Source organism: Desulfonatronum zhilinae, from assembly GCF_900182865.1.
GTDB classification, from domain to species: domain Bacteria; phylum Desulfobacterota; class Desulfovibrionia; order Desulfovibrionales; family Desulfonatronaceae; genus Desulfonatronum; species Desulfonatronum lacustre.
Window position 1 is genome coordinate 57,672 of record NZ_FXUJ01000008.1, and the last position, 57,671, is coordinate 115,342.

General features: G+C 59.2%; 43 protein-coding genes (1 of these 43 only partly in view). 37 read left to right on the forward strand and 6 right to left on the reverse strand.

Annotation, left to right across the window (positions count from 1 at the left end):
• The 15 genes from AC559A_RS08375 to AC559A_RS08445 all read left to right on the forward strand — a co-directional run.
• A protein-coding gene (locus AC559A_RS08375; RefSeq protein WP_498817419.1) for a PAS domain S-box protein crosses the window boundary here: on the forward strand, positions 1 to 1,475 show its 3' end. 2,335 nt of this gene lie to the left of the window's left edge; 1,475 of the gene's 3,810 nt are visible here — the last part of the coding sequence; the start codon falls outside the window, past its left edge; its stop codon occupies positions 1,473 to 1,475.
• 8 nt (positions 1,476 to 1,483) lie between these two features.
• Positions 1,484 to 2,116: a cobalamin B12-binding domain-containing protein gene (locus AC559A_RS08380; protein WP_028572095.1), complete on the forward strand. Its 633-nt coding sequence runs from the start codon at positions 1,484 to 1,486 to the stop codon at positions 2,114 to 2,116.
• Complete coding sequence (locus AC559A_RS08385) at positions 2,113 to 3,162, forward strand: uroporphyrinogen decarboxylase family protein (protein WP_498817421.1); 1,050 nt, start codon at positions 2,113 to 2,115, stop codon at positions 3,160 to 3,162. The genes AC559A_RS08380 and AC559A_RS08385 overlap by 4 nt, the downstream gene beginning before the upstream one ends.
• On the forward strand, positions 3,155 to 6,112 hold the full coding sequence (locus tag AC559A_RS08390; RefSeq protein WP_498817423.1) for an ATP-binding protein: 2,958 nt from the start codon (positions 3,155 to 3,157) through the stop codon (positions 6,110 to 6,112). The genes AC559A_RS08385 and AC559A_RS08390 overlap by 8 nt, the downstream gene beginning before the upstream one ends.
• Positions 6,113 to 6,131: 19 nt before the next feature.
• Entirely contained in the window at positions 6,132 to 7,313 is a 1,182-nt protein-coding gene (locus tag AC559A_RS08395) for a GGDEF domain-containing protein (protein WP_498817425.1), read from the forward strand.
• 36 nt (positions 7,314 to 7,349) lie between these two features.
• Positions 7,350 to 8,402 carry an HD domain-containing phosphohydrolase gene (locus tag AC559A_RS08400; RefSeq protein ID WP_498817427.1) on the forward strand — a complete coding sequence of 351 codons (1,053 nt, stop codon included), beginning with the start codon at positions 7,350 to 7,352 and terminating at the stop codon, positions 8,400 to 8,402.
• Between the two features lie 200 nt (positions 8,403 to 8,602).
• The gene (locus AC559A_RS08405; protein ID WP_498817428.1) at positions 8,603 to 10,636 is read left to right on the forward strand and encodes a methyl-accepting chemotaxis protein; all 2,034 of its coding nucleotides are present in this window, start codon (positions 8,603 to 8,605) and stop codon (positions 10,634 to 10,636) included.
• A gap of 235 nt (positions 10,637 to 10,871) precedes the next feature.
• A complete protein-coding gene (locus tag AC559A_RS08410) occupies positions 10,872 to 11,375 on the forward strand; it encodes a chemotaxis protein CheW (protein WP_028572092.1) in 504 nt (167 codons plus the stop codon).
• A gap of 91 nt (positions 11,376 to 11,466) precedes the next feature.
• The gene (locus AC559A_RS08415) at positions 11,467 to 14,007 is read left to right on the forward strand and encodes a PAS domain-containing hybrid sensor histidine kinase/response regulator (RefSeq protein ID WP_498817430.1); all 2,541 of its coding nucleotides are present in this window, start codon (positions 11,467 to 11,469) and stop codon (positions 14,005 to 14,007) included.
• Positions 14,004 to 16,763, forward strand: coding sequence for a sensor histidine kinase (locus tag AC559A_RS08420; RefSeq protein ID WP_498817432.1), 2,760 nt, complete (start codon positions 14,004 to 14,006; stop codon positions 16,761 to 16,763). The genes AC559A_RS08415 and AC559A_RS08420 overlap by 4 nt, the downstream gene beginning before the upstream one ends.
• Before the next feature lie 56 nt (positions 16,764 to 16,819).
• The gene (locus tag AC559A_RS08425) at positions 16,820 to 19,738 is read left to right on the forward strand and encodes a cache domain-containing protein (RefSeq protein ID WP_498817434.1); all 2,919 of its coding nucleotides are present in this window, start codon (positions 16,820 to 16,822) and stop codon (positions 19,736 to 19,738) included.
• Positions 19,735 to 22,344 (forward strand): ATP-binding protein, encoded by a 2,610-nt coding sequence (locus AC559A_RS08430; RefSeq protein WP_498817436.1) that lies wholly within the window; start codon positions 19,735 to 19,737, stop codon positions 22,342 to 22,344. Before AC559A_RS08425 ends, AC559A_RS08430 begins: the two co-directional genes overlap by 4 nt.
• A 453-nt stretch (positions 22,345 to 22,797) precedes the next feature.
• The gene (locus AC559A_RS08435) at positions 22,798 to 26,541 is read left to right on the forward strand and encodes a chemotaxis protein CheB (protein WP_498817438.1); all 3,744 of its coding nucleotides are present in this window, start codon (positions 22,798 to 22,800) and stop codon (positions 26,539 to 26,541) included.
• Positions 26,534 to 28,186: a sensor histidine kinase gene (locus tag AC559A_RS08440; RefSeq protein WP_498817440.1), complete on the forward strand. Its 1,653-nt coding sequence runs from the start codon at positions 26,534 to 26,536 to the stop codon at positions 28,184 to 28,186. Before AC559A_RS08435 ends, AC559A_RS08440 begins: the two co-directional genes overlap by 8 nt.
• A 32-nt stretch (positions 28,187 to 28,218) precedes the next feature.
• Entirely contained in the window at positions 28,219 to 30,669 is a 2,451-nt protein-coding gene (locus AC559A_RS08445) for a cache domain-containing protein (RefSeq protein WP_498817442.1), read from the forward strand.
• A 37-nt stretch (positions 30,670 to 30,706) separates the two neighbouring features.
• Here AC559A_RS08445 and AC559A_RS08450 read toward each other — a convergent pair whose 3' ends face one another.
• On the reverse strand, positions 30,707 to 31,060 hold the full coding sequence (locus AC559A_RS08450) for a hypothetical protein (protein ID WP_498817444.1): 354 nt from the start codon (positions 31,058 to 31,060) through the stop codon (positions 30,707 to 30,709).
• 2 nt (positions 31,061 to 31,062) lie between these two features.
• Here AC559A_RS08450 and AC559A_RS08455 point away from each other — a divergent pair, with 2 nt between their 5' ends.
• The 5 genes from AC559A_RS08455 to AC559A_RS08475 all read left to right on the forward strand — a co-directional run bounded on the left by AC559A_RS08455 (position 31,063) and on the right by AC559A_RS08475 (position 38,347).
• Complete coding sequence (locus AC559A_RS08455; RefSeq protein WP_498817446.1) at positions 31,063 to 33,414, forward strand: PAS domain-containing sensor histidine kinase; 2,352 nt, start codon at positions 31,063 to 31,065, stop codon at positions 33,412 to 33,414.
• A gap of 200 nt (positions 33,415 to 33,614) precedes the next feature.
• Positions 33,615 to 35,021 (forward strand): sigma-54-dependent transcriptional regulator, encoded by a 1,407-nt coding sequence (locus tag AC559A_RS08460; protein WP_498817448.1) that lies wholly within the window; start codon positions 33,615 to 33,617, stop codon positions 35,019 to 35,021.
• A gap of 304 nt (positions 35,022 to 35,325) precedes the next feature.
• On the forward strand, positions 35,326 to 35,709 hold the full coding sequence (locus AC559A_RS08465; protein WP_028572089.1) for a response regulator: 384 nt from the start codon (positions 35,326 to 35,328) through the stop codon (positions 35,707 to 35,709).
• 82 nt (positions 35,710 to 35,791) lie between these two features.
• Positions 35,792 to 36,274 (forward strand): chemotaxis protein CheW, encoded by a 483-nt coding sequence (locus AC559A_RS08470; protein ID WP_498817450.1) that lies wholly within the window; start codon positions 35,792 to 35,794, stop codon positions 36,272 to 36,274.
• A gap of 36 nt (positions 36,275 to 36,310) precedes the next feature.
• The gene (locus tag AC559A_RS08475) at positions 36,311 to 38,347 is read left to right on the forward strand and encodes a methyl-accepting chemotaxis protein (RefSeq protein ID WP_498817452.1); all 2,037 of its coding nucleotides are present in this window, start codon (positions 36,311 to 36,313) and stop codon (positions 38,345 to 38,347) included.
• Positions 38,348 to 38,636: 289 nt separating this feature from the next.
• On the opposite strand, the gene gcvPB is transcribed toward AC559A_RS08475, so the two are convergent.
• The 5 genes from gcvPB to AC559A_RS08500 all read right to left on the reverse strand — a co-directional run bounded on the left by gcvPB (position 38,637) and on the right by AC559A_RS08500 (position 43,649).
• Complete coding sequence (gene gcvPB / locus AC559A_RS08480; protein WP_498817454.1) at positions 38,637 to 40,088, reverse strand: aminomethyl-transferring glycine dehydrogenase subunit GcvPB; 1,452 nt, start codon at positions 40,086 to 40,088, stop codon at positions 38,637 to 38,639.
• On the reverse strand, positions 40,085 to 41,416 hold the full coding sequence (gcvPA, locus tag AC559A_RS08485; RefSeq protein WP_498817456.1) for an aminomethyl-transferring glycine dehydrogenase subunit GcvPA: 1,332 nt from the start codon (positions 41,414 to 41,416) through the stop codon (positions 40,085 to 40,087). The genes gcvPB and gcvPA overlap by 4 nt, the downstream gene beginning before the upstream one ends.
• Positions 41,417 to 41,424: 8 nt before the next feature.
• On the reverse strand, positions 41,425 to 41,805 hold the full coding sequence (gcvH, locus tag AC559A_RS08490; RefSeq protein ID WP_498817458.1) for a glycine cleavage system protein GcvH: 381 nt from the start codon (positions 41,803 to 41,805) through the stop codon (positions 41,425 to 41,427).
• A gap of 81 nt (positions 41,806 to 41,886) precedes the next feature.
• Complete coding sequence (locus AC559A_RS08495) at positions 41,887 to 42,804, reverse strand: phosphoribosyltransferase family protein (RefSeq protein ID WP_028572083.1); 918 nt, start codon at positions 42,802 to 42,804, stop codon at positions 41,887 to 41,889.
• Positions 42,801 to 43,649, reverse strand: coding sequence for a pseudouridine synthase (locus AC559A_RS08500; RefSeq protein ID WP_498817460.1), 849 nt, complete (start codon positions 43,647 to 43,649; stop codon positions 42,801 to 42,803). Before AC559A_RS08500 ends, AC559A_RS08495 begins: the two co-directional genes overlap by 4 nt.
• 252 nt (positions 43,650 to 43,901) lie before the next feature.
• Between AC559A_RS08500 and AC559A_RS08505 the strand changes: the two genes are divergently transcribed.
• The 17 genes from AC559A_RS08505 (at position 43,902) to AC559A_RS08585 (ending at position 57,623) form a co-directional block, all read left to right on the forward strand.
• On the forward strand, positions 43,902 to 44,462 hold the full coding sequence (locus tag AC559A_RS08505) for an LptA/OstA family protein (RefSeq protein WP_028572082.1): 561 nt from the start codon (positions 43,902 to 43,904) through the stop codon (positions 44,460 to 44,462).
• Positions 44,463 to 45,026, forward strand: a complete 564-nt coding sequence (locus AC559A_RS08510) for an LptA/OstA family protein (RefSeq protein WP_498817462.1) — start codon at positions 44,463 to 44,465, stop codon at positions 45,024 to 45,026.
• The gene (gene lptB / locus AC559A_RS08515) at positions 45,023 to 45,748 is read left to right on the forward strand and encodes an LPS export ABC transporter ATP-binding protein (RefSeq protein ID WP_028572080.1); all 726 of its coding nucleotides are present in this window, start codon (positions 45,023 to 45,025) and stop codon (positions 45,746 to 45,748) included. The genes AC559A_RS08510 and lptB overlap by 4 nt, the downstream gene beginning before the upstream one ends.
• Positions 45,749 to 45,811: 63 nt before the next feature.
• Positions 45,812 to 47,245, forward strand: a complete 1,434-nt coding sequence (gene rpoN, locus AC559A_RS08520) for an RNA polymerase factor sigma-54 (protein WP_028572079.1) — start codon at positions 45,812 to 45,814, stop codon at positions 47,243 to 47,245.
• A gap of 73 nt (positions 47,246 to 47,318) precedes the next feature.
• Positions 47,319 to 47,864 (forward strand): ribosome hibernation-promoting factor, HPF/YfiA family, encoded by a 546-nt coding sequence (hpf, locus tag AC559A_RS08525; RefSeq protein WP_028572078.1) that lies wholly within the window; start codon positions 47,319 to 47,321, stop codon positions 47,862 to 47,864.
• Positions 47,865 to 47,867: 3 nt separating this feature from the next.
• Entirely contained in the window at positions 47,868 to 48,317 is a 450-nt protein-coding gene (locus AC559A_RS08530) for a PTS sugar transporter subunit IIA (RefSeq protein WP_028572077.1), read from the forward strand.
• 68 nt (positions 48,318 to 48,385) lie between these two features.
• Positions 48,386 to 49,285: an RNase adapter RapZ gene (gene rapZ, locus AC559A_RS08535; RefSeq protein ID WP_498817465.1), complete on the forward strand. Its 900-nt coding sequence runs from the start codon at positions 48,386 to 48,388 to the stop codon at positions 49,283 to 49,285.
• Between the two features lie 47 nt (positions 49,286 to 49,332).
• Positions 49,333 to 49,734 carry a PTS sugar transporter subunit IIA gene (locus AC559A_RS08540; RefSeq protein ID WP_337833217.1) on the forward strand — a complete coding sequence of 134 codons (402 nt, stop codon included), beginning with the start codon at positions 49,333 to 49,335 and terminating at the stop codon, positions 49,732 to 49,734.
• Positions 49,735 to 49,746: 12 nt separating this feature from the next.
• Positions 49,747 to 50,226, forward strand: a complete 480-nt coding sequence (locus tag AC559A_RS08545) for a PTS sugar transporter subunit IIB (RefSeq protein WP_028572074.1) — start codon at positions 49,747 to 49,749, stop codon at positions 50,224 to 50,226.
• Positions 50,227 to 50,257: 31 nt separating this feature from the next.
• The gene (locus AC559A_RS08550) at positions 50,258 to 50,923 is read left to right on the forward strand and encodes a hypothetical protein (RefSeq protein ID WP_051434506.1); all 666 of its coding nucleotides are present in this window, start codon (positions 50,258 to 50,260) and stop codon (positions 50,921 to 50,923) included.
• 95 nt (positions 50,924 to 51,018) lie between these two features.
• Complete coding sequence (locus tag AC559A_RS08555; RefSeq protein ID WP_028572073.1) at positions 51,019 to 52,323, forward strand: phenylacetate--CoA ligase family protein; 1,305 nt, start codon at positions 51,019 to 51,021, stop codon at positions 52,321 to 52,323.
• A 62-nt stretch (positions 52,324 to 52,385) separates the two neighbouring features.
• Positions 52,386 to 52,817 carry an ACT domain-containing protein gene (locus AC559A_RS08560; protein ID WP_028572072.1) on the forward strand — a complete coding sequence of 144 codons (432 nt, stop codon included), beginning with the start codon at positions 52,386 to 52,388 and terminating at the stop codon, positions 52,815 to 52,817.
• Positions 52,818 to 52,946: 129 nt separating this feature from the next.
• Entirely contained in the window at positions 52,947 to 53,987 is a 1,041-nt protein-coding gene (locus AC559A_RS08565; RefSeq protein ID WP_498817468.1) for a TRAP transporter substrate-binding protein, read from the forward strand.
• Between the two features lie 145 nt (positions 53,988 to 54,132).
• Positions 54,133 to 54,645, forward strand: coding sequence for a TRAP transporter small permease (locus AC559A_RS08570; protein ID WP_035261560.1), 513 nt, complete (start codon positions 54,133 to 54,135; stop codon positions 54,643 to 54,645).
• Positions 54,642 to 55,946 (forward strand): TRAP transporter large permease, encoded by a 1,305-nt coding sequence (locus tag AC559A_RS08575; RefSeq protein WP_028572071.1) that lies wholly within the window; start codon positions 54,642 to 54,644, stop codon positions 55,944 to 55,946. Before AC559A_RS08570 ends, AC559A_RS08575 begins: the two co-directional genes overlap by 4 nt.
• A gap of 180 nt (positions 55,947 to 56,126) precedes the next feature.
• Complete coding sequence (locus AC559A_RS08580) at positions 56,127 to 56,810, forward strand: TIGR04211 family SH3 domain-containing protein (protein WP_498817471.1); 684 nt, start codon at positions 56,127 to 56,129, stop codon at positions 56,808 to 56,810.
• Between the two features lie 81 nt (positions 56,811 to 56,891).
• Complete coding sequence (locus tag AC559A_RS08585; protein WP_028572069.1) at positions 56,892 to 57,623, forward strand: protein phosphatase CheZ; 732 nt, start codon at positions 56,892 to 56,894, stop codon at positions 57,621 to 57,623.
• The last annotated feature ends 48 nt before the right edge of the window (positions 57,624 to 57,671 follow it).

A 57,671-nucleotide genomic window follows, 5' to 3' on the forward strand; every position in this document is an offset into this window, starting at 1 on the left:
GATTGGCCATTTCCAGGCAATTGGTGGAAATGATGGGCGGAGAAATAGGGTTGAGCAGCATGCCGGGTCAGGGTTCGGAGTTCTGGTTCACGGCCCGGTTCGGTGTTCAGGAGGCGACGGACGAGGCTCTGCCCGAGGCCGTGGAGAATCTGACGGGGCTGCATGTTCTCGTGGTGGACGATAACGCCACCAACCGGGAAATCCTTATGAAGCAGTTTACGGCCTGGGGGATGCGGCCCCAGGCCGTCGAGGGCGGGGAAGAGGCCCTGCGGGCCGCGGCTGAGGCCCATGACCGGGCCGATCCATACGATCTGGCCATTGTGGACTTTCAGATGCCGGGCATGGACGGCGGGAGTCTGGGGCGGCTGCTCAAGGCCGATCCACGGTTTCGGCCCATCCCTCTGGTCATGCTCACGTCTCTGGGGCGGCCCGGTGATGCCCGCCTGTTCGCGGACCTGGGCTTTGCCGCCTACCTGAACAAACCGGTGCGCCAATCCGAGATGTACGACACTCTGGCCCTGGTCATGGCCGACACGGGAGAGCGATCTGCCTCCAAGCCGATCATCACCCGCCATTTGGCGCGGGAAATCCAGCGCCGCCAGGCAGCCTGTCCGCGTTTCATCGGCCGGGTCCTCGTGGCCGAGGACAACCCCGTGAACCAACAGGTGGCCCTGGGCATGCTCAGGAAATTCGGCCTTCATGTCGATACCGTTTCCAACGGCCTCCACGCCCTCCACGCCCTGCAAACCACCCCCTACGACCTGGTGCTCATGGACGTGATGATGCCGGAGATGGATGGGTTGGAGGCGACGAGAAGGATAAGAATTCAGGAGTCAGGAGTCAGAAGTCAGGAGTCGGAAGACAAAGGACAGAGTTCCGATCCTCAGGCCTCAGGTTTCAGGCCTCATCCCTCCCGGCGAACGCCGGTGATCGCCATGACCGCCGGGGCCATGCCGGAGGATCGGGAGCTGTGTTTCGAGGCCGGTATGGATGATTTCGTGGCCAAGCCGGTGAACCCGGATGAATTGGCCCGGGTGCTGGGAAGGTGGCTGGGAAGAGAGAGAAGTCAGGAGTCAGGAGTCAGAAGTCGGGAGGGGAAAGAAGGGGGTGGCGAGCGGGAGGCAAAAGAACGGACAGGGGAGGGCGCGGCTCCGCCCGTGTTCGACCGCGTCGCGTTTCTGGATCGTTGCATGGGGGATGAGGACCTGGTTCGGGATGTGCTGAAGTTGTCCCTGGAAAACATGCCCCGGCACATCCGGGAACTCCAGACGGCCCTGGATGCCGCCGACGCCCAAGCCGCCCGTATGCAGGCCCATACCCTCAAGGGCATGGCCGCCAATCTGAGCGCGGAGGCCCTGCGTGCACTGGCCAAGGAAATGGAAGACGCGGCCGAAGGGAGGGACTTGGATGCGGTTGCGGCGAGGATGGGAGCGTTGGTGGAAGGATTTGAGGAATTGCGCATGGTGTTGGTATAGGGGGAAAGATGTCCACTTTTGTGAAGGATTTTACGGAGGCCTTGCTGGCTGTGGACAAGCAGGCGGCCCGGGAAGTTTTGGCCCGCGCCCAGGCCATGGGCCTTTCGGCGGGTGATGTTGAATCCACCGTGGTGCAGGCCCTGGAAATCATCGGCAAGGAGTGGGAGACCGGTGAGGCGGCGCTTTCCCAGGTCTATATGAGCGGGAAAATCTGCGAGGAACTGATGGCGGGCGTGATGGCCCACAAAGAAGGCGCGGCGAAAATTCCGGGGCGTTGCGCCATCGCCGTGCTCAACGATCACCACATGCTGGGCAAGCGGATTGTTCTCTCGTCGTTGCGCCTTGCGGGATTCGACATTGATGACTGGGGTCGCATGGAGATCGACCCGTTGGCCACGGACGCGGTTGACCATGAACTTGATGCGTTGCTGGTGTCCACGTTGATGCTTCCCTCGGCTCTGGCCGTCAAGGACTTGAAAAAACGTCTTCAGGAGCTGGGGTTCAGGGGAAAGCTCTTGGTGGGCGGAGCGCCGTATCGTCTGGACAAGCAGCTTTGGAAAGAGGTCGGCGCGGATGCCACCGCCGGCAATGCCAGGGAGTCCATTCAGGTATTAACCACCCTACTCGGAGGTCGTTCATGAGCCCCATGACATCCATGCAGCGGGTGCTGACGGCCCTCTCACACCGGGAACCGGATCGCGTCCCCCTGTTTTTATTGCTCACAATGCACGGCGCCAAAGAGATGGGATTGGGAATCCGGGAATATTTCAACACCGCGAGGAATGTGGTTGAAGGCCAGTTGCGGCTCCGGGAGAAATTCAAACACGACTGCCTGTACACGTTTTTCTACGCCGCGGTTGAGGTGGAGGCTTGGGGCGGCGAAGTCATCTACCGTGATGACGGCCCTCCCAACTCGGGGCAGCCCCTGATCGGCTCACCGGAAAGAATCAGGCAATTGTCCGCACCCGATGTCCGGAACACGCCATGCCTGCGCAAGGTTCTGGACGCCATCGCCGGGCTCAAGGCACAGGTTGGCGACACCGTGCCGATCATCGGGGTTGTCATGTCTCCTTTTTCCCTGCCGGTCATGCAGATGGGCTTTGCTCCCTACCTGGATTTGCTGCATGAGCGGCCGTTGGAATTCGAACGGTTGCTGCTTCTGAACGAGGCCTTCTGCGTCGAGTGGGCCAATGCCCAATTGGACGCCGGCGCAACCGCGATTTGCTATTTCGATCCGATGTCTTCACCGACAATGGTTCCCAGAACAAAATATCTGGAAACCGGATTTCCGTGCGCCAAGCGAATGCTGGCGGCCATCAAAGGGCCGGTGGCCATTCATTTCGCTTCAGGGCGTTGCCTGCCCATCGCGGACCTCGTGTCCCGGACCGGCGCGGCAGTGGTTGGCGTCAGCGACGAGGAAGACCTGGCTGAAACAAAGTCGGCCTTCGCCGGAAAGGCAAGCATTCTCGGCAATCTCAACGGCTTGGCCATGCGCGGATGGGATCCGGCCGAGGCTGAGCGCAACGTGCGCCGGGCCGTCGCAAAGGCCGCTGCGGGCGGTGGTTTTCTCCTCGCGGAGAATCACGGAGAAATTCCCTTCCAGGTTCCGGACGATGTGTTGCATGCCATTGGGGAAGCTACCAGGAAGTGGGGCCAGTACCCCATCCGATTGGACATCCATGATTGATACCCTGCATCTGATTTGCTGCGCCAACCTCTCCGAGGAAGTCGCCGCGGTGCTGAACGCCCTCGACGCTCCACCACTTTTTCAGACCCACGTCGTGCCGTGCTTCTGTCACAAGCCGGTCACGCCCACGCTTCCTGAACTGCTCGCTGAATGCGGCCTGGATTTCGAAGCAGCCGGGCGCGACGGCATAATTTTACTTGGAAGGCCTGGAGCCCTGACAGCCGGGTTGACCGAGCCGTATCCCCATCTCCGGACACGTGCCCACGGGCAGTGCCTTGAGCTGATCATCCCCCCGAAACTCCTGGCGCATCTTCAGGCCCACGGAGCGTTCACGGTCTCCGCCGGCTGGCTTGCAAACTGGGAGCAGGTGATGCGGGACTGGAAGGCGGACGCGCCGACAGCCCGGATGATGTTCCAGGAAACAGCCCGGGAAGTCCTGCTACTGGAGACGTTCGGAAGGCCCGAAGACAAGGCGCGACTCCATGCGTTTGCCGGATACGTCGGCCTGCCCGCGGTGGTTCTTCCTGTCGGCCTGGACTACCTGCAATCCTGCATTGGGCAGGAGCTGGACCGGTGGAAGCTGGAAAAAGCGGCCAAGGAGCATGCGCGCAGCAAGCGATCGACCAGCGAGTATCTCATGGTCATGGATATGATCAGGGAGCTGACCCAGTCGCTTAACGAGGAGGACACCAGGAAGAAAATCGTGGCTATCCTGGAAATGCTGTTTGCACCGCGTCGAGTGCGGTTGCTGGCCCCGGATCAGATGACCGTGGAAATGCAGCCCACTCCTCATCAGCGTTACTGGAACGACTCCCTGAGAGGTTTTTCCATCCCGATTATTCATCAAGGCCGGATACTGTGCGGCGTGCAGTGCGAGTGTCTGCAATTTCCTGAGCATAAGGACCGATACGAGCAATTGCTCATCCTGCTGGTGGATATCTTCGGGCTTGCCCTCAACAACGCGCGCATCCACGAAGAATTGAGGCAAAAAGCCGAAGAAATGGCGAAATTGCAAAAAATGGCCGAGGTCGCGAATCAGGCCAAAAGCGAATTCCTGGCCAATATGAGCCACGAGATCCGAACCCCCATGAACGGGGTGATCGGGATGACCGGACTGCTCATGGATACGGATCTGACCGACGAGCAGCGCCGCTACGCTCAAACCGTGCAAGCCAGTGCCGAAGCTTTGTTGACGATCATCAACGATATCCTGGACTTTTCGAAAATCGAAGCCGGTCGGCTGGATATCGAGAACATCCATTTTGACCTGGAGGCCATGCTCAAGGGCTTCATGGGCATGATGGCCGTCAGGGCGGATGAAAAGAATCTGAAACTGATCTGGACCATAGCCCCGGACGTCCCCACCCACCTCCGTGGAGACCCCGGACGCTTGCGTCAGATATTGATCAATCTGGTGGGCAACGCGGTGAAGTTTACGGAGCAGGGCGAGGTCGTGGTGAGGGTTGAAGAGGTCGGGGAAGGGGTTCACGGTTCACGGTTCAACGGTTCAGCGGTTGAAGAAACGGCGGTTGACGGTGTTGATGTAGGGGCGCACCGCGGTGCGCCCGACGGTGTCGCGCCCAATGCACCCTCTCCCGACACCACCACGGCCCCAACCGTGAACCGTGAACCGCTGAACCTTGAACCTGCAACAACCGTGAATCGTGAACCCCTGAACCGTGAACCAAACATCATGCTCCGCTTCACTGTCCGGGACACCGGCATAGGCATCCCCGAGGGCAATATCGATCAACTCTTTGACAAGTTCAGCCAGGTTGATGCTTCCATAACCCGTCGATTCGGGGGGACCGGTCTGGGGTTGGCCATATCCCGGCAACTGGTGGAGATGATGGGCGGCCGGATCGGCGTCCACAGCGTGGCCGGCCAGGGCTCCACCTTCTGGTTCACGGTCTGCTTGGACCTGGCAAATCAAGAAGACAAGGAGTGCTTTGACGACAAAGGTCTCCACCCTGTCCCATGCGAACCTCTTCATTTCGGCCGCACCAATGCGCGCATTCTCCTGGCCGAGGACAATCCGGTCAACCAGCAGGTGGCCCTGGGCATGCTCAAGAAATTGGGCCTGCATGCCGATACCGTATCCAACGGCCGCGAAGCCCTCCACGCCCTGCAAACCAATCCCTACGATCTGGTGCTCATGGATGTGCAGATGCCGGAGATGGATGGGCTTGCCGCGACGCGGCACATTCGTGCCGGGGAGGTTCACGGTTCACGGTTCAACGGTTCAACGGTTGAAGAAACGACGGTTGACGGTGTTGATGTAGGGGCGCACCGCGGTGCGCCCGACGGCCTCGCGCCAAATGCAACCCAACCCCTCGCTACCACGGCCCCAACCGTGAACCGTGAACCCCGCTTGCCGGTGATCGCCATGACCGCCGGGGTTCTGCCGCGGGATCGGGAGCAGTGCTTTGAGGCCGGGATGGATGATTTCCTGGCCAAGCCGGTGAATCCGGGGGAGTTGGCCCGGGTGCTGGGGAGGTGGCTGGGGACGGACAGAAGCCAGGAGTCAGAAGTCAGAAGTCAGGAGGGGGAAGAGGGTGGTGAGCGGGAGGCGAAGGAGCGGACAGAGGAGGATGTGGCCCTGCCCGTGTTCGACCGCGACGCGTTTCTGGATCGGTGCATGGGGGATGAGGACCTGGTTCGGGATGTGCTGAAGTTGTTTCTGGACAACATGCCCCAACGCATCCAGGAACTCCAGACAGCCCTGAACGTCGGCGACGCCCCCGCGGTCCGCATGGCGGCGCACACCGTCAGAGGCATGGCCGCGAATACCGGCGCGGAGAACCTGCGAGCCCTGGCCGAGGAAATGGAAGACGCGGCCCAAGGTGGGAATCTGGATGCTGTGCGGGGAAGGATGGATGAGGTGAAGATGGTTTACGAGCAGTTGCGAACGATCATTGACGACCGTCCTCTGGAAAGAGACATGGTTTAACATCACGCAAGGGGCACGTATGAATAAGGTTTTCAATTGGAACGAATCCTTTCTGGTGGGCATATCCATGGTGGATGAGCAACACCAGAAGCTGGTGGATCTGATCAACGAGGTCGGCGAAACGGCCTTGGCCAATGACCGGCTTGATCCGGAGAAGCTGAAAGCGGCCTCCATGGCCATGTTGGATTACACCCGCATCCATTTCAGTGACGAAGAGGCCATGATAAAATCAGTGGGCTTGTTTCCGGCCTACATCAAATATCATCAGGGCCTGCACAGGACTTTTGTTGAGGAAGCCGAATCTCTGGCATCCAGGGCTGAAAGCCTTTCACCGGACCAGGCTGAACAGATGCTGGGATACCTGGTGGAGTGGCTGGCATACCACATTCTCGGTGTTGACCAGGGCATGGCCAGGCAGGTTCAAGCCGTGCAGGACGGTCAGGACGCGGAACAGGCCTATCAGACTGAAGCTGACCAGGCCCGGACCGGAACAGAGCCGCTGCTCACAGCCCTCAAAGGGCTGTTCAAGACGGTTTCTCAGCGCAACCATGAACTACGCCAACTTAACAGCAACCTGGAGCAACTGGTTCAGGAACGTACTGCTGAATTGCAACAGGCCAACCGTAGGTTGCAGGCTCTGGCCGTGCACGACGAGCTGACCGGTCTGCCCAATCGACGCTTTGCCATGACCCTGCTGGGCAATCTCTGGGCCGAGGCAGCGGAGCAGGGCTTCAATTTTTCCGTCCTTCTGCTGGATGCCGACAAGTTCAAGCAGGTCAACGACACGTATGGGCATGCCGTGGGTGACGACCTGCTGCGGGCTTTGGCCGTTGCCCTGCAGGAATCCGTGCGGACCGACGACATCGTTTGCCGCCTTGGTGGGGATGAATTTCTGGTGGTCTGTCCCCGATGCTCGGAAGAGGACGCGGCCCTGGTGGCCGGGAAAATCCTGGCCGCGGACAAGACATTCCGCAACGCTGATCGGGTGGTGATCTGGGAGGGGCCGGTGAGCATCGGCTTTGCCCAGGCTCGGGCGTCCATGGCCAGACCTGATGACTTGTTGGAGGCGGCGGACCAGGCGTTGTACGCCGCCAAACGCCGGGGGGGCTGCCGGGCCGTGGGGGCGGAGCCAGGGACAGGCCGGGACGTGCTGTGTCGCGACAAAACGCAGTCCCGCCTGGGCAAGCCGGTCGCCCTCTGATTAACGAAGCATACTCGCAAACCAAGGAGCAACGCCATGACCGGCGCGAAAATCCTTATCGTGGACGACGAGCCTCAAAATCTGCTGCTGCTCAGGAGCATGCTCGGGAAGATCGGCCATGAGGTCTGTGAGGCCAAGAACGGGCTGGAGGCTTTGGCCTTTCTGGACCAATCTTACGACTTGGTCCTGTCCGACGTGATGATGCCGGAAATGGACGGGTTCACCCTGGTCCGGAAGATCCGCCGCAACCCGGAAATCCGGGACATCCCGGTGATCATGGTCACCACGCTTTCCGAAAGAGCCCATCGCTTGCAGGCCGTGGAGGCCGGAGCCAACGATTTCATCGCCAAGCCGGTGGACTGGCTGGAGTTGCGAGTCCGCGTCCAATCCCTGCTCCGGCAAAAGGCCCAGCAGGATGAAATCAAGGCTTTTCAGGCCGACCTGGAGGCGAAGGTCGAGGCCCGCACCAGGGAGTTGCAACGCGCTCTGCGCGATCTGGACAAGGCTCATGTCGAAACCATCCAGCATCTTGCCGCGGCAGCGGAGTACAAGGATGAGGACACCGCGGACCATGTCCGGCGGATGTCCGCCTACAGCACCGTGATCGCCCAAGGTGTGGGCCTGGACCGGGAGGAGGTGGAGCTGATCCGGATCAGCAGCCCGATGCACGACGTGGGCAAGATCGGCATCCCTGACAGCATTCTGCTCAAGCCGGGCAAGCTGGCCCCCCAGGAGTGGGAAACCATGAAAACCCACACCAGCATCGGCGGCAGGATTCTGGGTGCTGGGGCCTCCGACTACATGAACATGGGGACCATCATTGCCCTGTCCCATCACGAAAAATGGGACGGCAGCGGCTACCCCTCGGGCCTGTCCGGCGAAGACATCCCCCTTCCCGGCAGAATCTGCGCCGTGGCGGACGTGTTCGACGCCCTGACCAGCAAACGGCCTTACAAGAATGCATTTCCGGTCCCCAAGTCCTTGGACATCATGCGCCAGGGACGCGGCACCCATTTCGACCCGCGGGTGCTGGACGTGTTTCTGGATCGCCTGGAGGAAATATTGGCCATCAAGGACAGGTTGAGGTGATGAAGGGTTCACGGTTCAACGGTTCAGCGGTTCACGGTTGGAGCCGTTGTCGGGATGTGGTGCATTTGGCGCGACACCGCCGGGGGAAAGATTTTTCGCCCCTACAGCAACACCACCCATCGACGTTTTTCCAACCGCTGAACCGTTGAACCGTTGAACCATTAAACCTTAAATACAACCCCAAACCAAGGAGGAGAGGGATGAAGAACATCAAACTGGGTGTGAAACTGGTCGGCGGATTCGTTGCCGTGGCCCTGATCGTGTTCGTGGTGGGGGCGTTTGGTTGGTGGGAGGCGCGCAAGCTGGGCGGGCATGTCAATGAAATCGGGCAGGTTCGTTTGCCGAGCATTGAATCGTTGCTGGAAGTGGAGCTGGCCATCGAGGAGATGATGGTCGCCCAGCGTACGCTGATGGTCGAGTTCTTGGACATGGAGCAGCGGCAGCGCCAACTCGGACATTTTAATGAGGCGCGGGTGGAATTGCACAGCAAGTGGAACTATTTCAAGACCCTTCCGGCCACGGACGAGGAGGACCGGCTGGCGGCGCAGATAGAGCGGGAACTGACTGAATGGGAGGCGCGGAATACCGAATGGCTGGAGCTGATGCGGGAATTTCATGCCCTGGGGATTCTTGATCCCGGTGAACTTGTTGAGAGCCTGCAACAGTTCAGGGGCGACCATTATCAGGTCGAAGTGCGGGCGGCCAACAGCATTTTTAACCAGGAGGAGTTTTCCGGCGGGGATGATGCTACGGCCTGTAATTTCGGGCGCTGGCTGAGCGAGGTGCGCTTTGAAAATCCGCGACTGGTCAGCATTCTCCGGGAGATGCAGGCCCCGCATAACCGCTTTCACCAGACCGTTGGCCAGCTCCAACAGGCGGTCCGGACCGGCAATTTGACCGAGGCGCAACGCTTGTTCCAGTACGTGCTGCAGCCCGCGGCCGAGGAAGTCTTCCGGTTCTTTCACCAGCTGATTGAAATGGCCGAAGAGGTCAACGCCCTGCGGGATCGGAGCAACACCCTGGTCATGGGGCCAATCTACGCGGAGGCCCGGGATGTCATGGAAATGCTCGATCAGCTTGTGCACATCAACGAGGATATCGCCGGTGAGGCCGTGGTTGAGGCCGCGGCCGACGCGGCCATGGCCCAGATTGTGGCCATTGCCGGGATCGTCATTGGCGTGATTCTGGCCCTGGCCCTGGGCACCCTGCTGACCATGGCCATCACCCGACCCGTGAACAAGGGGGTGCGGTTCTCCGAAGACCTTTCCGAAGGCGATCTGGACGCTCATCTGGACGTTGACCAGAAGGACGAAATCGGCGTGCTGGGCAGGGCCATGCAGGACATGCAGGCCAAGCTCCGGGAGATCGTTGGCGAGGTGAAGGCGGCTTCGGAGAACGTGGCGTCGGGCAGCGAGCAGCTTTCAGCTTCGGCCGAGCAGATGTCCCAGGGTGCCACGGAACAGGCCGCGGCCGTGGAAGAGGTCTCTTCGAGCATGGAAGAGATGACCGCGAACATCAGGCAGAACGCGGACAACGCGGCCCAGACCGAGAAGATCGCCCTGCAGGCGGCCAAGGACGCCCAGGAAGGCGGGCAGGCCGTGTCCCATACCGTGACGGCCATGAAGCAGATCGCGGAGAAGATCTCCATCATTGAGGAAATTGCCCGGCAGACCAACCTCCTGGCCCTGAACGCGGCCATTGAGGCGGCCCGGGCCGGAGACGCGGGCAAGGGCTTCGCGGTCGTAGCCGCCGAAGTGCGCAAGCTGGCCGAACGTAGCGGCTCCGCGGCCACGGAGATCAGCGAACTGTCCAGGTCCAGCGTGCAGGTGGCCGAGCAGGCCGGGGAAATGCTGGTCAAGATCGTCCCGGACATCCAGCGCACAGCGGAATTGATCCAGGAGATCAACGCCGCCAGCCGGGAGCAGAGCATCGGCGTGGAGCAGATCAACAAGGCCATCCAGCAACTGGACCAGGTCATCCAGCAAAATGCCTCGGCAGCCGAAGAAATGGCCTCCACTTCCGAGGAACTCTCCAGCCAGGCCGAGGAACTCCAGGCCACCATGGCCTTCTTCAAGATGAGTGGGTCCGGATCAGGGTCGAGGAAACAACAGCAGCGCAAGCCCCAACCCGGCAACCTCATGGTCCCGGCCCGCAAGGCCGTCCCGGCGAAAACGCAGAACCAAGGCGGCCTGGCCCTGGATATGGGTGGGGATGATGAGTTTGAGAAGTTCTGAGTGAGAGGTTCACGGGGTAATTTGTAGGGGCGCACCTGTGTGTGCGCCCCATCCGGATTAACGCGATAGATCGCATGGACGAGATTTGCACGGGCGGTCAGGCATCACATAATTATTGAACAATGCAGGAACGGTCGGCCACCCGCAAGGGCGGACACATAGGTCCGCCCCTACCGCGTCTCGTGATTCCATCTCCGCTGAACCGCTGAACCCTTTCATCCTTTCCGGAGGAAACATGGATGACAAATTGAGTACGACACTCCGACAATACCTGACCTTTACCCTGGACAAGGAACTCTACGCCATGGACATCGCCAAGGTCCGGGAGGTGCTGGAGTACACGGAGATCACCCGTGTGCCCCGGACGCCGGAGTTTCTGCGCGGTGTGATCAATGTGCGGGGGCGGGCCGTGCCCGTGGTGGACATGCGGCTGAAGTTCGGCATGAGCCGGACCGAGCCCACGGTGAACACCTGCATTATCATCAGCGAGGTGGAACTGGACGGGGAGGCCACGGTTCTGGGGGCCTTGGCCGATTCGGTTCAGGAGGTCTTCGACCTGGAGCCGGATCAGATCGAGCCGGCCCCCCGGCTGGGCGCCCGGATCAATTCCGAGTTCATCGAAGGCATGGGCAAACAGGGTGAGGATTTCATCATCATCCTGAACATCGACAAGGTCTTTTCCGCCGAGGAACTGTCCGTGGTCATGAATACCGGGGACAAGGAGGCGCTTGCGGCGTAGGACAATCTCCGGGCATACAAAAACACTTATCAGGGGCGACCTGCCGGTCGCCCCTGCCACATAAACAACTGTTTCCCGATGGGAGCCGATCATGCCGCCAACTTCCGCCACCGGAATCGCCACCGCCACCCTTCCTGTTTTTTCCCCTCAGGACATCCTGAACCACGCCCCCATCGGCATTTACACCTCCACGCCCGAAGGGCGGTTCCTTTCCGTCAATCCGGCCTTTGCCCGGATGTATGGCTATGAGAATCCGAAAACCCTTGTTGAATCCGTCACGGATATAGCCCGGCAGCTCTACGTTGACCCGGAATACCGGGACGAATTTGTGCAACAGTTGGAGAGCACCGGGGAGATGGTCAATCAGGAATGCCGGATGCGGCGACGGGATGGTACGGTTTTCTGGGTGTCCAGGAATGCCCGCGCGGTGCGCGATGAGGGTGGCCGGGTCGTTGCCTATCAGGGGTTTACAACGGATATTACGGAGCGGAAACAGGCCGAGGCCCGGGCCTTGAGCAACGCCAACTTCCTGAATTCGCTCCTGGAGACCGTCCCGCTCGCCGTGTTCTACAAGGACAGGGAGGGACGCTATCAAGGATTCAACAAGTCTTTTGAGAAATTTTTCGGAACGAGCAGGAAGGAACTGATCGGCAAGACCGTTTTTGACGTCAACCCGCCTGATCTTGCGCAAATTTACCATGCCAAGGATATTGAGTTGTTTGAAAACTCTGGAACCCAGGTCTACGAGTCCAAGGTCAGGAACGCCCGGGGCGAGCTGCGGGACGTCATCTTTCACAAAGCTGCCCTTATCGACGAGCAAGGAGTTGTAACCGGCCTTGTCGGCGTTGTTCTGGATTTGACCGAGCAGACGCAGGCTGAACAGTCGTTGCTGAAGAGCGAAAAGCGGTTGAAGGAAGCCCAGCGTTTGGCTCTTGTTGGTAGTTGGGAATACGACATTGCTTCGGGGAGCATCTGGGGGTCCGACGAGGGGTTCCGCATTCTCGGCATGACACCGTCGGAGTCGAACCTATTCCCGATTGATGCAATTGAAGCCTGTATGCCAGAGAGAGCGAGGATTCGTAAGGCCCTGGTGGACTTGATCCAGGACGGGAAACCGTATGACCTTGAATATGAAGTCAGGCCTGCCAATGGGGATGCGCCGAAAATCGTCGTTTCGAAGGCAGGCCTTGAGAAGGATCAATACGGCAAACCTATCCGGGTATCCGGGGTCATTCAGGATGTCACCTTTCAAAAGAAAGTCGAGCAAGTCCTGGCCCAGGCCAAGGAACAGGCCGAGGCGGCCAACAAGGCCAAGTCCGAATTCCTGGCCAACATGTCTCACGAAATCCGGACGCCGTTGAACGGGATCATGGGCATGATGCAGCTCTTGCGGACCACTTCTCTCGATCCCGAGCAGGCCGAGCAAGTCGATCTGGCTGTCACCTCGGGCAACCGCCTGACCCGTCTGCTCTCGGATATTCTGGACCTTTCCAGGGTTGAGGCGGGAATGCTGGTCCTGGGAGAAGCGGCATTCCGGACCCGGGATGTCTGCGATTCCATTGCGGACCTGTTATCCATTCCAGCCAGAGACAAGGGGATTTCCCTGGAATGTGTCGTTGATCCCACCGTCCCTGACGGCATCATCGGCGACGATATCCGGTTCCGGCAGATCCTGTTCAATCTGGTGGGCAATGCCCTGAAGTTCACGGACAACGGTACCGTGCGGCTCGAGGTGACAAGTCTTTCTCCGGCCAAGGGCGGCGATATCCGGCTGATGTGCTCGATCACGGATACGGGCGTCGGCATCCCGGATGACAAGCTGGCGGGCTTGTTCAAGCCCTTTGTCCAGGTGGACGGCTCCTACACCCGCTCCTACCAGGGCGCGGGCCTAGGCCTGGCCATCGTCAAGCGGATCGTGGACCTGATGAACGGGAATATTGCCGTGGAAAGCATCACCGGGCAGGGCACCACCATGCATGTGGTCCTGCCCTTCAAACTGCCGGACGACTTGAAGCCGACCACGCATCAGTGTGACCCGCCCCCAGCCCTCCCACCCCGTTCCCTGCGCATCCTCCTGGCCGAAGACGACCCCTCCAACGCCCTGCCCATCCGCAAATTGCTGGAAAAAGCCGGCCATACCGTCACCCTGGCTGAAAACGGCCATGATGCCGTGGAACTGTTCCAGGCCCAATCGTTTGACTGCATCTTGATGGATATTCAGATGCCGGTGGTGGACGGGCTTTGCGCAACCAGGGAGATCAGAAGATTGGAACATAATGCTGGAATGCTGGAATACTGGAATGCTGGAATTGAAAAGACTGATAAAGACGTCGGCATTTCAGAACAATCCGATCGCCATCTCGAGGACACGGATTCGATACCCAAGCCATCCTCACATCTTTGCATTCCAGCATCCCACCATCCCGGCATCCCAGAATCTCCGCATTCCAGCATCCCAGCATTCCAGCATCCCAGAATGCCAATAATCGCCCTGACCGCCCACGCCATGTCCGGGGATCGGGAGAAGTTTTTGGCCGAGGGGATGGATGATTATTTGGCCAAGCCGGTGAAAATGGAGGATTTAATGAAGGTATTGGACAATCTCCGAACAGGGATAAGCGAGAGGCCATGATCAGTCGTCCAAACGTGTTCTCCTGGTTGCCGGCGTTGCGGTTTGCCGGGTGCTTGCGTGTGTGGCTCTGGCCGGTGCCGGGGAAATGGTCGGTAGTGCTGGCCGCGGTTTGCCTGCTGTCGGCGCTCTGGCCGGTGAATCTCCTGGGCCGTGGGACCGAGCATGCCGCGAACGACGCAGCTCCGCGCATTCTCTTGCTGAATTCCTACCATCAGGGATTGTCCTGGTCCGACGCACTGACCAAGGCGGTCTTTGAGACGCTTGATCCGCTGGGTTTCGAGATCACGGTGGAGTATATGGACACCAAGCGCCTCCCCCTGGCCAGTAGCGAGGACTACCTGTTGCCTTATTTTGCCGCAAAACTCCTTGGAGTCTCTTTCGACGCGGTGATTGTCAGCGACAATGATGCCTTGGATTTTGCGAAGCGACACCGGGAAACCCTTTTTCCGCAAACACCCATCGTGTTTTGCGGGATCAATTATTTTTCCCCGAGCATGATCGACGACACCGGCTGGTTTACCGGGGTCATGGAAGTGACGGACGCCCGGGGTACGTTCGATGTGATGCGAATGATGCTTCCGGAAATGGAACGGTTGACCGTGATTTCGGACGGAACCCCCACCGGCCTGGCCGAATCCGGGGCCGCGCGGGCCGACCTGGGCGACGTTCTCGACGGCGTCGAGATCACGTACATCGACAATCCCGAAACCGATGTTCTGCTTGCCGAGGTTGCCGGCCTGCATCCGAAAACGGATGCAGTGCTGCTGACGGTTTTCAACATGGATGCGACCGGGCGGTTTTTCACCTACGAGGAAAGCGCACGGCTGATTACTGACGCGGCCCCATGCCCGGTATTTGGCCTCTGGGACTTCTACCTGGGGACCGGCGTGGTCGGGGGGCGCATGGCCAGCGCCGCGGACCAGGGGCGGGTGGTCGCAACGATGGTTGCCGCGATTGCCCAAGGTGCGCGGCCAGCGGAGCTGCCCATTGTTTCGGACAGTCCCAACCGGGATTTTTTTGACGCCCCGGCCCTGCTTCGCCACGGGGTCGAGCCGTTCAGGCTGCCCCGGGACGCTGTCGTGCATAACCAGAACCCGGCATGGATCCGCCTGCGTCAGGGCGGGTTTGGCCGTGATTCGAAGTTTTCCTACGAAATGTTCGAGCGGCATGGATCAGTCATGCTGATCCTGGATGCCGAGGATGGCCGCATCCTTGACCTCAACCAGGCCGCGGCCGATTTTTACGGCTATCCCTTGCAGCGGATGCTGGCCATGAACATCAAGGATGTTAATGCGTTGTCAGAGGACGAGGTCCAGGCGGCCCTGGAGCTGGCCAGGCTGGAGCGCATCAACAGTTTCCGGTTCAAGCACCGCCTGGCGTCCGGCCAAATTCGTGATGTCGAGGTTAACTCCTGGCCAGTGCATATCCAGGGTGTGCCGGTCTTGTTTTCCATTATTCAGGACGTGACGTCCGTCATCGCCAGTCAGGCCGAGCTGGAAAGTCTCCTGGCCGAACGCACCGCAAGCCTGAACTGGCGCACGAAAGCCCTGATATTGACCCTGCTGGCCTTTGTCGCTGCCCAGGGTGCGGCCATCGTGCTGATCACCCGCTCTGCCGGCAGACGGAAAAAGCTGGCCGCTGAGATCGAAAGCGCCCGGGACCAGTATCAATCCCTGGTGGACAACATCCCCGGGATAACCTTCCGTTGCGTGCATGACGGGCATTGGACCATGCTCTACATGAGCGACGTGGTTGAATCCCTGACCGGATATCCGGCCGGCGATTTTATCCATAACGCCGTGCGGACCTTCGAAAGCGTCATCCACCGCGACGATGCCGAACTTGTGGCGCAAGGCGTCAATATGGCTGTAACTGGTGGGCGGGCATGGGACATCGAATACCGGATCTGCCACAAGGCCGGCGATATCCGTTGGGTGCATGAAAAAGGCAGAGGCATTCCCGGCAAGGATGGAGGCGTGATCTATCTCGATGGATTTATTCTGGACATTACCGACCGCAAACAGGCCGAGGATGCAGTAAAAAACATCAACCAGGAGCTCCAAAAATCCAACGTCGAAAAGGACAAGCTCTTCTCCATCATTGCCCACGACCTGAGATCGCCCATGACCGGCCTCCTGGCTTCCACCGAAATGCTGGCTAATCCAGTTGAAATTGTATCTGAACAGGAATTCAGAGTCCTCGCAAAAGAAATGCATAAAAGCGCCAGGAACACCTTTGATCTCCTGGAGGACCTCCTGCAATGGGCGCGGATGAGCCAAGGGGGCATTGATTTCGCGCCCGAGCCATGCGGTCTGGATGAACTGGTGAATATGGTGCTTTCCACTGCCCAGGACATGGCCAGGGCCAATGGTATCGCCATCCGCAGGGATGTCCCCCAAGGCCTGACGGTTCGTGCCGACCAGCCCATGCTCAAGACCGTGATCCGCAATATTCTCTTCAATGCGATCAAGTTCACCCATAGGGGCGGCGAGATCGTCATCAGGGCGCGCCAGGAAGGTCAAACGGTCACGGTGGCGGTTCAGGATAACGGTATGGGCATGAACGAACAGGTAGTGTCCGCAACCTTCACTTTGAACAAAGTCAAATGCTATCTGGGAACGGAAGGCGAAAAAGGCACCGGCCTGGGGCTGATCCTGTGCAAGCAGTTCATCGAGCAACACGGCGGGGAAATCTGGGCGGAAAGCGAGCTGGGCAAGGGAACGACGGTGTTTTTCACCCTGCCTGCCAATGTATGAAACTTGCATTCACTACAACCTGCCGGCTTTGACTGGCGCTTTCCTGGAGAAAGGATATGCGGCTGATCGCCAACGAAAAGTCAATCCCGCGCATACATCTGGTCGGCACGCTGATTATCGTGCTGTTGCTAACGGTCGGGCTTGCCGGCTATAACTTGTGGCAAAGTCGGCAGGATGCGCAATCGTCCTTCAACCGAATTGAGCAGGCCCTCTCCGAACAGACCGTTGCACGCCTGCAGGATGAAATGCACCATGTCATCACCACCATCGAATATACACGCAGCCAGACCGAAGCTGTCCTGCGCGAAAGCATCATGCTGCAGGTGGATAGCGCCTACCAGATTGCCGAAGCCATCCACACACGGGAGTCTGCCCTCCGGCCAGCGGCTGAAGTACGAAAAATGATCGTCGAGACGCTCAGGCCGGTACGTTTTTACGACAGCCGCGGCTATTTTTTCATCGATGACATGAACGGCCAGTTCATCCTCCTGCCCACGTCGCCAGAGCTTGAGGGCAAGACCCTGCTCGACAACCAGGATGACACCGGCCACTTCATTATGCGAGGTCTGATTTCCGCCGCAAGGCTGCCTCGCGGCGAGGGCTTCTCGCGCTATCGCTGGTACACGCCGGAAAATCCCGCAGTGATGGCCGACAAGCTGTCCTACGTCCGATATTTCGAGCCTTACGACTGGCTGATCGGCACCGGCGACTACCTCTACAAGTGGGAGGAAAAGCAAAAGCAGGAAGTGATGTTGCAACTGCGCACTTACCGCTTCGGCACAACCGGCTACGTTGCGCTGTTCGATGCCGGTGGCAGTTCGCTGCTCTCGCCCTCCAATGCCGCGCTCGAAGGCAAGACAGAAGCTGACCTGCCTGACTTTGAACGCAGCGTTCTCGAAAAGCTGCTGAGCGCTGGCCGAGCCGGCGGCGGCATCGTCCACTACGATTGGCCGCAAGCAGACACCGGCACACTGGCGAAAAAAACGGCCTATGTTCAAACCTATGCACCCTGGCAGTGGGTCGTGGTGACCACCCTGTTCGATGACGAGATGCAAGCAGCGATCGCAACTGAACAACAAACCCACACGCAGCTGAGTACCCGGCAGGCACTGACAATCGCGCTAGCGGGGCTGGTGGCCCTACTGCTCGGCCTGACCGTCTCGTGGATATTCTCGCGCTGGATGCGCCAATTATTCAAGGAGTACCACCGCAACAATCTCGCCCAACAAGACGCCTTGCGCCAACAGGCAGATGCATTGCACGAAACCCAGGCCAGTCTGCAAGAAAGTGAGCACTACTTCCGCACCTTGGCCAATGGCGGCACTGCCCTGATCTGGACATCCTGTGTCGATAAGCTGTGCAACTACTTCAACGAACCCTGGCTACGCTACACCGGCCGCACCCTCGAACAAGAAATCGGTAATGGTTGGACGGAAGGCGTGCACCCGGACGACTTCGATCGGTGCATAAATATTTATGTCAGTCATTTCGACCGCCACGAACCCTTTTCAATGGAATACCGTCTGCGCAAGGCGAACGGCGAATATGGGTGGATCCTCGACTTGAGTAACCCGCGCCATGACAGCGGAGGCAACTTCACCGGGTATATCAGCTATTGCTATGACATTACCGACCGCAAGCAGGCCGAAAACGTTCTTTCCCATGCCAAGGAACAGGCCGAGGCCGCCAACCAAGCCAAGTCCGAATTCCTTGCGAACATGTCCCACGAAATCCGCACCCCGATCAATGGCATCATGGGCATGATGCAGCTTCTGGAAATGACGACTCTGGACGCCGACCAACAACAGTACGTAAAATTATGCACAACCTCGGCCAACCGACTGACCCGGCTGCTCTCGGACATTCTGGACCTGTCCAGGGTCGAGGCGGGGAAGATGGAAATCTTTGTGGCCGAATTCATGGTCCAGGAGCTTGGCGATTCCGTCTCTGATCTGTTCACCGTCAAGGCCAGGGACAAGGGCGTCCACCTGGAATGTGCCATTGATCCGGATATGCCCGCACACCTCATCGGTGACGTGGCGCGGGTCAGGCAGGTGTTGTTCAACCTGGTGGGCAACGCCTTGAAATTCACGAAACAGGGGCATGTCCGGCTGGAAATGGCTTTGCTGGGTACCGGCGAGGATGGTGTCTGCAATGTGCTTTTTACAGTCTCCGACACGGGCATCGGCATCTCGGAAGACAAGCTGAATGGACTGTTCCAGCCCTTTGTCCAGGTGGACGGCTCTTACACCCGCAGCTTCCAGGGGGCCGGTTTGGGGTTGGCCATTGTCAAACGGCTCGTTGACCTGATGGGCGGGAAGATTTCAATGAAAAGCGCTGTCGGCGAGGGGACCACGGTGCAGGTGCTCTTGCCCTTCAAACTCCCAAAGGGAATAAACATTCCCGCTGATCAAGAGCCCTGGGAATCAACCAAGGCAAAACAGAGCCTGCGCATCCTGCTGGCCGAGGACGAACCGTCCAATGCCATGCCGATCATGAAGCTCCTGGAAAAAGCCGGTCACGACGTGACCCTGGCCGAGGACGGACAACAGGTTCTGGACCTACTTGCCGCACAGGACTTTGACGTGATCCTGATGGACGTGCAGATGCCGGTGGTGGACGGGGTGGAGGCGACGCGGCGCATTCGCGCCGCGGAGGTTCACGGTTCACGGTTCAACGGTTCAACGGTTGGCGAGATAGCAGATGACGGTGCTGATGTAGGGGCGCACCGCGGTGCGCCCGACGGAGTTGCGCAAAATGCAACCCATCCCGACAACACCACGGCCCCAACCGTGAACCGTGAACCGCTGAACCGTGAACTCCACATCCCCATCATCGCCCTGACCGCCTATGCCATGCTCGGGGACCGGGAAAAATTCCTGGAAGCGGGCATGGACGACTACCTGGCCAAGCCGGTGCGGATGGAGGATTTGGCGAGGGTGCTGGAGAGGGTGACGCGAGGAGGTCGATTATGATCCGCGTCCTTATTGGCGTTCTTGTGGCGATCTGCTGCGGGTTGGCGATGTCCCCGGCTGCCCAGGCCGCCATGCAGCACAAGCAGGTGCTGCTGATCACCTCCTACCATCATGGAGATGCCTGGAACGACGGCATTGTCCAGGGGGTGCGGGATGTTTTGGGGGGCATGGAGCATGTGGACCTGGCTATCGAGCATTTGGATCTGCGGCGGAATGCAGGGGAGGCATATCAACAGTGGGTGACCTCCTTTCTCTGGCAGAAGTACCGTTCAAAGCCCCAGGACTTGATCATCGCCTCGGATGACGAGGCCCTGGATTTCGTGTTCCGGGTCCGCGAGAAACTGTTTCCCCGTGTGCCCGTGGCCTTTGCCGGAATCAACAGCTTCACCCCGGAGCGCATTGCCGGGCAGTCCAACATTACCGGGGTCAATGAGGAAATCAGCATTGCCCGGAACCTGGAACTGGGGCTGCGGCTGTTTCCCAGGACCAGCCATGTCTTTGCCGTGGTGGACGAGCGCTCAACCGTAGGCCGGGCCAACCTGAGACTGTACCGGGCCGTGGCGGATCAGTTCGCCTCCCGGGTGGAGATGCGGGAGCTGTTGAACCTTACCGGCCAGGAGGCCCCGGAGGTGCTGCGGGCCTTGCCCCGAGACAGTCTTGTCCTGCGGTTGAACAACCTCCTGGATGGCCGGGGCGGCTATCTTTCCGTGTCGGAAAGCATGCATATTATCTCTCGCGAGTCGCCGGGCCCGGTCCTGACCTTTTGGGATTTTGACCTGGGGCAGGGCGCTCTGGGCGGATTCCTGGTCAGCGCCCGGGAGCAGGGGCGTACGGTCGGGGAACTGGCGGGCCGGATCCTTGCCGGCCAGCATCCGGACCACCTGCCGGTGATCATGGAAAGTCCGAACAAGCCCCTGTTCGACTACCAGCAGATACGGCGTTTCGGCGTGAACGTGGCGGACCTGCCAACCGGTGCCGTTGTGATCAACCAGCCAGAGTCTTTCTATGCCCGCCATAAAGCGTTGATCTGGCCCGTGACGGTGGTGATCGCCTTTCTGGCCGTGTGCATCGCCGCGCTGGTGGCCGTGTTGGTAGTCCGCAGGAGGGCCGAGGTCGCGTTGCGCGAGAGCGAGGCCATGTACAGGGTGATTTTTGACGGAAGCAGCAACGGTATTCTCGCCGCGAACATGCACACACGACGCTTTGCCTACGCCAACCACGCTGTCTGCCGAATGTTCGGATACACTCTGGACGAGATGTTGGCCCTGGAAGTCATGGACCTGCATCCACCTGAATTCTTGGTGCAAGTCCTTGCGGCATTTACTTCCCTTGTCAACGGTGGGACAAGATCCGTCAGCAATGTTCCATGCCTCCGCAAGGACGGGAGCCATTTTTTCGTCGACATTGTCGCGGAAATCGAAACTGTACATGGCGAAGAGTTGGCCGTGGCTTTTTTTACGGACATCACGGAACGCAAGCGCAGCGAGGAGCAGTACCAGGCGCTGTTCCGCGAAATGCTGGACGGCTTTGCCTTGCATGAGATCATTTGCGACGAGTCCGGCGAGCCGGTGGACTATCGATTCCTGGCCGTGAATCCAGCCTTCGAGAGGGCCACAGGGCTGCGAGGAGAGGACATCGTCGGTAAGACCGTCCTGGAAGTTCTTCCGGGAACGGAACGGTATTGGGTCAAGATTTACGGACGGGTGGCCCTGACCGGGGAACCTGAGGTTTTCGACAATTATGCCGCTGAACTTCAAAGGCATTTCGTGGTTGCGGCGTTCAGCCCGACACCCGGCCAGTTCGCCTGCATTTTTTCGGACATCACGGACCGCAAGCAGGCCGAAACGGCGCTGTTGGCGGCCAAGGAGCAGGCCGAGGCGGCCAATCAGGCCAAATCCTCGTTCCTGGCCAACATGTCCCACGAAATCCGTACTCCCCTGAACGGGATCATGGGCATGATGCAGCTTTTGGAAACCACGGACCTGGACCCCGAACAGGGCAAGTACGTCCAACTAAGCCTCACCTCGGCCAACCGCCTGACCCGCCTGCTTTCGGACATCCTGGACCTGTCCCGGGTCGAGGCCGGGATGATGGTGCTCTACGAAGCCGAATTTGAAGTCAGCGAGCTTGGGCAGTCGGTCACGGACCTGTTCACGGTCATGGCCGGGGAGAAGGGGCTTGAGCTGCGTTGCGACATCGACCCGACCATCCCCGCCAAACTGGTCGGCGACGAGGCCCGGGTTCGACAGATCCTGTTCAACCTGGTGGGCAACGCCCTGAAGTTCACGGCCAAGGGAGCCGTTCACCTCCAGATGACGACTCTTTCTCCGGCCAAGGGCGGCGATACACGGGTGCTGTTCTCGGTCTCGGACACGGGTATCGGCATCCCGGACGACAAGGTGGACGGCCTGTTCAAACCCTTTGTCCAGGTGGACGAGTCCTACACCCGTTCCTACCAAGGCGCTGGCCTGGGGCTGTCCATCGTGCACCGCCTGGTGGAACTGATGAATGGGAATATCCATGTTGAAAGTTCGGTCGGTCAGGGAACCACGGTGCATGTGGTTTTGCCCTTCAAGGCGTCCTCCAATCTTTCGGACGGCCTGTAGTTGTCGTGAGATGTTGTTGTTCAATCTCCCTGAAAGGGATTGTGGAACCCTTTTCACCGTAACTGCTCAATCACCCTGGGCAGGCAGATTGGAGTTGTCATGGGATGTTGTTGTTCCATCTCCCTGAAAGGGAGAAATCGTAGAGCCGGTGGTTTCAACCACCGGAATGCACCACACAACAATCCCGAGTCCTGAAAGGACGACATTTTTTTCAATTCAACAGCCCATGTCGTCCTTTCAGAACTCAGCAATGGGGGAGACCATTTTCCGGTGGTTGAAACCACCGGCTTTACGCTTGAATCCTTTCAGGATTGCGGAACCCTTTTAACCCAAACCAAAAAACCAGTACCACTTCACCACGAACCATGAACCGCTGAACCATGAACCGCTGAACCGTGAACCGCTGAACCGCTGAACCGCTGAACCGTGAACCCCCTAAACAGAGGTCCTGATATGCCCAGGAAACATTCCACTCCATCCCAAAAAAAGAACTCAGGCCAATCGCCTCCCACTCCGGCCTCCGCGGTTCCTTCCCTGTATGTCGCGGTGGGGGCGTCCGCGGGCGGGTTGGAGGCCATTGAGTCATTTTTTACCGGCATGGCCCCGGACAGCGGGCTGGCCTTCGTGGTCATCCAGCACCTTTCACCGGATTACAAGAGCCTGATGGTGGAAATCCTGTCCAAGAAAACCGCGATGCCGGTCCACCGGGCTGAGGACGGGATGGTGGTTCTGCCCAACAATGTCTATTTGATCCCGCCCAAGAAAAACCTGACCATTTTTCATGGCAAGCTGCTCTTGAATGACCAGGAGCACGTCCGGGGGATCATCAACCTGCCCATTGACATTTTCCTGCGCTCTCTGGCCGAGGATCAGGGGGAAAAGGCCGTGGCCGTGATTCTTTCGGGATCAGGCAGCGACGGGATGCGCGGGGTCCGGGTCATCAAGGAATTCGGCGGCATGGCCATGGTGCAAAGCGAGGATTCGGCCAAGTTCGACAGCATGCCCAGGGCGGCCGTTTCCACCGGCCTGGTGGATTTTATCCTGCCGCCGGACGAGATGCCCGAACGCCTGCTGTCCTATGCCAAGCACCCCTTTGTGGTAAAAGCGGAGCGTTCCGAAACCGTGATCAGCGACGAGGACGCCCTGGCGCGCATTTTTTCCATCCTGCGCGAGAAGTTCAAGGTGGATTTCACCTATTACAAGCCCAGCACGGTGACCCGGCGGATTGAACGGCGGATGTCCATCAACCGGATCGACGAGATCAAGGAATATGTGGCCTATATGCAGAGTTATCCTGCCGAGGCGGCCACCCTGTTCCGGGAACTGCTCATCGGCGTGACCCGCTTTTTTCGGGACCGGGATGTTTTCGACTTTGTGCGGCAGGAGTGTTTGCCCGACGTCCTGGACAAGGCCGCGAATCGGGAAAGCAGGTTCTGGGTCGCCGGGTGTTCCACGGGCGAGGAGGCGTATACCCTGGCCATCCTGGCCAAGGAATACATGCTGGAGTCCGGAGTGAACCGTGACTTGAAGATATTCGCCACGGACATCGACCGCAACGCCGTGCAGTTCGCGGCCAACGGCGTCTACCCGGAAAGCATTGTCGCGGATGTTCCGGAAGACCTGATGATCAAGTATTTTTACAAGAGGAAGGACAGTTATCAGATTTCCCGGGAGATTCGGGAAATGGTCGTCTTTGCCCAGCACAACCTGATCAAGGATCCGCCCTTTACCAATATTGATCTGATCTCCTGCCGCAATCTGCTCATCTATTTTCAGCCGGTCTTGCAGCGCAAGGTTTTCGAGTTTTTCAACTTTTCTCTCAACCTGCGCGGATTGCTGGTTTTGGGCACCAGCGAGACCATCGGCGACATGGGCGACTATTTTGAAAATATGGATCAAAAGCGCAAAGTGTATCGGACCCGGGGGCGACTCAGGCACATCAAGGATTCCAGTGAACTCCCCCAGGTTCCGAGCCGCAACTATCGGGAAGCCGGAAGGCCTTTTGCCGGTGTGCGTCGGGATCAGCGCGGCGAGGACCGTGTTCTGGAACGGTTCATCGAGGCGCTCAGCGAAGACCTGGATCACCTGGCCGTTATCGTGAATGAGCAGATGGAGGTCTTGCATATTATCGGCGAGACCGAAGGCTACTTCAAGCTGCCCTCGGGCAGGCTGTCCACGGATATTTCCAAGATGGCGGCCAAGGATCTGGCCATTCCCTTGTCCACGGGCATTCAAAAGGTTTTTCGCAAGCAGGAGGCGTTGCGCTTTTCGAACATCAGGCTGCGCCACCAGGATGGATTCAGGATGGTGGATTTGCGCATCAAGCCTTTGCCCCAAATAAAAGGCCAGGAGCCACTGGTGGCCGTTTTTCTGAACGAGGTCAGAAAGCCGGCCACCCCGGATGCGGCGCAGACCACACAGACCTATGACGTCTCTCACGAGGCCGAACAGCGCATCAGCGATCTGGAGCAGGAACTGCAATTCACCCGAGAAAACCTCCAGGCCACGGTGGAAGAATTGGAGACGTCCAACGAGGAGCTGCAGGCCACCAATGAAGAGCTGCTGGCGAGCAATGAGGAATTGCAGTCCACCAATGAGGAGCTGCAGTCCACCAACGAAGAGCTGTATACGGTGAATTCCGAATACCAGTCCAAGATCATGGAACTGAGCGAATTGCATAATGATGTCGACAACCTGCTGAGTGCCAGCCAGATCGGACAGCTCCTGCTGGACGAGAACATGGAAATCCGACGGTTTTCACCCAAAATTACCAATATTTTTAAAATTTTGGAGAGCGACATCGGGCGTCCGCTGACCCACATTTCCCATAACCTGGAGGATGTCGATCCGGTGCGGATCATCGAGGCGGTGCAGGGCCACGGCAAACTGGAAGAGCACGAGGTCCGGGCCGGGGACGGGCGGTGGCATCTGATGCGGGTCATTCCCTATGTCGTGGGCCCGGAGGTTATTTCCGGAACGCTGATCTCCTTTGTGGACATCACCAAAATCAAGGAGGCCGAAGACGCTCTGCGATCCAGCGAAGCCAGGCATCGCCGGCTCTTTGAAACCATGTCCCAGGGGGTGGTCTATCACTCCGCGGATGGCGCGATTATCTCAGCCAATCCCGCGGCCGAGCAGATTCTTGGCCTGACCCTGGAACAGATGCTGGGCAAGACGTCCATGGATCCGCGCTGGCGAATGATTCTTGAGGACGGCGCCGAGGTGCCGGGGACGGATCATCCGGCCATGATCGCCCTGCGCACGGGGCAAAAGCTGGGGCCCGTGATCCGGGGCGTCTTTCACCCGGACAAGAACGCGCACATCTGGCTGGTCATTACCGCGACGCCGCTTTTTCAGCCCGGCGAAGCAACACCCTTTCAGGTCTATGCAACATTTGAAGACATCACGGAAAAGCGCAAGGCGGAGCAGGATTACCAAACCTTGTTCAACAAAATGCTCAACGGTTTCGCGGTGCATGAGATCATCCGCGACCCTCTGGGTGATCCCGTGGACTATCGATTTCTTGCCGTGAACCCCGCCTTTGAGAAAATGACCGGGCTCAAGGGCGAACAGATTGTCGGCAGGACTGTCCGTGACGTTCTTCCGGCCACGGAAAAGCACTGGATCGAGACCTATGGACAGGTGGCCAAGACCGGGGAGTCGGTTACATTTGAAAATTATACCAAGGAATTGGACAAGTATTTCCAGGTCTCGGCTTTCCGACCTGCTCCGCGTCAATTTGCCTGCATCTTCGCGGACATCACGGATCGCAAACTGGCGGAAGAACAGGCCCGGTCCGCGCAGCAACGGTTGGTGACGGTTTTGGACAGCATCAATGCCCTGATCTACGTCGCGGACATGGAGACCCACGAGATTCTGTTCATCAACAGGTACGGTCAAGGGGATTTCGGCGACGCGATCGGTAGAAAGTGTTGGAGCGTCCTCCAGGATGATCAGCAAGGACCCTGTGATTTCTGCACCAACCATAAGCTTCTGGACGCCCAGGGCAGTCCGACCGGGGTTCACTCCTGGGAGTTTTTCAACGAGAAGACGGGAAAATGGTACCACTGCTTTGACAGGGCCATTCAGTGGACGGACGGCAGGATGGTCAGGCTGGAGAGCGCCTTTGAGATTACGGAGCGCAAAAGACTCGAGGGTGAGAAGACCCAACTCGTCGGGGGAAAGGAACATGCGTGATGGTTTTGACGAAAGGCTGCGACGTTTGCGCACCCAGGCTGAGGCGCGCCTGGAAAAGGCATCCCAGCCGGTTGACAAGCTCTCCGGGCCGGAGATCAAGGACTTGATCCATGATTATCAGGTTCATCAGATCGAACTGGAAATCCAAAACGAGGAATTGCGCGAAACCCAGAAGCAGTTGGAACTGGTCAGGGATAGATACGCCAGGCTCTTTAACGATGCGCCGGTCGGGTATTTGACCATTGATGAAACCGGGATCATCGTCCAGACCAATGAGACCTTTGCCGGGATGGTCGGGCGGGAGCCCGCGTACCTGTCCGGAAAGGCCCTGGCCGACTGTATTGATCCCACGGAACGCTCGGCTTTTTATGGACGGTTCAAGGCCTTTTTCAAGAATCCCCAGGGAAAGCATTTGGATTTCCGGCTGCATGGCCAAAACGGCGGTCCAACCGTGCGGTGCGTCGGGAGAATGGAAAAGGAAAGCCAGGACCAGCCGGCTCATGACGCCCGGCGGCATCTGCTGCTCATCCTCACCGACATCAGTGAGCAGGTCCGGGCTGAGGCGGCGCGCCGCGAAAGTGAGGAGCGCTACCGGCTGCTCTCCGATGTGACCCTGGAAGGGATCGTCATCCACAAAAATGGAGTGGCCAGGGACTTGAATCCCTCGTTGAGCAGGTTGTTCGGCTATGAACGGGACGAAATTTTGGGGGTGAACATCCTGGAGCTGATCATTCATGAGGAGGATCGGGACATTGTCAGATCCAACATCCTCAAGGAGTATGCCCAGCCCTACACGGTCCGGGCCGTGAAAAAGAGCGGAGAGGTCTTTTTCGCCGAGCTGGAAGCGCGAAATTTCGTCACCCGGGATGAAACCTTGCGGGTGGCCGCGGTGCGCGACATTACCCCGCGCAAACTCGCGGAGCGAGAAATTGCCCAGATCAATGAACAATTGCGGCAGGCGGTAGCGGAAAAGGACATGCTCTTCGCCATCATTGCCCATGACCTGAAATCCCCCATGTCCGGCCTCGTGGTCTCGACGGAAATGCTGGCCCGGGAACCGGAGATCTTTTCCGAACAGGATTTCGGGTTCCTTGCCACCGCCCTGCACAAGAACGCCCGAAACACCTTCAACCTCCTGGAAGACCTGCTGCAATGGGCTCGGATGAGCCAGGGAGGGATCGATTTCGAACCCACGCCGACCAGCCTGGACAACCTGCTGCACATGGGGTTGTCCACGGCCAAGGATCTGGCCAAGGGCAAGGAAATTTCCCTTCGCGTGGACATTCCTCCGGGGCTGACCGTTCTGGTTGATCAGCCCATGATCAAGACCGTGATCCGGAACGTTCTCTTCAATGCCGTCAAGTTTACCCCCCGCCGAGGCGAGATCGCCATCACGGCCCGGCTAGCGGACCGGAAAGTGACCATGGCGATTCAGGACAACGGCATAGGTATGAGCGAGCAGGTGCTGTCCTCCGTTTTCACCCTGGAAAAAGGAAAACGACAGCTGGGAACGGATGGCGAAAAGGGAACCGGCCTGGGGCTTGTGCTGTGCAAGCAGTTTATCGAAAAGCACGGAGGCCGAATCCGGCTGGAAAGCCGCCCCGGCCACGGTACGACGGTGTATTTCACGTTGCCGGAGGCCTGAGGGAGCTGAACCCTGAACCAACCCATACCTCCATGAAAACATACAGCTACAAAAAGGTTTTCCAGGTCGTGGTCGTCGCCATCCTGCTGCTCTCCGGCACGGTCGTGGGCTACTTCTGGATCAAGCGCGAGCACCAGTATCAGCTCGAGACGATGCAGCGCATCCATGAAGACCATTTCGCCCTGCGCAAGGCCGAGGTCCGGGCCATTGTCCAGCAACTGGTTGAAGAAATAGCCTTTCATCAGGCCGAAGTCGAGGATCGGCTGAAGCGGAATATTCTTGAAAAGGTCCGCGTGGCCATTGACATCGCCACGGCGATCCATGCCCGGGAAAGCGGGTCGCGCGACGAGGCCGAGGTCAGGCAACTGATCATCGACGCCTTGATGCCGCTGCGTTTTTTTAATGGCCGCGGCTACTATTGGATTCACGACACGGACCATATTCTCGTGGCCCACCCTTTTCGTGAAGGGTCCATCGGGGGGGACGACACCGATCTTGTGGACAGCCAAGGGCAATTGCTGATCCAGAGTTTCGTCGCCGCGGCCTTGTCCGATTCGCGAGGCGGGTTTGTCGACTATTACTGGAGCAAACCAGAGATCGACGAGCGTTACCACCGGCAGCTGGGGCGGAAGAAAATTGCCTACCTTCAGTTGTTCGAGCCGTACAACTGGGTGATCGGCGTTGGGGAATACGTGGAGGATGTCGAAGCTCAAACCCAGGAGGCCATGATCAGGCGTATTGCCGCCGTCCGCTACGGAGAGGTCGGATATATATTCAATCACACGCGGGAGGGGGTCTGCCTCAATCATGTCAATAAGGAGAACATCGGCCGGAACCGCTGGGAACTGCTGGACGCGTCCGGCATGAAACTGGTGCAGGAGCTGGATCGCGTCGGCCGACAGCCCGGCGGTGGGTTCCTGGAATATGTGGCCACCATTGATCCGCGCACAGGCGAACCGGCCAAGAAGCTCAGCTTTGTCCGGTCCGTGGACGACTGGGGCTGGGTGTTGGGGACAGGCGTGTACATTGAGGATATCGAAGCGCGGTTGGCCGAAGTGCAGGCGGGCATGAACCAACGTCTGGTCGTCAATGTCCTGATTGCCGGAATCGCTCTTTGTGTTACGGCAATGCTGGTGCTGCTGGTCAGCCATCGCATGGCCGCCTGGTTCTCTCGTGAATTGGATCTAATCGTCTCCCGCAGCGAAAGCGGCGAGGATACGCCGGTGGATCTGAACGCGCTGCGCATAGCCGAGTTGCGCGAGATCGGCGCGAAATCAAACATGGTTCTGGCCCAGAAAGCCAAGATCCAGGCCCAGTTGCTTCAGGCCCAGAAGATGGAATCCGTGGGCATTCTGGCCGGGGGCGTGGCCCACGACTTCAACAATCTGCTCCATGTGATGCGCGGCAATATCGAGTTATTGATCCGGAGCGTATCCAGCGACTCCCAAAGTGCGGCCCGGATGAAATCCGTCACCAAGTCCCTGGACCGGGCAGCCAGGCTTGTCCAACAGCTTCTGCTCTTCAGTCGCAAGGCTGAATCCGGCAAGGAGCCGGTCGATCTGAACCGGGAAGTTCGCGAGGCGGCCCAGATGCTGGAGCGGACCATTCCCAAGATGATCGCCTTGGAACTGCGCCTTAATCCGGCGGTCCGTCCGATATCCGGCGACCCGGTGCTGATGGAACAGATCCTGCTCAACCTGGCCAACAATGCCGTTGACGCCATGCCCGAGGGCGGTCGGTTGATCATCGAAACCAGCAATGTGGAACTGGACTCAAATTTCGTTGTCAGCCATCCCGGCTCGTCCGTGGGATGTCACGTGCTCCTGACGGTCACCGACACGGGATGCGGCATGGACGAGGCAACGCTCAAGCAGGCTTTTGACCCGTTCTTCACCACCAAGGAAGTGGGCCAGGGCACCGGCCTGGGGCTGGCCTCGGTCTACGGCATCGTCAAGAGCCATGGCGGCTACATTCACTGTTACAGCGAACCCGGCCAAGGCACGACGTTCCGGATTTACCTGCCGGCCGCCGATCCCTTCGAGGAAGGGTCGGACGAGCCACATCAACCCGAAGCCAAGCCCAAGCCCAAGGCCGATATGGACGGCGACAACGACGTCAGAACCATCCTGGTGGTGGACGACGAGCCGACAATCCGGGAGCTGACCCAGGAGGCCCTGGAAGACTTCGGCTATGTCGTGCTCCACGCGGCCAACGGGGAAGAAGCCCTGGATATCTACCAGGAGCACGGCCAAACCATCGACCTGGTCCTGCTGGACCTGAACATGCCCGGCATGGGCGGCCACAAATGCCTCCAGGAACTGCTCCGCCTCGACCCGGCTGTTCGGGTGCTTATCTCCAGCGGCTATTCGGCCAACGGTCAGGCTAGGGAAAGCCTAAAATCCGGGGCAGCGGGCTTCATCGGCAAGCCGTATCAGTTGAAGGAACTGGAGGCCGCGGTGCGGGAGGCGTTAAGGAAGGAATGAGAGGTTTTTGAGAGGTTGATCCATCAACAACCCGGAACTACCGGAGTAAGGTGATGATCAGAAAAGTGGCGGAAACGGTCAAACCCAGGGACCAGAACATGAATCGATCCAAGCGACGGCCCATATCTTCGAAGCGTTTGTCCATGGACTCGAAGCGGAGGTTCATCTGTTCCAACAACGTCTTGGTCAACTGTTCGTGGGATCGCTGGGCTTCCTCGACACGCACGATACGTTCGATCAAAGAAATCTGCCCGGCCCGCTTTTCCTGGGTCGCGATAAAATCGGCCAGGATGTCGGAAAGTTCGTTGCGAACCATGGCCTTGAATTCAGGGCTGGCCAGGAAATCACCGGAGGACGGCGGAGGGGGCGAGGGAACGTGGGAGGAGGTCATTTGTGTTTCCATGCATAAAACGTAATCCGCCAAGGGGAGACGGTCAAGGTGGCGGGTGTTTTCCAACCCAAACCGGCACTGCTTTCAACATCAACGATCCGGATTTTTTCGATCACGCCCCCATCGGCATCTTCACCTCCACGCCCGAAGGAAAGTACCTTTCGGTCAATACCGCCTTGGCCAGGATGTTCGGCTATAAATCTCCCCAGGAGTTTCTGGAGGCGGTCCAGGACATCCCCGGTCAGGTCTACGTCGATCCCGCGGACAGGGAGGAATTCAAACGACTTCTGGAAGAACACGGCCAGGTCTGGAATCATCAGACCCGTCGGTTGCACCGGGACGGCTCAATTATTTGGGTGTCCGTGAATGCGCGGGTGGTCCGGGATCGAGACGGAGAGAATGCTTTTTATCAGGGATTCACCACGGATATTACCGAGGCCAAACTGGATCATGAGAAACTGCGGGAAAGCGAAGACAGAAACAAGGCCCTGCTCAACGCCCTGCCGGATTTGATGTTCCTCTTCAGTCGGAGCGGGGTGTTTTTGGACTACCATGGGCCAGGCGGCGCTCTCCTGGTGGAGCCGGCCATGTTTCTGGGCCGCCATGTGCGGGATGTCCTTGGGCCGGATATCGCCGAACAGACCCTGTGGCACATCGGCCAGGTCGCGGAGAAGGGAGCATGCGTTTCCTGCGGCTACGAGGCGATGATCGACGGTGAAACCAGACATTTTGAAAGTCGGATGACGGGCTGTGGCGAGCATTTTTTGGCCATTGTCCGGGACGTCACGGATCTCAGAAGATCCCAGGAGGCTTTGAAGGAACAGACCCGCCTTCTGGGGAAAATCACGGACAACATGCTCGACATGGTGACCCTCACCGATTTGGAGGGCAAAATTTTGTTTCTCAGCAGGTCCGGCAGTCTTTTGGGGCATGACGTCGATTCCCGGCTGGGCAGGAACATCATGGAGTTCGTCCACCCGGAGGACAAGCCGAAGATCATGGCGGCTTTTGAGGATTTTCTGGCCGTCAAGGACGGTGCGCGAAAGGCCGAGCTGAGATGTTCTCGGGCCGACGGAAGCTACCTTTGGCTTGAGACGGTGGGAGGCTTTATTTTTGACGACCAGGGCAATCCCAAAGAACTCCTCTTCAGTTCTCGGGACGTCACCGAGCGAAAGAAGGCCGAGGCGGCGCTCCAGAAAAGCAACGCCGACCTGAAAGCAGCGGAGCGATTGGCCCGCATGGGCAGTTGGAAATACGATCCGGTTCGCGATGTTTTCACGGGGTCGGAAGAAGCGTTCAGCATTATCGGCATGGAAGGAGAGGGAGAACTTCTTTTTGATGACGTCTTGTGGATCATCCATGAAGATGATCGCGAGTTCACGGTCATGACCCGGGACAAGCTCTTGCGGTCTCCCCAGGCATTTGATTTTGAACTGCGGGTCGTTGTCCGAGGCCAACGGAAATGGGTCAGGGTCCTTGGGGACGTGAAGGTCGATAATGGCGACAAGGCCGTGACGATCATTGGCATGCTTCAGGACATAACCGAGAAAAGACAGTTGGAAATCGCCAAGAAGGAACAGGAGGAGCAGCTGGCACAGGCTTCCAAAATGACCGCCCTGGGCACCCTTGTGGCCGGGGTGGCTCACGAGATCAACAACCCCAACAATCTGATCATGCTCAACGCGCCTCTCTTGGAGCGGGCCTGGAGGGACGTGTCGTCCATACTGGAAGAGTATTGGCGGACCAACCCCGACCTCAAACTTGCCGGAATTCCCTTTGGCGAGATGCGCGAGCACGCCCTGGAATTGTATTCCGGGATCAATGAAGGAAGCAGGCGTATTGCCAAGATTATCAATGAACTGAAGGATTTTTGCCGTCAGACGCCTTTGGATATGGCAGCCCAAGTAAATATCAACGAGGTGGTCGAATCGGCTCTGGTTTTGATCGGGAAGGCCGTCTCCAGGTATACGGACAACTTCAGCGTAACGCTTTCGTCGGATTTGCCGCTGATCCAGGGGGACCATCACAAGCTGGAGCAGGTGGTGGTCAACCTGTTGCTGAATGCCTGTCAGGCCTTGACCGACAAGCAACAGTCCATTGTTCTGGAGACGCATCATGCCTCGGAGCGCAGGGCCGTGGCCGTCCGGATCACGGACCAGGGCGAGGGGATTCGTCCCGAAGACATGAACCGCGTCCTTGATCCGTTCTACAGCACGCGACACAAAACCGGAGGGACCGGGCTGGGATTGTCCATCAGTTCCGCGATCATCCAGGATCATGGGGGCGACATTCATTTTGAATCCAGTCCGGGGCAGGGCACGATGGTCACCGTGCTCCTGAGCGTCCCGGAGTAGCGCGGTTTACCAATTCTACTTCGGCAATGCGTTTTTCGCTTGAGAAAATGCAGTTATCGGGGTCGGCGTCGGTATCGGTATCGGTATCGATACTGTTTGTTCGCCAATAATCCTAATTCGACCCCGATGCCGATACCGATACCGATACCGAAAGAGAAGCTTTGAGTTAGAAATGGTGTTACCCACACGCAAGGACGATCATGCCTGATTCCACGCCTCATCTTCCCGTTTACATCCTCGACGACGAGCAGGCTCTGACGCGAAGCTTTTTGTTGACGCTGAAATCATTCGGCTTCGCGGACGTCCGGACGTTTCATGACGGCCGAGAAATCCTGGACCATTTTTCAGAGCAGGAAAGCGGGGTGCTCTTGCTGGATCTTTCCATGCCGGGCATGCCCGGGGAGGAGGTCCTGGGACGGGTTCGGGAATGCAGTCCGCTGGTGCAGGTGGTGGTGGTCACCGGGATCAACGAGGCGGATACGGCGGTGCGGTGCATCCAGGCCGGAGCGTTCGACTATCTGGTCAAGCCCGTGGAGCCGGACAGGTTGGTGACCACGGTGCGCCGGGCCATGAGCCATGCTTCGGTTCTGGAGCAGAATTTCAGGTTGAGACGAAAACTGCTTACGGGCGGCCTGGATCAGCCGGACATTTTCCGGAGGATCATCACCCAGGATCCTCGGATGCGGGCAATCTTCAGCTATGTTGAGGTCGTCGCTCCCTTGTCCGCTCCCGTGCTCGTCACCGGAGAAACCGGGACCGGCAAGGATTTGCTGGCCGCGGCCCTGCACGAAGCCAGCGGGCGCAAGGGCCGGTTCATCGGGCTGAACGCTGCCGGCCTGGACGACAATGTCTTCGCGGACACGCTGTTCGGGCACGTCAAGGGGGCGTTCACCGATGCCCGCGAAGCCCGGAAAGGGTTTGTGGAGCAGGCTGAGGGCGGCTCGTTGTTTCTGGATGAAATCGGCGATCTGACCCCGGCTTCGCAGGTCAAACTGCTCAAGCTCATCCAGGACCGCGTTTACTATCCCCTGGGATCGGACACGCCCAAGACGTGCACGGCCAGAATCATCGCCGCCACCAACCGGGACCTGAAGGCGGCTCAGAAGCACGGCCAGTTCCGAGAGGATTTGCTGTACAGAATCAACACCTATCACATCCATCTTCCGCCCTTGCGGGAGCGGAAGGGCGATATTCCGTTCCTGACCGAGTTCTTCCTGGCCGAGGCCGGTTCCGAACTGAACGCGAACCGGGAACCGCTGTCTCCTCGTGTCGCGGAACTGTTGGCGTCGTATGGTTTCCCAGGCAATATCCGGGAGCTTCGCTCGCTTGTCTTCGCGGCCATGGCCGAAGGCGGCATGGCGATCCTGGGAAAACGGGTCGCCGACCTCACGGGGATCGGTCTGGCCGGCCCGGTCGCGAGGCAACGAAATCCCGACCGCCGCTCCGCGTCATGGCAGTACCCCGACCCCCTCCCCACCCTGGAACAAGCCGGCGACATGCTGGTGGAACAGGCGCTGCGGACAACCAACGGTAATCAGTCCAAGGCAGCGGCAATCCTTGGTATTACCCGGCAAGCATTGAATAAGCGGGTTAAAAAGGCGCGGTAGCCCCAATCCGCTTCTTTCGTCCAGAGGCTTTTGACGTATAGGGAGGCGTTGCCGCCAATTTATTCCCGCGTTTTCACAACCCCTTTCATTCAAGAATGTCAACCCGGGTTGACGCCTTCAACTTTCGTCAACCCTGGCTGCATCACTCGCCTTTCTTGACCTTTCCGGTCCAAACATCCCCTTTGACAATCAGGGTTGACGGCTTTGGCTGTCTCCTTTCGCCCCGGTCTTTCACACATTTCCTTTTATTCCAGATTTGTATGCTGCTGCGAGCCCGTGGCACACCTTGTGCTTACGCAAGGGCATGGACGGAAAGCTTATCCTCATCGTTGACGATGAGCCCAGGGTTCGTTTCACCTTGGCGCTGATTCTCAAGCATCACGGGTTCCAGGTGCTGGAAGCGGATAACGGCTTGGAAGCTCTGCGGATTTTGGCGAAGGCGCCGGAGCAGGTTCAGAGGGTCGACTTGGTCGTAACCGACATCAAGATGCCCGTCATGGACGGTCTGGAACTCATTAAGATCCTCAAGCAGTCCGATGATCCGATCAATATCTTGGTCATGACCGGATACGGCGACAGGGAAACCATGTCGCTGCTTCAGGGAATGGGAGTGTGCGGCGTGCTCCATAAACCGTTTGACGGCGAACAGTTGATCGCCGCGATTCGTCCGGCCCTGGCGGAGAGTTGACTGGCCGGTGACAAGCGGCATTTGCCGTGAACAACCATTTTTTGAATCGGAAATCTGATACTATCGATACGAAGGAGAAACCATGCAACAACACGAATCGGACCAAAAAAAAGACAGCAATCTGCTGCAACTGGTCACGTTCCACATCGGCGAGGAGGAATTCGGTGTGGAGATCCTCAAGGTTCAGGAGATCATCCGGATGATGGGCATCACCCGGGTGCCCAAGGCCCCGGATTTCGTGGAGGGCGTGATCAACCTGCGGGGCAAGGTCATTCCGATCATCGATCTGCGCACGCGTTTCGGGATGGCCGGACAGGAGCACGACAAGCACACCCGGATCATCGTCATTGAGATCAACTCCGTCATTATCGGCTTTGTGGTGGACTCGGTGTCCGAGGTGCTGCGCATTCCAGCCAACACGGTGGAACCGCCACCGCCGATCATTTCCGGGATCGAATCGGAATATATTCGAGGGGTGGGGAAGCTGGCGGATCGGCTGTTGATCCTGCTGGATCTGGACAGTCTGTTGAGCAAAGGCGAACAAAGCATGTTGAAGAGCATTTAGTACATGGAAACTATTATAAAACGAAGGAGATGAAACATGAAAAACATACCTATTGGAATCAAGCTGCTTGGCGGCTTTTTGACCTTGCTGGTCCTGGTCTGCGGCGGGTTGGGGTACATTGCCTACGATCGCGCCTCCCGTGCCGTGGTCGCCCAGGTGGAGGAAAATATTCCGCTGATGGCCGAGGATGGAGCCAAGCTTGTCAGGAGTCAGCTGGATTATCACATTTTGGCTCTGGAAGGCATTGCCAACCGCCATGTGATCCGCTCCATGGACTGGATGCAGCAGCGGCCTGCCCTGGAAAATGAGACCGTCCGATTGAACTATCTGGGAATGGGGGTCATCTCCCCGAACGGCTTGGCCCGCTATCCGGACGGAACCACGGCGGAACTGAGCGACAGAGCGTATTTCCAAGATGCCATGGCAGGCCGGACGGTCTTTTCCAACGTGATTATCAGTCGCGTGACCAATCAACCGGTGTTGATTCTGGCCACGCCCATCAGGGGAGACCGGGGGCAGGTCCAGGCCGTGCTTATGGCCCGCCTGGACGCCACGATGCTCAGCGAGATCACGGACGAGATCGGATACGGGGCGGCGGGGTACTCCTACATCATCGACGACAAGGGGGCCTTGATCGCCCATGGCAACAGGCAGTTCGTGATGGACCAGCGCAACTTCATCGAAGAGGCGCGGACGGATGCCCAGTTCTCCCCGTTGGCGGCCATGTTCCAGCGGATGGTTCGAGGCGAGTCGGGTTTTGATGCGTACCCGTTCATGGGGACGGACCGTTTTTTTGGGTTCGCGCCTATTCCCGGCACCGGTTGGTCCATTGCCGTGGGGGCCATGCAGGACGACGTGCTGGCACCGGTGTATCAGTTGCGTTGGGCCGTGGCCATCGCTTCCCTGGTTTTCTTCGGTGTAGGCATCATTATCGCCCTACTGGTCAGTCGCGCCATCACCGGCCCGGTGAGTCGTCTGATGACGTACGCCGACGTCGTGGCCAAGGGCGACTTGCAGGCTCGGTCCGGCATTGACCAGAAAGACGAAATCGGGCGCTTGAACCTGAGCATTCAGGCCATGGTTCAATCCTTGATCGAAAAAATGAAGGAGGCCGAGCACCAGTCCGAACTGGCCCGGCAAGAGACGGAAAAGGCCCAGGTCGCCACGCGGGAGGCCCAGGAAGCCCGGGCTCAGGCCGAGACGGCCAAGCGCGACGGGATGCTTGAGGCAGCGACCAATATCGAGGGCGTGGTGGAGCGGATGACTTCCGCCTCGGAGGAATTGTCGGCCCAGGTGGAGGAGGCCAGCCGGGGAGCGGAAGAGCAGACAAGCCGCACCGGGGAGACGGCCACGGCCATGGAGGAAATGAACGCCACGGTGCTGGAAGTGGCCAAGAACGCCTCCCAGGCCGCCGAAGCATCGGATCAGGCCCGGACCAAGGCCGTGGACGGCGCCAAGGTGGTCAGCGCCTCGGTGGCGGCCATCAACACGGTGCAGACCAAGGCCCAGGAAATGAAGAACAACCTGGATCATCTTGGAAAACAGGCCGAACAGATCGGCAAGATCATGACCGTGATCGAGGACATCGCGGACCAGACCAACCTCCTGGCCCTGAACGCGGCCATTGAGGCGGCCCGGGCCGGTGACGCGGGTCGTGGATTCGCCGTGGTGGCCGACGAGGTGCGCAAGCTGGCCGAGAAGACCATGAACGCCACCAAGGAAGTGGGCGAGGCCATCTCCGCCATTCAGCAAGGCACTCAGGCCAACATCCGGGGCATGGACCAGTCCGTGACCGCCATCGAGGACGCCACCAGACTGGCCAACCAATCCGGGGACGCGCTGCGGGAAATCCTGGCCCTGGCCGAACAAGCCGCGGATCAGGTCCGCTCCATCGCCACGGCCGCGGAACAACAGTCCGCCACCAGCGAGGAAATCAACCGCGGAGTGGAGGACATCAACCGAATCTCCTCGGAAACCAGCGAGGTCATGAACCAGTCGGCCCAAGCCATCTCCGAACTGGCCAGGCAGGCCGTGGAACTGCAAGAGGTGGTACAGCGGATGAAGCAGGGGTGAAGCTGAATCGCCCGAAGCCACCTGAATGAGGGCGAAAAACGGAGATTCGTATCGGGCCACCGGCCGAGGCGCATGCCTCGGTCGGTGGCCCGTTTTTGTATCTACTCAGCACATTTTGTATCCGCCCTTGCTCCGGCAATCGGAGTCGGGGTCGCTATCGGAATCGGAATCGGAACAGGAAAAATTTTGAACGCTTCCCAGCGTTTTCGATTCCGATACCGATCCCGATTCCGACCCCGGCAACAGAATTCCTCTGTGCTGAGTAGTTACCGAGCGGGAAGACTGGGCCTCAAAGCCCGCAATGGTCCGTCAGTTCCAGATTGCGGGCCGCCTTGACTTCGTCCAGACGGCTGACCGGAGTGAGCTGTGGCGCGGATTGGACCGCGGCGGGGTCCTGGTCGGCCTGTTCCAGGATGGCGATCAGGTCGTCCACGAACTGGTCCAGGGTGTCCAGGGACTCGGTTTCCGTGGGCTCGAACATCAGGGCTTCCTTGACGATCAAGGGAAAATAGACCGTGGGGGCGTGATGGCCTTTGTCCAGAAGGGCCTTGGCAATGTCCAGTGCCCGGACGCCCTTGGTCGCCTGGCGCACGGCCGAGGCCACGAATTCGTGCATGCAGATCCGGTTGAACGGGATTTCCAGATGCTTTTCGAGGCGCTTGCGGAGGTAATTGGCCGCGAGGACCGCGTTTTCCGAAACCCGGATCAGCCCCTCCCTCCCCAGACGCAGAATGTAGGCGTAGGCTTTCAGGTAGACGCCGAAGTTGCCGTAGAACGGGGCCACGTAGCCGATGGACTTGGGGTAGTCGTAGTCCAGGAAGAACTGGCCGTCCTCCAGCTTGACCACTCGGGAAATCGGCAGAAAGTCCACCAGCCGCTCGCATACGCCCACCGGACCGGAGCCCGGACCGCCGCCGCCGTGCGGGGTGCCGAAGGTTTTGTGCAGGTTCAGGTGGACCACGTCGAAACCCGCGTCCCCAACGCGCATCTTGCCCAGAATGGCGTTCAGATTCGCGCCGTCGTAGTAGAGCAGGGCGTCCACGGAGCGGACCAGTTCCACGATCCGGGGCAGATGCTGCTCGAACAGCCCCAGGGTGTTGGGGCAGGTCATCATCACGGCGGCCACGTCCTCGCTGAGCACGGCTTCCAGGGCTTGGGGATCGACGATCCCGTCCCTGGATTCCAGACTGATCACGTCAAAGCCGGCGATGGCCGCGGAGGCCGGGTTGGTGCCGTGGGCCGAGTCCGGCACCACGACTTTGGTCCGCTTGCGGCCTTTGTCCTTGTGGTAGGCGGCGATGATCATCGCTCCGGTCAGCTCGCCGTGGGACCCGGCCATGGGGTGGGCCGTGAAACCAGCCATGCCCGTGATTTCGCACAGCAGCCGTTCGGTCTCGAAAATCACTTCCAGGGCGCCCTGAGCAAAATGGCCCGCCCCCCGGAACTGGGGCACCAGCGGGTGCAGACGGCTGAAGCCCGGCAGGGCCGCGGCCTGTTCCATAAATTTGGGGTTGTACTTCATGGTGCAGGAGCCCAGGGGGTAGAAGTGGCTGTCCACGCCGAAATTGAGCCGGGAAAGCCGCGTGAAATGGCGCACCACATCCAGTTCGCCCACCTGGGGCAGACAAGGTAGTCCGTCTCGGGCCAGTTCCTGGGGGATCAAGCCGGTCAAGTCCTTCTTCAATTCCCGCAGCCCGACGCCGGGACGTCCGGAAACGGATTGTTCGAATATGGTCTTCATAACGCGCCTCCCAGCAACTCCTTGAGGATACCGATGTCTTCGCGGGTGTTTTTTTCCGTGCAGGCGATGAGCAGAACGTTTTCCAGACCCGGATAGTAGCGGCCCAGGGGAAAGCCGGGCAAAAAGCCGCGTCGGGTCAGACGGTCGAGGACGTGGTAGACGGGCTTGGGCAGGACCAGGGCGAACTCGTTGGCAAAAGGGCGCTGGCTGAGCAGTTCGGTGCCGGGGAGCTTGAGCAGGCGTCTGGCCGCGTAGTGGGCCAGTTCGGAGCAGTGCGTGGCGGTGTTGGCCAGCCCCTGGGGGCCCATCAGACAAAGATACGTGATGGCGCGCAGGGCGCAGAGAGCCTGGTTGGAGCAGATGTTGGAAGTGGCTTTCTGGCGGCGGATGTGCTGCTCACGGGCCTGGAGGGTCAGGACGTAGCCGGTTCGGCCGTGGGAGTCGGTGGTTCGCCCGACGATCCGGCCGGGCATCTGGCGGATCAGGGCCTTGGTGCAGGCCATCATGCCCAGATACGGCCCGCCGAAACTCAGGGGCAGGCCCAGGCTCTGTCCCTCGGCCGTGGCAATGTCCGCGCCCATGGCCCCGGGCGTCTTCAGGACGGCCTGCATCAGCGGGTAGACGGAGATGATGTTCAGGGCCCCCAGGGACCGGGCATGAGTGAATAGACCGGTAAAGTCCTCCAGGGACCCGAAGAAGTTCGGGTTTTGGACTATGACCGCCGCGGTATCGGTATCCATCGCCGCGGACAAGGCTTTCTGGTTCGAGCCGCCTTCCCGGTGGGCGACCACGGTCATCTCCAGATGGAGGTTGGACGTGTAGCAATCCAGCATCCTGCGGTAGATGGGGTTGACGCACTCGTCCACCACGATCTTGCGGCGTTTGGTGTGGCGCACGGCCATCATCATGGCCTCGTACAGGGCGGTCCCCCCGTCGTAGACCGAGGCGTTGGCGTACTCCATATCCAGGAGGCGGCAGACCGCGGTCTGGTACTCGAATATGGCCTGGAGCGACCCCTGGGAGGCCTCCGGCTGGTAGGGAGTGTAGGCCGTGGCGAACTCGCCGCGGGAGGTCAGAAAATCCACCGCGGCGGGAATGGCGTGGTCGTAAAAGCCCGCGCCCAGAAACCCAACGAGCCGGGTGTTGTTTTTGTCCGCCAGAGTTTCCAGGTGCCGCATGACCTCGTGCTCGCCGAGACCTTCCGGCAGGTCGAAGCTTTTGGGCCGCAGGGCCTCGGGGATCTCCGCGAACAGGGCGTCCATGTCGGCGACGCCGACGATGTCCAGCATGCGGCGCTGTTCGTCCGGGGTGTGGGGAATGTAGGGCATGGTTTATTCTACTCGTCGCTACACTCGGCGATGGCTTTGTATTCCTCGGGGGACAGCAGGCCCTGGGGAGGCTCGCTGAGCCGCACTCGGATCATCCAGCCCGCGCCGTAAGGGTCCTGGTTGATTTTTTCCGGCGCGCCGTCCAACTCGGCATTGACTTCGACGACGGTCCCGGAAACCGGGCTGTTCAACTCGCTGGCCGCCTTGACCGACTCGATGCTCCCCATTTCCCGGCCCTGAACAACGGTGTCGCCCAGGGAAGGCAGTTCGATGAAGGTGATGTCGCCAAGCTGGCACTGGGCGAAATCCGTGATGCCGATCAGGGCTTCCTGGTCGGTGACGCGGACCCATTCATGGGACGAGGTGTAGAGCAGATCATTGGGAATCATCAAGGGCTCCTTGGAGGCGGGTTCAACGGTTCAACGGTTCACGGTCCAACGGTTCAAGAGTTCGCGGGGCAAAGGTTGGGTTCATAGCGGTTCAAGGACGATTCTGGCAATATCCGGGGCCAGGGAAATGACCTGGAACGGCGGCCTGCTGTGGACGGCCTCGGCCTGTTCCGGGCAGGAATCCGTGATCCAGATCGTCTCAAAACTCTCGTCCTCCAGGCGGTGCCAGCAACAATTGGGGAAGACGCCATGTGTGGCGAAGGCGCTGACTCGGGCCGCTCCTTTTTCCAACAAGAGGTTCTTGCATTCGATCAGGGTCCCGCCGGACATGATCAGGTCGTCCACGATGAGCACGTGCCGATTCACCGGGTCGCCTTCCTTGATCAGGACTCCGCGCCGATCGCCCCGGCGGGCTTTGAGGCAGACGATCTGTGGAAATTCCGGAAACAGGCGACCGAAGCGTTTCCAGGCACCCTCGTCCGGAAAGGCGATGGACAGGTCGGGCTCGTCGCGAACCCGGTCCTTGAGCAGAGGGATCGCCGTTTCCAGCCTGGGGATTACGCTGTCGGAAAAGTAGAATCGTTCCTGCAAGGCGTGGATATCGTAGATCACGATCTGGGCCGGACCGGACATGGTCAGAGGAATGTCCGAGAGCAGGCGGGCCAGGGTGGCCGCCGTGGCGATCTGGCCTTCTTCCTCCACCCGCTCCATAGTTCCGGTGGGAAAATAGGGCAGGATCAGCTTGAAGGAGCGCACCGCGTAGCGAGGCAGCTCAAAGAGCACGGCCAGTTGGGCGAACATCTCCGCGGGGGTTGTCAGGGTGCTCAGGAAAGCCACGTCGCGGTTGCGCAGCCCGGGCGCGTTCTCGATGCGCAGGTTGGGAAAGCCGTCTCGGAAATAGGACCAGTCGATGCGACCCAGGGTGATCCGATCCGGGTGGGCCGTGTGGATGCGCAGGGCCGTTTCGGTCATTTGCGGGCAGAAGAAAAGATGGATCATGAGGGCTCCCGGTGGAGGGCAAGGACAGGGTCAAGAGGGAGGTCAAGGGAAGCGCGCAGGGCCTTGAGTTCCCGGCCGGTCAACGGTCGGATCGCGCCGGGAGGGAGGTCGCCCAGGCGGATTGGCCCTTGGGAGACGCGTCGCAGGCGGACGATGTGCAGCCGCAGGTCGCGGCACATCCGGCGGATCTGGCGATTAACCCCCTGGCGGAGGGTCATCTCCAGGGTTACGGCGTTGTCCGGCGCTCGGGGTGAGCGGTCCTCGATGACCCGTGCCCGGACCGGCGCGAGTTGGTCCCCCTCGGCCAGGCGCATCCCCTTGAGCATGGTCGCCAGTTTTTCCGGGGTGACCCGGCCACGAACGCGGACATGGTAGACCTTGGGGTGTTCCCAGCGGGGATGGGTCATGCGCAGGGCCAGTTCTCCGTCCGTGGTCAGCAGAAGCAGGCCTTCGGAAAGTAGGTCCAGTCTGCCCACGGAAAAAGGGCGACGACCACGGATGTCCGGCGCAAGCAGATCAAGGACGGTTGTGCGGCCCTGGGGGTCATGGGCCGTGGTGACGACGCCCGGAGGCTTGTGCAGGACCAGATAGAGGTGGTCCGACGGCTGGACTGGACCAAGGCGGATCTCGCGTCCGTGGACCCGGACATGGTCCACGGCTGGATCGACGCGGATTCCCGGCGAGGCGGCCACGGTTCCGTTGACCATGACCGCTCCGGCCAGAATCAGATCGTCCGCGGCCCGGCGGGAACAGAGCCCGGCCCGGGCCAGGGCCTTGTTCAGCCGGATGGCCTGTCCGACCTTCGTGGTGTTCGCCGCCGAATCATGCTCCTCCGAACTGTTCATCTGGAGAGAATAGGTCCGTGATCGCCGAAGGGTCAAGGTGTGGAGGAGTTCCTTTTTCCTTCCGATTCCAGTTCTGATTTGACCACATGGTCAGGGGCGTCTATAGGCGTTGGTCGGTATTGCGTCGGAGTTTCAGGCCGTCGATACGCGGCGGTTGTATTTTTGTGAACGATTTCGAAGGAAAATCGGCACTCGATTTTCTCTTGCAAAGATTGTACTCTCCATTTTTTATCGATTCAAAGGGGAGGAGGCGTGCGTCGGAAAGTCATTGCCGGAGCGTTGATCCTGTTCGTGCTTGGTTTATATTTCTTTTCCGGTGATGCACCCGAGGAGCGGCGTACCGTCGGTCCCATCGCCGGCGGAGCGGACACGGACGTGAGCATGAGCGGGGTGGAGATGCGCCTGGGCCAGGAGGGGCGAACCCTGTGGACCCTGCGGGCTCTGTCCGCGTCCTACGACCAAGGCCAACAGATGGTGTTGCTCAACGCCCCGACCATCGTAAAAAGTCTGGATGGTCGGGACATTCCCGTGATCGTCAGCGCCCCCCTGGGGGAGGTGGATCAGGCCACCAGCGATATCCGGCTTTGGTCCGGAGTGCATATGGAATATGGTCCGACGTATCTCAATTCCGACGAGGCCGTTTTCGTTCAGGTGGATGAAACCATTTTTCTGCACGGTGACATCCTCCTGGACCGCCAAGGACTGCAATTGCGCTCGAAGCGGGGCGACGTTGACCTGCACACCTGGGTGGTCAACGCCGAGGGCGGAGTGGAAGTGATCATTGCCAAAGACAGTTTCGGACACGGGTTGTAGATGGAAACTCGGTTTTCATTGACCCGGCTTTTGCGGGTCACGTTTCCGGTCGTTTTTGTGGCGCTGTTCCTGTTTCCGGGTTGGAGTTCTTCGGCGGAAGAGCAGGCCATCCCGACGCGGATCACGTCCGAGCGGCTGCGCTACTCCCATCGCGATCACCAGATCGAGTTCATGGGGGACGTGCGGGTGGACAGGCCGAATTTTCAGCTCCGTTCGGAGCGGCTGGTAGTGCTTTTGCGAACCCTTCCCCGGGAGGCTCGACCCGAGGGCATGGCTCCGGAACAGGACATGGAAGCTCAAGTGGACATTGAACAAATGATCGCTTTTGGCCAGGTCTTTCTGAAGCACGAGGACCGTGTCGGCCACGGCGACATGGCCACCTATTGGGTGGACCAGAGCGTCCTGCGTCTGGAAGGCAACGCCCGGGTGGAAGAAGGCGGGACCCGGTTGGAAGGCAACGTGATCACGCTCAATGTTGAAGAAAGAGAGGTGGATGTGCAGGGACGCACCGATCGTCGAGTGGAAGGAATGTTTCTTTTGCCTCGGGAACAGGGGGCGCGGTGAAGGCCCTTCTCTCCGGCAAGAGTCTGCGCAAAAGCTTCGGCCAGAAAGAGGTGGTCCGGGATATTTCCATCCGGGTCGAGCAGGGGGAGATCGTCGGCCTTTTAGGTCCCAACGGAGCCGGGAAAACCACCACGTTCTACATGCTGGTCGGGGTGATCAAGCCCACCAGCGGGGTGGTGGACCTGGACGGAAAGCGGATCACCACTTGGCCGCTGCATGAGCGGGCCCGGCTGGGGCTGAGCTACCTGCCCCAGGAGAGTTCGGTCTTCAAAAAGCTGACCGTGATGCAGAATTTGCGGATCATCCTGGAGTACACGGACTTCACCCCGGCCATGCAGCGCAGAAAGGCCGAGGCCCTGCTGGAGGAACTGGGCATCTCCAAACTGGCCGACCAGAAGGCCATGTTTCTCTCCGGCGGGGAGCGCCGCCGTCTGGAAATCGCCCGGGCCCTGATCCGGAATCCGAAATTCATGTTGCTGGACGAACCCTTCGCGGGTATCGACCCCCTGGCCGTGGACGACATCCAGGAGATCGTGATGTCCCTCAAGGAGCGGGGGATCGGTGTGTTGATTTCGGATCACAACGTCCGCGAAACGCTGAAGATTTGCGACAGAGCATCCATCGTCTTCGAAGGACGGGCCATTTTTGAAGGGTCTCCGGAAGCCATCGTGGCCGATTCCATCGCTCGGAAAGTTTACCTCGGTGAGGACTTTTGCTTATGATTGATCAACAATCGGGATTGGCGTTCCAACCGGTCAGCCCGGTCATGGAGGCGAAAACGCGACATGGCTCTTGAACTGCGCCAGCAACTGAAGTTGACGCAGCAGTTGGTGATGACCCCCCAACTGCAACAAGCCATCAAGCTGCTTCAGCTTTCCAGGCTGGAGCTGGTGGAAAGCATCCAGCAGGAATTGCTGGAGAATCCCGTATTGGAGATCGCGCCGGAAGGCATCGATGAGACGGTGGAGACCCCGATAAAAGACCCTGCCGAGGATCGGTTCCAGTCCGTCAACGTCGAGGAGCCCCGGCAGCTTCACGATTCGGAGTGGCAGGACTACCTGGGAGAATTTTCCAGCATCAGTCGACAGATCCAGGGCCGGGACTGGGAAGTCCCGGAAGAGGGCATGAGTTTCGAGGCCCGGCTGGCCGGCAAGTCCACGCTGATCGGCCATCTTTCCTGGCAGTTGCGGCTTTCGGCCTTGTCGGAGCGGGAATTGGCCGTCAGCGAGGTGATCCTTGGCAACCTGGATGCCGTGGGGTATCTTTGCGAATCCATTGAGGACATCGCCGCCATGGCCGGCTGCGAGACGGAGGAGGCGGAGCGGATCCTGCGGATCATGCAACGCCTGGACCCCGTGGGGGTCTGCGCTAGGAACCTGCGGGAGTGCCTGCTGGTCCAGATGGACGAACTGGGGCTGGACGACCCGATTCTGGTCTCCCTGGTCAAGGATCATCTGGAGGAGCTGGAAAAACGTCGCTACAAGCCGTTGGCCAAGAAGTTCAAGCTCTCCATGGAGGAAATCAAACACTACCTGGACTGCATCCAGCGCCTGGACCCCATGCCCGGCAAGAGCTTCGGCTCCGATGATCCTCAGTTCACCAGCCCGGACGTTTACATCCTCCAGCACGGCGGCGATTTCATCGTGGTTCTGAACGAGGACGAGATACCGGGTTTGATGGTCAATGAGGCCTACGCCAAGGAGCTGTCCGTTCACGACAAGGGGACCAGGGACTACATTCAGGAAAAGGTCCGATCCGCTCACTGGTTGATGAAAAGCCTGTACCAGCGCCAGCGGACCCTGCACAAGGTCGCCGAAAGCATCGTCCGGTTCCAGATTGATTTTTTTCGCCATGGGGTGACGCATCTGAAGCCGATGATCCTCAAGGATGTGGCCCTGGACATCAACATGCACGAGTCCACGGTCAGCCGGATCACGACCAGCAAATACATGAGCACGCCCCATGGAACGTATGAACTGAAATTTTTCTTCAACAGCGCCCTGGGTATGGACGACGGGTCGGAGGCCGGCTCGGAAAGCGTCAAGGCGGAGATCAAGAAGCTGATTTCCGAAGAGGACCCCAAGCGTCCGCTCAGCGACGAACTGATCTCGCAACTTTTGAAAAAGTCCCTGGGCGTGAACATCGCCCGCCGTACCGTGGCCAAGTACCGCATGGCGTTGAACATCGAGTCGTCTTCCAAGCGCAAGGCCATTTTTTAGCCATCCCGGATGCTCCCAACGGAGCGAACAACCTCAAACCAACCCAGAACCCGTTTTACTTCGGAGGTGTCGCATGGAAATAACTTTTACTTTCAAGAATTTCGAGCCGTCCAATCACCTCAAGGGCTACGCCGGCGAGCGTTTCAATAAAATCAACCGTTACCTGCGTCCTGAAGATCAGGGCGAACTGGCCGTCAACCTTTCCGTGGAAAAGTATCGGCATATGGCCGAGGTGATCCTCACGGGCAAGGACATGCATTTCTCCGCCACCACCGAAAGCGAGGACATGTACTCCACCATCGACCTGGTCCTGGACAAGCTCGAGGCTCAGGTGCGCAAGACCAAAGAGAAGAACAAGGACCATCGTCGCGGTCAGAAGAGCCAGTCCGCGCGGGTGGACGTGATCACCTTTACCCAGGACGAGACCGGCAAGCGGGCCCAGACCATCACGGAAACCGACAATTTCGAGCCCAAGCCCATGTCCGTGGACGAGGCGGCCATGCAATTGGAAGCCCTGGGCAACGATTTCCTGGTTTTCTTCAACGCGGACATCGAGCGCGTCAACGTCATCTACCGCCGGAAAAGCGGCGATTTCGGTCTGATCGACCCGGGTATCTAGTCGATGGTCCTCAAGGATTTCTTGAGCAAGGACTTGCTGCTCCCCGATTTGCAAGCCAGGAACAAGACGGAAGTGCTGGCGGAATTGGTCGCCGTGCTGGCCCAAAACGTGCCGAGTCTGGATGCCGAGGCGGCCTTTCGGGTGCTCAAGGACCGGGAAAGTCTCGGGAGCACGGGCATCGGCGAAGGAGTGGCCATTCCCCACGGCAAGCTGGAGGGGCTGGACAGGATCGTGCTGGTGGTCGGACGCAGTTCCGAAGGCGTGGATTTCGACGCCCTGGACCGCAAACCGTGCCATATTTTTTTCATGGTCCTGGCCCCGGAACAGGTCGCCGGAATGCACCTGCGCATCCTGGCGTCCATCACCCGGCTGCTCAAGGACGAGACCTTTCGGCATGCCTTTCTCACGGCCCAGGACAAGGAGCTTTTCTGGGACGCCCTCAGTTCGGCGTGATGGTATTTTATTCGTCCACACCGTAGGGGCACGGCGCGCCGTGCCCCTACCCCAAAAGGCAAACCGCGATGAGCGCAGACCAACCGCGAAAACCGTGCGAACTCTCCCTGGTCATGATCACCGGACAGTCCGGGGCCGGAAAAAGTACGGTCCTGAACGTCTTCGAGGATCTGGGGTACTACTGCGTGGACGGTCTGCCGGCCGGGCTGGCCGGACAGTTGCTGACCCTGTCCGAGGAGATGAAGCTGAACCAGTACGCCGGGGTGGCCCTGGGGCTGGATGTGCGCCAACCGGACTTCGCCCTGCAATGGGAGCAGTTCGTGGAGCGGATGGACCTGGCCGGGATGTGTCCGAAACTGGTCTTTCTGGAGGCCCGGGACGCCGTGCTGATCCGGCGCTACGCCACCACCCGCCGTCCGCATCCCCTGGAAGCCCAGGGCATGGGATTGGACCAGGCCATCTTCCGTGAGCGGATCATGCTGGAGGGGTTGCGCAAGCACGCCGACTTGGTGGTGGATACGTCGGATTTTTCCATCCACGACCTGCGACGGGTGTTTCAGGAGAAATGGCCCCTGGATCAGAAACTCGGCGAAGGGATGCGCATTCACTTGATTTCCTTCGGCTTCAAGTACGGCGTTCCTCTGGAGGCGGATCTGGTCTTTGATCTGCGGTTTCTGCCCAATCCCTACTTCGACCCGGAACTGCGCCCCCTGTCCGGTCTGGACGAGCCCATTGCCCTCTACGTGCTGGGGGACGACCCGGGAAAGGACTTTATCGGTCGGTTCGAGGATTTTTTACGGTATCTGTTGCCGTTGTACGCGGTGGAAGGCCGGTATCGGTTGACCATGGCCCTGGGATGCACCGGAGGGCGGCATCGCTCGGTGGCCGTGTCCCAGGCCGTGTCGGCCGCGCTGACGGCCGTCGGATTTTCCGTTACCATTGAACATCGTCACCTGAATCTGGGATAGCAGCGGATTTCGGTTTTTTGGGGGAACATGCGGTGATTGGAGTCGTATTGGTCACGCATACGGAGTACGGCGCGTACTTGCTCAAGGCCGCGGAGCTGATTCTCGGTCCTCAGCAGGATTGCTACTTCGTCAGCGTGGATGTGACCAAGGAAGTGGAAAAGTCCCTGACAGAGATCAGAAAGAGCGTCAAAAGCGCGGATCACGGTCCCGGGGTGGTCATTCTGACGGATATGTTCGGGGGGACGCCGACCAATTTGAGTCTGTCGCTGCTGAACAAAAGCGAGCATCAGTTGGAAGTGATCACCGGCGTGAACCTGCCCATGCTGCTGCGCGTGCTCGGTTCGCGCAAGCTGTCCCTGGCCGAACTGGCCAAGGAGGCCAAGGCGGCCGGATCCCAGGGAATCGTCGTCGCCGGGGATATTCTGCGCAGCAAGGTGGCCAAGGAGTAGGCCGGAGCGATCATGAACTGGGTGCGCATCGACAATCGTCTGGTCCACGGCCAGGTCATCGAAGCCTGGGTGCCGTATCTGGGGGCTAGGTACATTCTCGTGGTCAACGACGAACTGGCCGCCGACGATCTGCGTCAGGAGATCATCCGCTTGGCCGTGCCCAGCGGCGTGGAGCTCACCTTCGTCGGGGTCGAGCGCATCGCCAAGCATTTGGATGAGCACGGCCGGGTCGTCCACCCACGTGGCGACACGCTGCTGCTGTTCGCCACGTGCGGCGACGTGCAACGGGCTTTGCAGGCCGGGTTTGCGTTGAGCACCGTAAACATCGGCAACCTGCATTATTCCCCGGGCAAACAGCAACTCTGTCCGCATGTGGCTCTGAGCAGCGAAGACATCGGCTGTCTGAAGGCCTTTGCCAAACGGGGCATTCATCTGGATTTTCGCTGTGTTCCCAACGATTCGACGCAGGTGAAGACCTCATGGTGGGGATGAGCATGGACGCGCTGGCCTGGGCGGGCTTGGCGTGTTTTTTTTTGTCCTGTTTTCCCTGGCCCGATTCGGCCTGAATCTCGGATTTCTGGATCGGCCCCTGGTGATCGGGATGCTTTGGGCGGCCGTGACCGGCCAGTGGGAAACGGCCTTGCCCGTGGCGCTGTTTTTCGAACTGCTTTTTCTGGATCTCTTTCCCATCGGGACGTACATTCCCCCGCATGGCCCCTTTGCCCTGCTGACATCCTTAGCCTTGATGAACGTCTTCGATCTCGTCCAGGCTCCGGTGATCTTCATGGTCATGTTGTTGTGCGCGCCCACGGCCCTTTTGGGCAGCCGTCTCGAATTGTTGCAGCGCCGGAGGCAAAACGCCGTGTATACGCAAATGCTTCAGTCCACGCGGGGTGGCGCGGATGCAACCACCTCCCCGATGAATCCAGCGGGAATGGCCCTGCTCCAATCCGTCGCGGTGAATCTGACGGCGTTTATCGTGGTCATGGCCCTGCTCGTGCCGCTCACCGACGTGTTCTTGCAGCAATTCCGCGGGCGTGTCCTGATGCTGCCCATTACCTGGCCGATGGTCTGGATGATCGGAACCGTCGGGGTTCTGCTTTCCCTGCGCTCGCGCAGGGTCTACGCCCTGCTGCTGGGGGCGGTGGCCCTGGCCGGAGGGTATTACTGGTTCAGCCATTTCGCGTGACGGACATGGTCGGGATATCACGGGCATGCGTTGCTTCGTGGGCCGCTAACACCCGGATCAGTTCTGAATACCCAATTGTTCAAGGAGGATAGTTCGTGATTTTCGACATCGAGAAAGAGACCGCGCCCCGGGAGGATCTGGAGCCGTTGCAGTTGTCCCGGCTCCGGAACCTGGTGGAACGGGTCAACGCCAACGTGCCGTTTTATCGGCGTAAGTTCGAAGAAACCGGCATACGTCCCGAACAGATCAAGAGCCTCAACGATTTGAAGTACCTGCCGTTTACGGAGAAACAGGACTTGCGCAACAACTATCCCTTCGGCCTGTTTGCCGTGCCCAAGGAAAACGTCGTGCGCATCCATGCCTCGTCCGGTACCACCGGCAAAGCCACGGTGGTGGGGTATACGCACCGCGACGTCCGGAATTGGGCCTCCCTGATGGCCAGGGCCTTCATGGCCGCCGGGGTCAACCGAGGTGACGTCGTGCATAATGCCTACGGATACGGCTTGTTCACCGGCGGGCTGGGCGTGCATTACGGCGCGGAGGAGCTGGGGGCGACCATCGTGCCCATTTCCGGCGGAGGCACCAGGCGTCAGGTGATGCTGCTTCGGGACTTCGGCCCCACGGTGCTGTGCAGTACCCCGTCCTACAGCCTGTTCCTGTTCGAAGCAGCCCAGGAAGCCGGGATCCCGTTCAGTGAGCTGCCCATCCGCGTCGGCATCTTCGGAGCGGAACCCTGGTCCGAGGAGATGCGCCACGACATCGAATCCAAGCTGGGTCTGATCGCCCTGGACATTTACGGACTCTCCGAGATCATGGGACCGGGGGTGGCCATGGAGTGCGCCGTGGCCCAAAAAGGCCTGCACATTTTCGAGGACCATTTCCTACCGGAAATCATCGACCCGATCACCGGCGAGCAGTTACCGCCCGGCGAGACCGGCGAGTTGGTCCTGACCACCCTGACCAAGGAGGCCCAGCCTCTGATCCGTTATCGGACCCGGGACATCACCTCCCTCAACTACGTTCCCTGCCGCTGCGGCCGGACCCATGTCCGGATGAGCCGGATCAAAGGGCGTAGCGACGACATGTTGATCATTCGCGGGGTGAACGTCTTTCCGTCGCAGATCGAAGCCCTGCTGCTGGAAACCGAGGGCCTGACCCCGCACTATCAGTTGATCCTGGACCGCCAGGGCGCCATGGACACCCTGGAGGTGCGGGTGGAGGTGGATGAAAAGCTTTTCTCCGATGAGGTGCGCCATCTGCAGCGCCTGGAGGGCAAGATCCAGGGGAACATCAAGGAGTTTCTCGGTGTGACGGCCAAGGTCAAACTGGTGGAGCCGCGCAGCCTGGCTCGTTCCGAAGGCAAGGCCAAACGGATCATCGACCAGCGGCCCAAGGTCTGAGAGCGCATCACGGTTTCCCAATCCGTCATAGAACCTGAATCCCTTACAGGGAGGGCAGAACAATGAAAGTGGAACAGATTTCGATTTTTTTGGAGAACCGGGCCGGGCGACTGACGGACGTGACCAGGGTCTTGTCCCAGGGCGGGATCAACATCCGGGCGTTGTCCTTGGCCGATACGTCGGACTTCGGGATTTTACGGTTAATCGTCACGGACCATGAACGGGCCAAGCAGTTGCTCAAGGAAAACGGCTTCACCGTTGGCCGGACCTCCGTGGTGGCCGTGGAAGTGGACGACAGGCCCGGGGGACTGCATTTCATTCTGGAACTGCTCAGCAATAACCAGATCAACGTGGAATACATGTACGCCTTTGTTCAGCAGACCGGAAAAGACGCGGTTATGATCTTCCGGTTCGACCGGACGGATCAGGCCGTTGAGATATTACAAGCCAACAAGATTCGGATCATCCCCGGGGACGAACTCTACAATCTGTAGGCCGCGGAACATGACGACCGTAACGTGTTGCTGTTCAACTTGGCATTGGAGGCAGGATCGATATCGACCCCGAGCCTGTCCTGGCTGTTTGAGTCATGTTGAGCGCAAATAGAAAAATAGGGGGCAGAGATGAACAGATTGGGTTTGACGTGCCTGATGATTTTGTTGGCGGCGTTTTTGGCGCTGATGTTCACCGCGACCGCCGCCATGGCGCAGCGTCCGGTATCCTTGCGCTTGGCGCACTTTTTCCCGGCGACCCACCCGGCTGAGACGGAACTGGTCCAAGGTTGGGCCAAGGCTCTGGCCGAGGCGTCCGACGGGCGAATCGACGTGGTCAGCTATCCGGGCCAGACTCTGCTCGCGGCTCCCGAGATTTATGACGGCGTGGTCACGGGGATCGCGGATATCGGCCTGTCCGTTTTCGCCTACACCAGGGGTCGTTTTCCATTGTTGGAAGTGTTCGAACTGCCCGGCGTGACCTACAAGAATTCCAAGGTCGCCAGCCAAGTGGCCTGGGACGCGATCAAGACCTTGAACCCGGCGGAGGTCCAGGACACCAAGCTGCTGATGGTCCTGGCCACCGGACCCGGTGATCTGTTCACCAAATCGCCCGTGCGCACCCTGGAAGACTTGCAAGGCTTGGAAATTCGGGCCACCGGGCTGAGCGCCAAGACTCTGGCCGCATTGGGCGCCATCCCCGTGGCCATGCCTCAGTCCGAGGCCTACGAGGCCCTGTCGCGCGGGCTGGTCAAGGGCAATCTTTCGCCCTTGGAGGTTTTGCAGGGTTGGCGGCACGCCGAGGTCACCGACTATCTGACCATGACCCCGTTTCTTTACAATACCTTGTTCTTCGTGACCATGAACCAACGCGCGTGGGATCGGCTTCCAGAGGACCTGCAAGCGGTGATCACCGAGGTTTCCGAACAGTTCTTCCAGGACGTGGCCAAGGGGTTGTGGGATGCGCAGAACGAAGCGGCCCTGACCTATGCCGTGGAAACCACGGGCCAACAGGTGATCCACCTTACCGATGAGGAAACGGCCCGCTGGACCGAACTGGTCCTGCCGATCCAGGCCGAGTTTCTCCGGGATATGGCTGGTCGTGGGCTGCCCGGGCAAGAGGCCCTGGACTTGGTGATCGAATTGTCCGAGAAGTACAACGCCCGGTATTGACCATACGGGACTTTTTTGCCGTGCCGGAACGTTCTCGGCGCGGATATATGTTTTTTCTTGAACACGGCGCGCGTTCATTCGCTGGCTTGCAAAGCGTCTGAACGCGCGACTGTGTTTCTTCTCAACAGCTTTCCACTTATCCTCAATGCCGTCACGTTCGAAACGTTATCTTCAACTCGCCGAAAAATACGTCTGGGCCGCCAGCAAGGTCTTTGACGCCGTGGCCGGAATCAGTCTTCTGGCTGTGATGTTTCTGGTGGTCCTGAACATTATCCTGCGGGCGTTCTTCAAGAATCCGATTCTTGGAACATATGAATTCGTGGGGTTTCTGACCTCCCTGGCCGTGGGTCTGGCCCTGGCCCATTGCGCACTGAAGAACGGGCATATCGCCGTGGGCTTTCTGGTGGCTAAGCTTCCCGAGCGGATCAGGGCCTGCATCGACGGCCTGACCAACATCACGGCCGCGGTGTTTTTCGTGTTCTGCTCCTGGCACATGCTGGATTATGCCCAGAGCTTCGCGGCCAGCGGAGAGGTGGGATTGACCACGAAAATTCCTTTTTATCCGTTTGTTTACGGACTTGCCGCTGCCCTTGGGCTGCTTTGCCTGATCCTGATCCTGCGCGCCGTGGAAATGGTGGGCATGGCGGTGCGCCGATGAGCCCGACACTGGTCGGCCTGGCCGGCATCGGTCTGTTTTTCGTGCTTCTGATCCTGCGGATGCCCATTGCCTATGCCATGTCCCTGACCGGATTTCTGGGATTCAGTTGGCTGGTTTCTCCGGATGCGGCGTTCCGGGTCGTTTCCAAGGATTTGTACGCAACGTTTTCCTCCTATTCCCTGAGCGTGATCCCCATGTTTATCTTCATGGGATTTTTGGCGTTCTACTCCGGGATCGGGGCCAGGCTGTTCACCTTCGCTTATCGGACCATGGGCCACTATCCCGGAGGGTTGGCCATCGCCACCCAGGCAACCTGCGCGTTGTTCGGCGCGGTTTGCGGGTCGAACACGGCCACGGCCGCGACCATCGGGGCCATCGCCATCCCGGAGATGAAGAAATATCGGTACGCGGACACCCTTTCCACGGCCAGCGTGGCCGCCGGAGGGGCGTTGGGAGTCCTGTTTCCGCCCAGCGTGATCTTCATCGTCTACGGCATGGCCACGGAGCAATCCATCGGCAAGCTGTTCATGGCCGGGATCATCCCTGGATTTTTGTTGATGTTTCTCTACATGGCCACCATTTTCCTCATGGCTCGGCGCAATCCCCGGCTCGGTCCTCCCGGACCGGTGTTCAGCTGGAAGGATCGCTTCGCGGCGTTGAAGGGCGGAATCTGGGAAGTATTCGTTATCTTTTCCCTGTCCCTGGGCGGTCTCTTCGCCGGGTGGTTCACCCCCACCGAGGCCGGAGCCGTGGGGGCGGCCGGTGTGTTTTTCCTGACCCTGGTCCAGGGCAAGTTGCGCTGGGAAGGATTGAAGCGCGCCCTGGCCGACTCCACCCGGACCACGGCCATGATCATGCTTCTGGTGGCCGGGGCGGTGATTTTCGGGCGGTTCATGGCCGTGAGCCGCGTTCCCTTCGAGCTGGCGTCCTGGGCCGGGCAGCTGGATTTGCCGGCCTACGTGGTCATGGCCCTGATCCTGTTGATCTACCTTGTCCTGGGATTCTTCATCGACGCCCTGGCCTTGGTCTTGTTGACCATTCCCATCTTTTACCCCGTGGTAGTCAATGTCTTGGGATATGATCCGATCTGGTTCGGGGTGATCATGGTTTTGGTCGTGGCCATGGGGGTGATCACGCCCCCTGTGGGCATGAACGTCTATATCGTCAAGGGAATCGCCGCAGACGTCCCGCTGGAAACCATCTTTAAGGGGATCTGGCCGTTTTTGGCCGCGTTGATCGTCTGCATCGCCATTCTGCTGGCCTTTCCCGCTCTGACCACGTTTTTGCCCGGTCTGATCTAGGTCGGAAATGCTGTCGCGGCGAGATACGTTCCGTGCCGTGAAAATGGGTGGTTTGCATGCCTGATCCCACCGGTTCGCCCGGGAAAAGAGTGGTTGGACGCGTTGTCTTTGGGCATGGTTCAGTGTTACGAAAAGACGCGTTTCGTATACCCAAGCCCATTATTTTACTGAGGTTCACCGATGAAAAGCTGTCTGATCATGCTGTTTGTCGCCGTCGTCCTGTTAATCGTCGTTGCCTTCCCCCCGAGCACTGCCACGGCGGAAACCGTGTACGTGTCCGATGTCCGGGAGATTTCCAAGCGAGCCGGACCATCCACTGAACATCGGATTCTTCAGATGCTCCCCGCCGGGGCGAAAATGGAAGCTTTGGCCGAACAGTCGGGATGGTTGCGGGTCCGCGGTCCGAACGGCATTGAAGGATGGGTGCTGAAGCGCTTCACCAGCGCGGAAATTCCGGTATCGTTGAAATATCAGGAGCTTCGCGAGGAATATGATGAACTTTATGCAGCATCCAGCGGGGCTCTGGGACGGATCGCCGAACTGGAAGAGGTTAACCGGAACCTCTTGGAAACCTTATCCGAAACCTCCAACAAGCTTCTGGATCTGGACCGTGAATATGCAGCTCTCCAGCTGGATGCGTCCAATGTTCTCGATTTGCGGCAACGCTACGATCAGACAGTGGCTGACTTGGCCGATATTCAGGTCGAGGTCGAGACCTTGCGCCAAGAAAACAGCAAGTTGAAGTCCTGGGACCGTTTTTACTGGTTTCTCGCCGGCGGAGCGGTCTTCTTGGTGGCTTGGCTGGCCGGAGTGATCACCGGGCGTTTGCAGGGCAAGCGGCGGAATACCCTGCAATATACCTGATCGCGAAGCAATTTGAACAACACAAGGCCTGAACGCCGTACGCGAGCACGGTTAATGGGCCGCAACACAGCGAGGAGCACCATGCTCAGCAATGATGAAATGGCTGATCGGGTCATGGATCGGATTGCCGCGCGTATTTCCGAAGAATTACGCGGAACCATGGTCCAGGCTCTGGAAAGAGAATTGCAGAAGAACATCAGCCGATCTCTGATGCAAGGTGAGTTCTACCGGACCCTGAACGCGGAATTGCAAGACGGGTTGAAGCAAATCTACAAGGAAATCGCCGAAGCCAAGAAATACGATGGACAGGCTCCGATCGTGGACGGGCAAACTTCCGCTCTGATCTCCGAAGCCTCGGATCAACTCGACGAGATTCTCAAGGCCACGGAGCAGGCCGCGGTCCAGGTCATGGACATTGTGGAAGATCAGATGGAGTTGCAGGCCGAGATGACCGCGATCCTGGAGCGATTCCGCAGCGGCGGGGCCAGGGCCGCGGACGTGAACGCCCTGATCGCCACCAACCAGCGCCTGAGCGAGGACTTCATGCGGATCATGACCGCTCTGTCCTTCCAGGATCTGACCGGCCAGCGGATCAAGAAGATCATTACCGCCATCAAGCAGGTGGAACGGATCACCACGGAACTGTTCGTGGCCACGGGGTTGAAAATCAAAGGAATTGACGAGGAGCCGGAAAAGGACTTCCAGACCCTGAACACCGAAGCCAAACAAAAAGCCTCGGACCTCAAAGGCCCGCAAACCACGACCAACCAGAACGACGTAGACGATCTGCTGGCCCAGCTAGGGCTGGATTAGATCAAAGCTCGGACTCTCTTGAGATGACTGTCTGAATCGTGCTCTTGT

Coding starts and splice junctions, on each gene's coding strand:
- AC559A_RS08445 (WP_498817442.1), top strand. CDS start 28,219: ATGAAAACATACAGCTACAAAAAGGTTTTCCAGGTCGTGGTCGTCGCC.
- AC559A_RS08545 (WP_028572074.1), top strand. CDS start 49,747: ATGAACTGGGTGCGCATCGACAATCGTCTGGTCCACGGCCAGGTCATC.
- AC559A_RS08565 (WP_498817468.1), top strand. CDS start 52,947: ATGAACAGATTGGGTTTGACGTGCCTGATGATTTTGTTGGCGGCGTTT.
- AC559A_RS08395 (WP_498817425.1), top strand. CDS start 6,132: ATGAATAAGGTTTTCAATTGGAACGAATCCTTTCTGGTGGGCATATCC.
- AC559A_RS08580 (WP_498817471.1), top strand. CDS start 56,127: ATGAAAAGCTGTCTGATCATGCTGTTTGTCGCCGTCGTCCTGTTAATC.
- AC559A_RS08465 (WP_028572089.1), top strand. CDS start 35,326: ATGGACGGAAAGCTTATCCTCATCGTTGACGATGAGCCCAGGGTTCGT.
- AC559A_RS08430 (WP_498817436.1), top strand. CDS start 19,735: ATGATCCGCGTCCTTATTGGCGTTCTTGTGGCGATCTGCTGCGGGTTG.
- AC559A_RS08435 (WP_498817438.1), top strand. CDS start 22,798: ATGCCCAGGAAACATTCCACTCCATCCCAAAAAAAGAACTCAGGCCAA.
- AC559A_RS08495 (WP_028572083.1), bottom strand. CDS start 42,804: ATGATCCATCTTTTCTTCTGCCCGCAAATGACCGAAACGGCCCTGCGC.
- hpf (WP_028572078.1), top strand. CDS start 47,319: ATGGAAATAACTTTTACTTTCAAGAATTTCGAGCCGTCCAATCACCTC.
- AC559A_RS08470 (WP_498817450.1), top strand. CDS start 35,792: ATGCAACAACACGAATCGGACCAAAAAAAAGACAGCAATCTGCTGCAA.
- AC559A_RS08500 (WP_498817460.1), bottom strand. CDS start 43,649: ATGAACAGTTCGGAGGAGCATGATTCGGCGGCGAACACCACGAAGGTC.
- AC559A_RS08530 (WP_028572077.1), top strand. CDS start 47,868: ATGGTCCTCAAGGATTTCTTGAGCAAGGACTTGCTGCTCCCCGATTTG.
- AC559A_RS08585 (WP_028572069.1), top strand. CDS start 56,892: ATGCTCAGCAATGATGAAATGGCTGATCGGGTCATGGATCGGATTGCC.
- AC559A_RS08385 (WP_498817421.1), top strand. CDS start 2,113: ATGAGCCCCATGACATCCATGCAGCGGGTGCTGACGGCCCTCTCACAC.
- AC559A_RS08450 (WP_498817444.1), bottom strand. CDS start 31,060: ATGACCTCCTCCCACGTTCCCTCGCCCCCTCCGCCGTCCTCCGGTGAT.
- AC559A_RS08400 (WP_498817427.1), top strand. CDS start 7,350: ATGACCGGCGCGAAAATCCTTATCGTGGACGACGAGCCTCAAAATCTG.
- AC559A_RS08570 (WP_035261560.1), top strand. CDS start 54,133: ATGCCGTCACGTTCGAAACGTTATCTTCAACTCGCCGAAAAATACGTC.
- gcvH (WP_498817458.1), bottom strand. CDS start 41,805: ATGATTCCCAATGATCTGCTCTACACCTCGTCCCATGAATGGGTCCGC.
- AC559A_RS08425 (WP_498817434.1), top strand. CDS start 16,820: ATGCGGCTGATCGCCAACGAAAAGTCAATCCCGCGCATACATCTGGTC.
- AC559A_RS08420 (WP_498817432.1), top strand. CDS start 14,004: ATGATCAGTCGTCCAAACGTGTTCTCCTGGTTGCCGGCGTTGCGGTTT.
- gcvPA (WP_498817456.1), bottom strand. CDS start 41,416: ATGCCCTACATTCCCCACACCCCGGACGAACAGCGCCGCATGCTGGAC.
- AC559A_RS08405 (WP_498817428.1), top strand. CDS start 8,603: ATGAAGAACATCAAACTGGGTGTGAAACTGGTCGGCGGATTCGTTGCC.
- AC559A_RS08460 (WP_498817448.1), top strand. CDS start 33,615: ATGCCTGATTCCACGCCTCATCTTCCCGTTTACATCCTCGACGACGAG.
- rpoN (WP_028572079.1), top strand. CDS start 45,812: ATGGCTCTTGAACTGCGCCAGCAACTGAAGTTGACGCAGCAGTTGGTG.
- AC559A_RS08380 (WP_028572095.1), top strand. CDS start 1,484: ATGTCCACTTTTGTGAAGGATTTTACGGAGGCCTTGCTGGCTGTGGAC.
- AC559A_RS08560 (WP_028572072.1), top strand. CDS start 52,386: ATGAAAGTGGAACAGATTTCGATTTTTTTGGAGAACCGGGCCGGGCGA.
- AC559A_RS08415 (WP_498817430.1), top strand. CDS start 11,467: ATGCCGCCAACTTCCGCCACCGGAATCGCCACCGCCACCCTTCCTGTT.
- AC559A_RS08575 (WP_028572071.1), top strand. CDS start 54,642: ATGAGCCCGACACTGGTCGGCCTGGCCGGCATCGGTCTGTTTTTCGTG.
- AC559A_RS08410 (WP_028572092.1), top strand. CDS start 10,872: ATGGATGACAAATTGAGTACGACACTCCGACAATACCTGACCTTTACC.
- AC559A_RS08475 (WP_498817452.1), top strand. CDS start 36,311: ATGAAAAACATACCTATTGGAATCAAGCTGCTTGGCGGCTTTTTGACC.
- AC559A_RS08440 (WP_498817440.1), top strand. CDS start 26,534: ATGCGTGATGGTTTTGACGAAAGGCTGCGACGTTTGCGCACCCAGGCT.
- rapZ (WP_498817465.1), top strand. CDS start 48,386: ATGAGCGCAGACCAACCGCGAAAACCGTGCGAACTCTCCCTGGTCATG.
- AC559A_RS08510 (WP_498817462.1), top strand. CDS start 44,463: ATGGAAACTCGGTTTTCATTGACCCGGCTTTTGCGGGTCACGTTTCCG.
- gcvPB (WP_498817454.1), bottom strand. CDS start 40,088: ATGAAGACCATATTCGAACAATCCGTTTCCGGACGTCCCGGCGTCGGG.
- AC559A_RS08390 (WP_498817423.1), top strand. CDS start 3,155: ATGATTGATACCCTGCATCTGATTTGCTGCGCCAACCTCTCCGAGGAA.